The organism is Lysinibacillus sp. FSL K6-1151, from assembly GCF_038630755.1.
GTDB lineage: Bacteria > Bacillota > Bacilli > Bacillales_A > Planococcaceae > Lysinibacillus > Lysinibacillus fusiformis_D.
In genome coordinates, this window is sequence record NZ_CP152040.1 from 4,272,348 (window position 1) to 4,329,306 (window position 56,959).

A 56,959-nucleotide genomic window follows, 5' to 3' on the forward strand; every position below is an offset into this window, starting at 1 on the left:
CACTTCCTCCATCGGCTTATCATCAATTTGCTTTTTCGGGATAAACATCATGACAGCTGCAATCAATGCCAGGATACCATAGACAATGTTAATGCCTGATTCTGATAAGAACTTTGAACCGAAGCTCCCTACAAAGCTACCGATTAAAATAGCACTACCCATGTAGATAATAAGTGATTTATTTAAATACCCACCTTTCCGATATACCCATACACCAGCAAAGGAAGCAAAAAGCACTTGAATTGCGCTAATTCCTGAAACTGCATGCGCTGAAAAAGCCACAAAGCCTAATAATGACGGAACATACAGTAGCATCGGGAAATTAATAATAGCACCACCAATGCCGAGCATCCCCGAAACAAACGAACCGACAAAACCAATCAAAAATATGGTGAAAATCCATGCAATATCCATTTATTTTTCCTTCTTTCTAGCTCCCATCTATCAAGATAAAGAGAAAGAAGGTTGTGCTACGTTAATAGACAACCCTCAATAAGCTCTATGCTTTCTGAATTAAAAATGTAATGACACCAGCAACCTCGGATTGATCTAAAATCACATGCCCTCCCGCTTTAGCCCAAGCAGGAATATCCGCTAAAGCTCCTTTATCTGTTACTTGAACTTCTAAGATTTCCCCCGTAACTAATGTATCCATTGCCTTCTTTATTTTCACAATAGGCATCGGACATGACAAGCCTTTTGCATCTAGTTGTAAATTTGACATCATAGTAATCTCCTTTGATCCGACAAAGGGTGTAAGCGATTTTGCCGGTTCCACTTTATTAACTTCAGGAAGGAAGAGTGCCTTCCATTCACGGAATTTACACGCTACAAGCATGCATGCGTACTCATTGCACTTTAGCATACACTATCGGACAGCACAGCGATTTGGTCCAATTTCCATTTCTGTCTGTTCATCTGGTGCAGGTGTTATTTTCCCCATATTTACCTGACGAATCTCTTGATATGCATTTGGCTGTGGAGGTAATTGATCCGTGACAACACGTCTAAATTCCTCGTCACTTTGAATATTTAAACCATGGTTCTGCGCCAATAACTCTCCTAATCGTTTCGCAACCGTTCCATCTGCATTAAGCTCATCAATAATCATGAAATGTGCTGGTAGCACTATTAATTCTTCAGACAATTTGCGATAACGCCTATAAAGTGTTTCTCGTAAATCTCCAACCCAATCTTCAGCAAGTCCAGCTAAATCAGGTCGACCAATTGAATCAATAAATAAAATATCACCCGTTAATAAATAGCTGCCGTCGATGACAAAAGATGTAGAGCCAATTGTATGACCAGGTGAATAGATAGCACCTACATCTATTTTAGAAGCACCGATTTGAACAGTGGCTCCATCAACTAGAGGTGTATAAGGAAAGACAACCTCTTCAGCATCTTTTGGTGGTAAGTAGTAAGCTGCACCAGTTTCTTCTGCTATATGGCGTCCACCTGAAATATGGTCGGCATGTAAATGTGTATCAAAAACATATTTAATTGTAACGTTCTTCTGTTCAGCGAAGCTTGTAAATACATCTGTAAATCTCACAGCATCAATAATCGCTGCCTCACCTTCAGAAATGACCATATATGAAAGGCAGCCCTTTCCTAAACGGACGAATTGATACAGCTCTCCACCACCTGTTAAATCCCCAACTTTAATCGGCTCTAAATATTCACTCCAAGATTTCATGCCTCCTGCTAAATAGGCAACATCACGACCTGCCTCAGACAACATTTCAGCGACCATCAATGATGAGCCTTCTTTGGCACAGACAACTAATACTGTTTGTTCAGCCGGAATTTTAGGTAAAATATCTTCAATCCCATCTAACAACTCAAAGTACGGGATATTTAGGTACTCAAATCGATGTCCCTCCATTTTCCAATCTTCAAATGCCTCTGCATTACGAACATCTAAAATAAACAGCGCTTCATTATTAATGACCTTTTTAGCAACTTGTGATGCACTCCACTTTTGAATAGACATACATTTTACCCCCATAGGTATGATTTCAATGTTTTTTATAGCGGAGAGCTATAGTCACTCCCCACTCTCAAGAACAAATTACTAGAAAGTTAGTGATGGCGCTGCATCTTTGGCAAACTCAAGGAAAGTTACAGCTCCACCTACTTCAATACCGTCAATAAAATCATCTGTTGATAAACCCATGACATCCATAGTCATTTGACAAGCAATAAATTTCACCCCTAGTTCTTGTGCCATTTCCACCAGTTGTGGGATGGCTGGTACATTTGCTTTTGAAAAACCTTTTGCATAATGCTCCGCGCCAGCAGGCATCGGTAGTACATGCATCCCTTGTTTATGAATGAGATTCAGCCCTTCAAACGTAAAGAAGATGGCTACCTCCTTCTCAGAAGCTGCCGCAGCCGTTGCGATATTAAACACTTTATACGCATCAAATAAACCACCATTACTTGCAATGATTGCTACCTTGTTTGACATCTTAAATTCCTCCTAATTAAATGCTTTTTGTTAAATTGCCCGTCCAGGATGTCATCCCCGGCAAGACATTAAATACCTTTGTAAAACCATGTGAAGCAAGCTTTTGTGCAGCCATATCACTGCGTGTTCCTGTACGACAGATGACATAAATCTCCTGCTCTTTATCAAGCTCCGTAAGTCGTGCCATTAGTTCACCCATCGGAATAGATTTTGCTCCCTCAATATGTCCGAAAGCGAACTCTGTCTCCTCTCGTACATCAAGAATCAATCCCTCACGATTGGTAATCTGCTCTAGATCAATCGTTTGACCAAATGTCATCTCTACTATTTGTTCATTTGTACATTTGCGAATATAATGCTTTAGCACACCATCTGTCTCTAACGTACCAATGTATTGATGACCAACCGTTTCAGCCCATGCAGCAATATCCGCTTTCGATCCTTTATCTGTCGCAGAAACTTCTAAAATTTGACCATCCAGTAAATCAGCCATCGCCTTCTTCGTTTTCACTATCGGCATCGGACAAGATAGTCCTTTAGCATCTAGCTGAAAATCAGACTTCATACACCTAACAACCTCCATATACCTACATGGGTATTATTTTTACTAAAAAAATATAGCTATGTTCTATATTTTTACTGCGCCCTCCCAAGCAAGCATACCACCAGCCATGTTGGATACAATAAAGCCATTACTTTCTAGTATTTGAGTAGCACGACCACTACGTCCACCTGATCGACAAACCATAATATACGGCTCATTCTTATTTAATTCATGTAGTCGAAACTCTAATAATCCGAGCGGGATATGAATAACACCTGGAATATGACCAGTCTCTACCTCATCTACCTCTCGTACATCAATAAGATTCAACTTGCTTCCCTGCTCCATAGCTTGTTGAACTTCTTTTGCTGTAATTTCCTTCATTTTTCCTCCTCCTAGTATGCACTCATTCCGCCACGAACATTGGTAACATGCTTAAAGCCTTGTTTTTTTAGTTTCTTACAAGCCTGGCTACTTCGCATTCCACTTTGACAAATGACAATAATTTCTTTGTCCTTTGGTAGTTTGTCAAAGCTTGATCCAAGCGGAACATTTTTAAATTGCGGAATGTTACGTCCCTTATACTCAGCTGGTGTACGCACATCAATAAATACCTTATCTTTATCATTAAGCATATTTTTTAATTGTGCAGCAGAAATTGAATGAATACCTTTAGTAGGCTTCATTCGCCAAATGAAAAACGCTGCGATAAGCGCAATAACAATCCATGTTTCCATGTGATCACTCTCCTTCTTTATACATTTTGGGGTATATCAAAACTATCGACTTTTCACAACTAAATCCATTGCCTCTTGAATAGCGAAATTCACTTTTTCTGCATCACCTTTAGCTGTTGATACACAATCCAATAAATTTTCACTAACAATAACACCTATCGTCTTATCAACCGCGGAACGTACGGCAGATAGCTGCGTTATCACATCCTTACAGTTTTGACCGTCTTCCATCATACGTAAAATACCCCGTAATTGGCCTTCCATACGTTTCACACGATTTGCTGTGTTAGAACCATAAGCCATGCTGTTTGCGCCCCCTCCATAACGATTGATTGAACTTGCTTACGTGATTTATAATATACCCCATAAGGTATATTGTCAACGGGAAAGTCCCTACTTTTTTTCATAGTTCGCTCTTTCCGTCATACCGCTTCACTCATCTCGTTTCAGATTTAATCCATCTCTCAGGATTGTCCGCAAAAAAATCCCTGTTACGAGTTGTAACTCATAACAGGGACCTACACATTATATTATTTAGCTAATTGCATGGCTGGTCCGAAGAATTCATAGTGAATTTTTTCATCTTTCACGCCAATTTCCTGTAAGTTTTTAATAACAGCTTCCATAAAGCCTACAGGCCCACATACATAAACATCTGCATTATTAGCAACTTTTTCTGCTAATAACTCTTTTGTAATAAGCTTATCTTCTTCAGAGAATAAAGCTGTATAGGATGCATTCGGTAGTACCTTTACTTTCTCCTGAATGTCATCGCTGAACGCTACAACTTTCTCATTACGAGCACATTGGATAAAGTTTACTTCATTCACTGCATCATCATGTAAAGATTGCAACATACTGTTTAAAGGTGTTACACCGATACCACCACTTACAAATGTAATTGGTGCAGCCGTTTCTTCTAAAACAAATAACCCAGCTGGAGCACTTACATCAACTAAATCTCCTACTTGTAAGTCATCATGAATATAGTTTGAAACTTTACCATTTGGCGTATGATCGCTTTCTCGTTTTACAGAAATACGATAGCCGTCTTCTGCATTCGCTTGTGAAAGTGTGTATTGACGGTTCATCAAATACTCTTCGCCTGGCACTTTTACACGGATGCTAATATATTGACCTGGTTCATAAGCTGGCAGTGGTGAGCCATCTTCATTCACAAAGTAAACGGATGTAACTAAGTCACTTTCAACAACTTTCTTCGCCACTTTTAATGGTTTAAATAAACGCCATCCACCGTTATTCTCAGTTTTCTGGTATAACTCTTCTTCTACTTGAATGAAAATATCTGCTATAACGCCATATGCCTCAGCCCATGCATTAATAATGTCATCGGTTGCTGCGTCACCAAGTACTTCCTTAATAGCTTTTAATAAGTTTTCCCCAACGATTGGGTAATGTTCAGGTAAAATACCTAAACTACGGTGTTTATGTGCTATAAGCATTACTGCTGGTAAAATTGCTTCTAAATTTTCAATATGAACTGCAGCAGCATAAACAGTGTTAGCTAATGCTGTTTGCTGACGACCTTGTTCTTGGTTCGTGTGATTAAAAATATTTAATAATTCTGGATGAGCTTGAAACATATTTTTGTAAAACGTCTTCGTGATCTCAACACCGTGAACTTCTAATACAGGTACTGTTGCTTTAATAATTTGAATTGTTTCTTGTTTTAACATATCGCTTACCATCCTTTCGTGATTACAATATAACCCTTTCATTTTCTTAAAGCAATATTTTAAATACATCTTTAACAAAATGGACATAATTAATGTATTTTAAATACATCTTTAAAAATGGTTTGAAAATATTATACTTCAATGTAAAAATGCTATAATTATTTTGAATTATAGAAAGTAGGGTGTTCTGATGCGCTTAACTTTATACACAGACTACTCTCTGCGTACTCTTATTTATCTAGGTGCGAAGGAAGATGGTCAATTATCAACTATTCAAGAGATTTCAGATGCTTATAATATATCGAAAAACCATTTAATGAAGGTGACACATCAGCTTGGATTATTAGGGTATATCGAAACGATTCGTGGACGTGGTGGTGGCATTCGCTTAGCCATCGATCCAAAAACCATTACTATCGGTGAAATTGTTCGTCATACAGAAGAAGATTTTCATCTTGTAGAATGTTTCGATAAAGAAAATAATCTATGTAAAATAGCCCCAGAATGTCAGCTGAAAGGTGTTCTGTATGAAGCTTTACAAGCCTATTTGAACGTATTAGATCGCTATACATTAGACGATTTCTTACATTCCAAAGAAAAGTTAATGGCTCTTCTGCTTGGGGAATAAAAATACCCGCTCAACCTTTGTTGAACGGGTATTTCTTTATGAAGATACTTATAATGCCTTTGAAAAGAAAATCATATCTAATGCGCGAATGCCGTTTTCATAAATAGGCTCTGGATAATGGCGGAAGAAATCTTTTTCAATAGCCTCCATGCGAAAGCCTGCTTTTTGATAAAAGGCAATATTATCAATACTTGAGTTGGCTGTTCCAACAAGCACTGTTTGATAGCCTTCCTTCTGGCATATTTCAGTGAGTTGTCGTAATACCTCTTTGCCCATTCCCTTCCCTTGGTACTTTGGCACAATAGCAATATTCTTCAACTCGATCGTTGTATCAGATTGCGCAATGACTAACGCCACCCCCACCAGCAGCTCCCCACACTTAATTTCAAATAAAGTGCCTTTATCTAAGTATTCTCGAACTACCATTTCACTTTCATCAGCTAGCATTAATTGTGGTAAAAAATCTTCACGATTGCCATCTACCTTCTGTAGGGATATTCGATAACGGACAAAATCTTCACGTTCAAAGACATTTAACACACACGGTTGTTTTTCCTTCACCTCCAACCATGAATGCTCCTCTGGATATTTACTTTCCACACCTAATCGAATAAAAGGCAGTTTTTCTTGTGCTTTTTGTGATCGGATATTTACCTTCCGAGCCCCAGCAAAAACCCGTGCTAGTCCTAGCTCGAAAAATGCAATGTCTAAGATAGCTGTTTTGGCTTCAAGATTATAGTCTTTCCCCCAAAATTGGTGACCTAGCCAAGAGCCAATATGACAGCTCTTTTTATCATGATCTATAAACATTAGGGATGTTACACCAATCAGTTGCCCTTCCTCATTCAAAACTACACGAGGAACCGTCTTCCCCTCTTCCTCGTCCACACATTCACGTTTGATAAAATTAATGGTATCTTCTACCTTACCAGCAGGTAACCCGAGGGCATCTCGCACCTGCGGCATAGAAGATAACTCATGCATCGCCTCAGCATATTTAATATCATGCTTCACTAAAGTTACCGCCATCCTCAATTCCCCTTTTACTACTATTTTTTGTTTTCTTTTCATTATTTATATTCCTAATTCATCAATCATACGATAATTGCCAGGACATGCCAAAACGATCTTGAATCCATGCAAACTGTTTAGAAAAACCATAATGATTAAGTGGCATTAATGCTTGGCCGCCTTCTAGCATTTGGGCAACAAAACGGTTTATTTCCTCCTCCGAATCACACTCTATAAAGACTGATGTTGATGGAGTAAACGTAAACTCGTGTTGAATGGCACTATCATTCACCAGCAATTTTAATCCCTTTAAATGGAGGACTGCCATTGCTACCTGTTGTGAATTATCCATATACGCTAAGCTAACAACTTCTAAATCTGGAAACCACTTCTTATATTGTTCAATCGCCTCATTGGCCTGCCCTTGAAACATTAAAAATGGAGTCGCGCTTTTCATCTATTTTTTCACTCCTTCATAATGTGAAATCCATTGCGCAGGGGTTATTTTTGACACAAGCTCACCGATTAAATCAAATGGAATATTTTTGGCATTTGTAAATCGAATACAGCTTTTCCCCATATTTAATTTTGTGGGCACTCGCTTTGCATACTCCTCTTGGAACCAAGAAAGCAATGCTGGATCTGCATAAATACCCATGTGGTAGAGTGCAATATGACGCTTCTGTACAGCTAGGCTAATAAAAGGTAATGGCGTATTCGGTGTCACATGGTAACCCTCAGGATAGGATGTTAATGGTACCACATAACTGACCATTCCATATTGCATTGTTTGTTCAAATCCATCTGGTACATTCGTTTCTACGGCAGCAACAAGCTCACTAAAAGCATCACGCCATTTTTCTTCGACTTGCTCCATATATACATTTTTCATATTTTGCCTCACTTTTATCATGTAGTTTACTACCTTCACTCCTAGCGTAGTCCTCTTTAACACTTTTTGTAAATAATTTACCATCTCATCACTAGAGAACACAAATGAAATAATTCGATTAAATGGTGCTTTAACAGAACTTCTAACTAACAAATCACGAGGTTTATTGATTATAACAACTGCTAATTCAGCCTTCAGTTTAAATTCCTTTTGCCTAGCTTTAACACCATTTTACTGTACCTTTATCTCCTTTTTGGCAGCTAATAATGTACTGATACATTTTCATCTTAGTTTTGTTAGTATACTGAATTATTGAAAATTTGGGTATAAAAAATAAACGCCTGAAAAATTTCAAGCGTTTACGTTATTACCTATTATTTTATTTTTGCAGTCGCAATTATCCCTTTAATGATCGGAATAGCAGTTCCTAATAGGATGACAGGTAAGACCCACCAACCTAACGAATTTGTTTCACCAAGACCAATACGAACCATTTGGAATGATATAAATGCGAAGAAAATAAGACAGAGGTTTTTCACTTCATTTAGTATTTTTCTGCTATTTAAATAGAATGCTTCTACATTGTTTTCATTCAAGCGTGCTGGATAGTTATGCATATGTGGGGCCCTTTCTAGTAGTCCCATGACAATCCATAAAAATAAACCAATGAATGGAAGAATAAATAACTCTACCTTTGAGCCCCATCGATCTACCTCGCCTACACCATTAAAGTGCGCAGGAATTTCATTAGGTAATTCGAACCATGCAAATATAATATAGATGATGGATACAACAAATATACCTCCGCCAATATAATTCCATATTTTCTCTGATTTTGTTTTGGGTAATTTTAAAATTGGTCTATACATTTCCTTCACCCCTATTCATTTCCATTACTCCTTCTACGTAACTACTATAAATAAAGTTTCAAAATTTATGAAAATTGGCTTAATATTCAATAGATATCATTAACCATCTCTATTATTATTAATATTTTATCTATAAAATCTCCTTTTTTTATCACATCACATATAAATTGATATTATCTTCAAACTATTAATTACAGTAAAAATACTCATAATACTTTGTAAAATCCGTATAATCTGATATAAATGATATATATACATATTTCATTATTTTGTAACATTTCTACTAATTACTGAGAAAGGACATTTCAACTATGCGATTTACTATCTACAAGAAATTATTACTCGGTTTTTTTATAGTGATTTTAGTGCTTGTTACGACAATTGGTTTAAATATAAAACAGCTAGATTCTGTAAATAAGACCTATCGTACATTACTGGAGGAACAAACAACTAAATCAATCAGTATTCAGGAATTACGAGTTATTGCAAAACAAGAAATTGTTAGTATGCGTGGCTATTTACTGCTTGGAGACAAGCAAAATTATCAAAGCAATCAGGACTCTCGCGAGGAATTTAAGCAAAAATCTGAAGAGTTGATGGCTACTTTAGATTCTGATGAATCAATAAAATTCTTAGAGGCTATTAACAAAAGTGAGCAAAGTGTCCAACAATTCGCTGACCGTATGTTTGCGTTAAAGGCTGAAGGAGAAACTGAAAAGTATGAAAAACTTGATAGTACTCAAGGACGCCTAATCATTAAACAGTTTGATGAACGCGTTGAAAACCTTTCAAATTATCAAAGTGACTATATTGATAAAAAAATGGCTGCTACATCAAAACAAATTCAAGATATTAAACTCCAAATGCTTCTACTTGGGGTCTTTGCTGTTGTCATAAGTCTGATAATTGCAATGGTTGTAGGAAGCCTAATGTCCCGCCCTATTAACGGCATGGCTAAAGCTGCTAAAAAAATAGCGGAAGGCGACTTAACAGCCGAACAAATTCGTATTAAAAACCGTGATGAGGTGGGTGACTTAGCCCTTGCCTTTAATCAAATGGCTGCAAATTTAAAGGATTTAATTACAAATGTCCGTCAAAACACAGTGCAAGTTAGTGGCTCTGCTGCTGAGTTAACAGCAAGTGCAGACCAAACTATACAGGCTACAGAACAAATCACTTCTTCTATTCAAGAGGTTGCTAGTGGCTCTGAAGCCCAAGGAAAAAATGCCTCAGAAAGCTCTGAAGCGATGAAAAATATGACAAAGGGCATACAGCAATTAGCTTCTACGACGGCTGCGGTTTCTGAACTGGCAATCGAAACGAATTCAGAAGCTAAGAAAGGCAATGATTCATTACATCGTGTCATTTCTCAGATGACAACAATTAATACAGCCGTCTTAGAGTCGGCAAGTGTTGTGAAAAATTTAGATGAACATTCTATTGAAATTGGCAATATTATTGGGATTATTACGGATATTGCTGAACAAACAAATTTATTAGCACTTAATGCTGCAATTGAAGCGGCTCGTGCAGGCGATCATGGGCGTGGTTTTGCCGTTGTTGCTGATGAAGTGAAAAAGTTAGCAGAGCAATCGAAAAAATCCGCGGAGCAAATTGCTACTTTAATTTCTGAAATTCAGCAAGATACAAATCGTGCTGTGACCGTGATGGATACCGGTATGCAAGAGGTTCAAATTGGTATGAAAGTTGTAAAAGTAGCAGAAGAAGGCTTCTCTAAAATTGTCGAGCTTATTGAACAAGTTTCCATGCAAATCCAAGAAGCTACAACCGTGTCGGAGGAGATGTCATCTAGTGCAGAGCAAATTTATGCTTCCTTTGATGAAATAGCAACGATTGCACAAATGTCCTCATCTAATTTACAAAATGTCGCTTCTGCCTCAGAAGAACAATTGGCTACTATTGAAGAAGTGGCAGCTTCAGCAGCTACCCTTTCAAATATGGCAGAAGAGCTTCACACGCAAGTTTCTCGTTTTAAATTAGATTAAATAAAAACTGCTCATTTTCTGAAGGTTTATTGCCTCTAGAAAATGAGCAGTTTTTTAGTTATATATTTCTATGTACTGTACTTTACACTTAGCATAAGAAGCATTTCAATGACGGCAGCTTCCTCGCTAGGAACTTGTAATGTAGCCATTTCACGTACCTGGTGCTCTCCTACACAGACACTTTCCTTCGCCTTCAAAAACATAGAAGCATCATTTGCATCATTTCCAAATGCAATAAACTCCCCTGCAGCAACACCCAATTTAGATAAGCCGTTCCATTTATCAATACCATTAGGACTTATATCCACAATATTTTCTGAAGCATGCTCATACAGACTCACCGGAAGCTTTTGTAGTTCAGACAATACAGCTTCTCGCTGTTCCCCTGGAAATAACACTACCTTTACAATGTCATGAATATCCTGCAATGCTACTTTTTTTGCCGCTTTTAAAGGATCTAGATTTCGATAAATTGGATGATCCTCACTTCCTGTATAAGCATAATCCCAATGACTATCTACTAGATATGGTAATTGAAAAGCGGTAATAATCTGCCGAATACCCTCCACTATTTTTGAAGCAAAAGCTGTCACCTCAATTGTTTCTCCATCACGAGCAACAAATGCCCCGTTACCACCTACCATTGGATATGCTCTCATTGATTCTGGTAATACCGGTAATAGATCACGTATTGGTCTTGCAGAGGCAAACATCACTTCATGTCCATGCCGTCTACATGCTTCTAAAGCATTGATGATTCCTTCACTTAACGGTTTCCCTTTAAAACAAATAGTCCCATCTAAATCAAAGACAAATTTCATGGTGTTTCCTTCCTTTCATGATGTTCAATTACTCCATTATTATCTCACAGAAATTACTATTTTTAGTGGTTTCCTATACATTTCACTAAATATCAAATGATTAATAAGATACACATCGCTTAAGACAGAATTAAAAAAATTTTTAGAATATTATTGACAGGAAGTTAATATCCAAGTATTATTGCTTTCAACAACACATTGCAGGCCAAGATTGGAAATAGTAAAAGTGATTGTGTACTTGTAGAGAGCCGATGGTTGGTGTAAATCGGTAGACACACATTTTGAACTCGTCCATGAGCTACTCCCTGAACATAATAGTAAGGGATGTCGGTTTCCCCCGTTAACAGGATAGACAGTGATAGCTGTCGATAAGTGGACTTTTTCTGTAATGAGAAGGTCAATTAGAGTGGTACCGCGAGCATAAACTCGTCTCTATTTTTATATAGAGATGGGTTTTTTTATTTTTTTAATGACTTTGGCCTACGTGTAGATTTTAGATACTAATTACGACAAAAGGAGTGTTTGAGAATGGGAAGAAAAATTTGGGTGTTTGATACAACTTTACGTGATGGCGAGCAAGTGCCTGGTGCAAAGCTAAATCTATATGAAAAAGTAGAGATTGCACAGCAACTGAAAAAACTAGGGGTCGATATTATCGAAGCTGGATTCCCCGCTTCATCACAAGGTGATTTTGATGCTGTCAGGGCCGTAGCTGAAAAGGTCGGCAACACGAACGACATCATGATTACAGCATTAGCACGTGCAGTGAAGGCAGATATTGATGCCGTCTATAACGCTGTAAAATATGCAGAAAATCCAATGATTCACATGGTACTTGGAACATCCGACATTCATGTGGAGAAAAAATTCAGCAAATCAAAGGATCAAATTCTACAAATTGGTGTAGATGCTGTGAAGTACGCTAAATCATTATTGCCGCAAGTTCAATATTCCACAGAGGATGCGTCTCGTTCAGATTTTGAATATCTTTGGAAAACAATCGAAGCTGTTATGAAAGCTGGCGCAACTATGATTAATGTTCCTGATACGGTTGGCTTTGCAGAACCAGAAGAATTTGGAGAGATGATTTTTAAATTAAATGACCGTATGAAAAATTTAAACGATAGCGTTCTTCTAAGCGTTCATTGTCACAATGACCTAGGGATGGCAACGGCTAATACACTTGCTGCCATTAAAAATGGGGCGGATAAAGTGGAATGTACAATCAATGGTATCGGTGAACGTGCAGGTAATGCTGCATTAGAGGAAGTTGTCATGGCGCTAAAAACTCGTAGCTCCGTCTACAACGCTGAGACACGTATCAATACAAAAGAGATTATGAATACTTCACGCCTTGTTTCTAGCTTTATGGGTCTAGATGTCCAGGTCAATAAAGCTATTACGGGAGATAATGCGTTTGCGCATTCTTCTGGTATTCATCAGGATGGTTTGCTAAAATCTCGTGATGCTTATGAAATTGTTCACCCTGAAGATGTAGGTCTTGATGATATGGAGCTAGTACTAACAGCTCGCTCTGGTCGCCATGCAGTAAAAAATGCCCTTGAAAAATTAGGGTTTACTAATCTTTCTACAGATGAATTTGAAGGCATTTTTGAAGGCTTCTTAAAGCTAGCGGATGCGAAAAAGGAAGTATATGATCACGACTTATACGTTATTGTGGAAAGCTATTATGAAAAACATGATGCCAATAATAAAAATGCCACACATTATAGTGACCAATTCTTTGATATCGACGATCTACAAGTCGTCAGCAATACTAGCTTTCCTTCTGCAAGTGTGAAAGTTCGTAAAGGCGGCGAAGTCTTTAAAGCAAGTGCAGTAGGCTCTGGCCCAATCGATGCCTTATATTCAGCCATTGCAGAAATTACAAACATAGATATAAAACTAGTGGAATACAATATCAATAGTGTTTCACGAGGCAAAGAGGCTTTAGGTAAGGTGAAAATTACGATTGAGTATGATGGCGAAAAGTATATTGCCAAAGCAGCTGATACAGATATTCTAAAGGCAAGTGCCCTAGCCTATATTAATGCTATCAATAGCATTGTTGTAGCAAAATTAACACCTGTGATGAATTAAATTGAATTGAAAAAAGCAGTATGACGTATGTGAACTACCCCGTAAAAATTAGACATCAATCTATCTTTTTGGGGTCAGATCATATGAGTCATACTGCTTTTTCAAATCTAACGACTGTCCCTCACTAATTTTTGATACTCTTCTTCAATTCGTTCAATGTCAAGACGGTCAAACAAAGGAGCTACTGCTTGAATCATTTGAGGCAATTCTACTTGTTCATGCCACATCATTTCCTGTATGCCTAACATATTCCTTACCTTCTCTGCTGAAAATGGTAAGAAAGGATGCAGTAGCTGTCCTAAATTAGCAATAATATAGACACAGGTTGCTAGTGTACGATTACTAGCCTCCACATTTTCTTTTACTTGTTGCCATGGCTGTTGTACGTCAAAATAGCGATTAGCCCCTCGAATATACTCAAAAATGGCTTCTAACGCTTGTTTAAAATGCCCTCCTTCAATCAGCCTGCCCGCTTCATTAAACAGCTGAACGGTTTGTTTACGAATATTGCTATCTACTTCAGCCTGTGGCACCTGGCTGGCAAAGGATTTCTCAATAAACTTCAATGTACGATTGACAAAATTACCATAGGCACCGAGTAATTCACTATTATGACTGTAAATAAATTCTCGCCATGAAAAATCAGTATCACGGTTTTCTGGCGCATTCATCGTTAAGAAGTAGCGAATGGCGTCTGCGTCATAACGACTTAAAATATACGGAACCCACACAGCCCAATTTTGACTAGTTGATAATTTTCGTTTTTCTAATGTTAAATATTCGTTCGATACGATATGTGTTGGTAATGCTTGCGCCCCAATTCCCATTAAAATAGCTGGCCAAATAACCGTATGGAAAGGAATATTATCCTTCCCATGGACATAATACGAAATGGTCTCTTCATTCCATAAATCTTCAATCGCTATTTGATGCTCTTTTGCCCACTCTAGACTTGCTGATAGATAACCAGCTACTGCTTCAATCCATACATATATTTTTTTCCCTTCAAAGCCTGGCACTGGGACATCTATGCCGTTTGGTAAATCTCTTGTTACTGCTCGGTCAGGAACCCCTTCTGCCAAGTAACGCTCCGTTAAACCTAAAGCATTATCTCGCCAACGTTTATGGGCCTTCGCTTCTGCCACATAAGACTCCAATCTACCTTGAAATTGACTAAAGGTAAAATAAAAATGCTCTGTCTCACGAATAACAGGCTCATTGCCACATATTTTGCAACGTTTATCTATTAAATCCAGTGGGTCTAAGATTTCTGAGCAGTTATCACATTGATCTCCCCTTGCTTTTGCACCACAATTTGGGCAAATTCCTTCAACAAATCGATCGGGTAGAAATTGTTGATCCGTCTCACAGTAAGCCTGTTCAATTTTCTTTTTGTATAAAAAATTGTTAGCTAGTAGCTGTAAAAATAGGCCCTTTACGGATTCATGATGGTGTTCTGCATCTGTTCTAGTGTATAAATCATAGGTAAATCCTAAATCACGAAAGCACTGCGTAAATTCAGCATGATAGTGATTGGCAATGGCCTCTGTTGTTGTATTTTCTTGTGCTGCACGAATAGAAATAGGTGTACCATTACAATCACTGCCTGATACATATAAAACCTGCTCACCTTTTTGTCGGTAATATCTAGCCAAAATATCACCTGGTAATAGTGCGGCAACATGCCCTAAATGCAAAGAACCATTTGCATATGGCCAAGCGCCTCCAATAACAATTGTCATTCTAGTTTGCTCCCCTCACTAAAAAATGGTAAAAAAAAAATCGTCCTAATCAAATCTGATTAGGACGAGTATACCCGTGTTACCACCTATATTTACAAATAGCTCACACTATTTTTCTCCATCAGTACGTCTCCATTCAAAATGAGAGATACTGCCGCTGTTGTAACGAGTGCCCATCTCGTCGTAATCTACTTGCTAAAAAGCTTTCGGTACGAAGCTCAAAGGTCATTTTCAAAAGGGTTCATTTACCTCATTTCCACCAACAGAGGCTCTCTACAAAATGCTGCTCCAATTTACTTTTCCTTTTCAATGCTTTTCCTATAGGATTGGCACTATTTTACGCTTTCTAGTGATGAAATGCAATCATTGTCGTTAAATCAACTCTATTTTTCGATAAAGATTAAAATTTAAGCGATTAATTGAATGTGATGTTTAATAACGCTGTTAAATCATCTATTATAATGTCTGCCTTTTGCAATTCGTTATCCTGTGCAAAGTCAAAACGAACGCCTATCGACTGTAGTTGATTGTCATGTGCAGCCTGAATATCCGACGAACGATCTCCCACCACTACCCCGTTCTCGATTTCATTTTCTTCTACAACTCGTTTTACTAGATCTGATTTATGCCCACTTGCAATAGATTGAATGCTGTAGATTCCCTTTATAAAACGCTCTAATTGATAGGTTTCAACAATCGCCTGTAAATAGTCAACCTGTCCATTACTCGCTATGTATAACGGATAATTCTCTGATAATGTTGCAAGAGTTTGTTCAGCATGTGGATATAAAGCTCCCTGATGATTGCGTATTTGCTCAATCAGCTTTACATGGAACAAAACATTGCTCTCTTCACGTATCTCTATTGCATGCATAGGACATAATGTTTCCCACACAACAGGTAAAGGAACGCCCATTATTTCTCTGTATTTTTCTATCGGTGTTTCTCCTTGCCACAAGCCACTTGTCCGTAGCACATCAAATGTTGCGTCGAGCGCAGGCTCTAATATAAGATTTGTTTGAAATAACGTGCCATCCATATCAAAAATAAAAGCTTTGTTCATAGAATCACTCCCTGATTAATTATCAAAAAACGTCATGTGAGGCTTTTCCTGCTTATAATAAGCCAAACGATCTTGCAAAGTTCCTGTATGAAATTCAAATTTATGACCATCAGGGTCTGTAAAGTAAATCGATTTTTTGTCCTTCTCATCTCTTTGACGCCCTGTTAAAATATTGACCTTTAATTGTAGCAATTTATCATACATTTTGTCATAGTTATCCTCACAAATAGTAAAGGCGATGTGGGTATAGGAATGATGGATTTCATTCCGTGGTATATCCCTCTCTACATTCAGGGCGAGCCACAGCCCATTTACATCAAAATAGGCTGTGCTTTTCCCCTTTACTAGCAATTTTGCATCGAAAACATTTTCATAGAATGCGATGGATTCCTCTAAATTGGATACAGAAAATAGTAAATGATTAATATGTTGAATGGTCATAACTAAGCTCCTAATGCTTATTTTTTACCTTTTTTTATTCCTTTAGAAATCTGCTTCCATTTACGTTGCTCCTCAAGTTTCGCCTGTGCATTGGTTTTGCGTTCCATATAAGCTAATTCTCTTTGGAGCTTAAAGTAGCTTTGGAGGCGATATTGATCCAACTCTCCATCAACAATAGCTTGCTGGACAGCACAATAAGGCTCTTTTTGATGAGTACAATCACGATAACGACAAGCTGTTGCTAGTTCCTCAATATCTTGAAAGCTTGAAGCTAAACTATCACCTTGATCCCATAATTGAAGCTCACGCATCCCTGGTGTATCGATTAAACAGCCCCCATCTGGTAATATGACTAACTCTCGATGAGTAGTTGTATGACGACCCTTAGCATCTTCCTCACGAATACCAGCAACCTTCATCAGCATCTCCCCACACAAAGCATTTGTTAAGGTCGACTTCCCTGCCCCTGAAGAGCCTAGCAATGCCCCTGTCACTCCCTCCGTGAACAATGTCTTAATTTCCATTAAGCCTTCGCCCGATAAAGCACTCGTCACAAAAATATCTACACCAAATGCTACAGACTCAACTTCTTGTACCAAGCTTGCAGTATCCTCACATAAATCTGCCTTCGTCAGGACAATCACTGGCCTTGCCCCTGAATCCCAGGCAGCTACTAAATATCTCTCCAAACGTCGAATATTAAAATCAGCGTTCAAGCTCATAACAAGTAACACGATATCGACATTTGATGCGACAATCTGTTCTTGAATTTCAGTTCCTGCAACTTTACGTGAAAATACAGATTTTCGTTGGAATAGCTGATGAATAATTGCTCGTTCCTCACCGGGCATTTTCTCTACTAGCACCCAATCACCAACTGCTGGATAGTCCTCCCGAGCTAAAGACGTATACGCATAATGACCAGCAATTGTCGCAAGCCATTCGCCCTCTTCGGCTAACACTCGGTAAGAATGCTTATGCTCTAATGTAACCCTTGCAGGCACACAATTCTTCAATTTAGGCTGTTTTTTCATTTCCATCATTTGCTCTTCAAAATACGTTGTAAAACCTACTGTTGTTAAATTCAATTTATTTTCCTCCTAAACGTACATATCCTTGACGCCTCAGCGCAATGTCTGTAATATCCGCCAGAGACTCTATCGTCATTCAGCATTTTTTGAACCACGAAAAAAACCTTGTAGCTGCAATTCGGCAGTTACAAGGTTTCACAGGCACGTTTAAAAGATACACAAATACCCCGAGTTATAGCACGGCGTCACTTTGTATATTTTAGGCGTGTGAAATGGAACAAACCGAATTGCAGTTCGCTAAAAATAGATCTATTCATCATGTCACATCACCTTCTTTCCATTTAGTTGTTATCAATATAGCTAAATTTTCAGAAATTGTCAATTATAATCTTATAAGCATTTATTCTAATCCTTGACGCATAGAATGAACAAGACCACTAAATGCGAGGAGATGTTGAATTGCCTAAAATCATTTCTATTAGCACACATCAACCACCTTACACATTACAGCAATCAAATGCAGAGGAACTAACGAAAGAGCTTTTCTATGCAAAAATCCCAAAACTAGAGCGCTACTTAAAGGTTTTTGAAAATGGTGGCATCGACACCCGCCATTTTTGTGTTCCATCAGAATGGCATCGTACGAATCACTCCTTTGAGGAACGCAATGATTTATATATTGAATTAGCTACACAATACAGCGTGAACGTCATCCAGGCATGTTTAGAAAATGATGCTTTTTTATCTTCACCCATTTCTCCCGAAGAGATTGATGCTATCATTTTTGTCAGTAGTACTGGCATTTCAACACCAAGCATTGATGCGCGTGTGATGAATAAACTTCCCTTTTCAGATCGACTGAAACGTATTCCACTATGGGGGTTAGGATGTGCTGGCGGAGCAGCAGGTGTAAGTAGAGCCTTTGATTTTTGTAAAGCCCATCCACATGCGAAGGTGCTTGTCGTTTGTGTCGAGTTATGTAGCCTCACTTTTCAGCCAAATGATTTTTCTAAAAGTAATTTAATCGGTGCTTCTCTTTTTGCAGATGGTGCTGCTTGTATTCTCGTTTGCGGAGACGACTTAACCATCGATACGAAAAAAACAACACCTTCTATTTTGGCAACAGGCTCTAAATGGATGCCAGATTCAGAAAATGTGATGGGTTGGAATGTAAAAAACAATGGACTTCATGTTATTTTTCAAAAAAGTATTCCTGCCATTATTACTAATTGGCTTGGACCATTCATTGAAAAATTTTTAATGGAACAAGGACTATATAGTGAGCAACTTACTCATTTCATCGCTCATCCTGGAGGGAAAAAGGTTTTAAAAGCTTATGAAGATACACTTTATTTGTCTCCCCAAAAAACCGACATTTCTCGGGAAATATTGCGCCAACATGGCAATATGTCATCACCAACTGTGTTGTATGTATTAGAGCAATTTATGCTACATGAAGGACAAGTGGAGGATACAGGTTTACTCGTCGCTCTTGGCCCTGGTTTTTGTGCAGAAGCTGTATTATTAAACTGGAGGGAGTAACATGATCTTCTATCTTATTTTAACTATTGTCATTCTACAAAGACTGACAGAGGTTGTCATTGCCAAACGCAATGAGAAATGGATGTTTTCACAAGGAGCCTATGAAGTAGGTGCCTCTCATTATCCCTATATGGTCACAATGCATGTTAGTTTTTTTCTGTTTTTAATTGTAGAAATCGTCACAAATAACAATGGTATCTCGCCCTTATTCCCATTATTTTTTCTATTATTTATAGCTGTGCAAGCCTTAAGGATTTGGTGTATTCGCTCTTTGGGCTCCTTTTGGAATACAAAAATTCTTATATTACCTGATGCTCAAGTTGTCCGTAAAGGGCCATATGAATATATGCGTCATCCCAATTATGCGGTAGTTTGTTTGGAAATCCTTTTACTACCTCTCATGTTTCAGGCTTACTTTACAGCATTTTGTTTTACATTATTAAATATTACAATGCTTTCTGTACGAATTCCTATAGAAGAAAAAGCATTACGAGATGCTACTAATTATAATCGTGTATTTCAAAAGAAGATTTCGGAGTCTTAACCGAAATCTTCTTTTCTTCTTAATGCCATTCCCAGTTGAATGGGTCCTGTAGACGCTCCCAAGGATTATGGAACTCTTCATCCGTTAATAAACAGTTGTCCAATTGTTTGATTATATCTTCTCGATTTAAATCAATCCCAATAATAACAAGCTGTGTCATTCGATCTCCAAATTCCTCATCCCAATCCTCCAATACTTCAGGACTTTGCTGAAATACATCCTGCTGCTGTGCTTTAGGTAGGGCTGCTACCCAATAAGAAACAGGTTCAATTTTTGCAGATGACCCAGCCTGAGATAATAATAGTGCAACATCCTGATGTCTTGCACTCCAAACAATTCCCTTTGCTCGTACAATCGATTCTGGCATTTGATCACACCACTCGACAAAACGCATCGGATGGAAGGGTCTTTTGCTTTTATAGGTGAATGAAGATATCCCATACTCTTCTGTCTCTGGTGTATGATTTTCATGACCAAGCTCTAATTCCTTTAGCCAACCAGCCGACTCTGAAACCCGTTCAAAGTCAAAGCGACCTGTATTTAAAATATCTGCTGGATCAATCACACCGTTTGTTGTACGAATAAGTTTCGCTTCTGGTTGCAATGCACGCAAAATACGTTCTAACCGTTCAAGCTCCTCTGCCGATACTAAATCACACTTATTTAAGACCAGAACGTCACAAAATTCAATTTGATCAATGAGCAGATCCGCAACATCACGTTCATCTAATTCACCAACCGCTTCCTTACGCTCTAATAAACTTTCCCCCGACTGAAAATCATGCCAAAAGCGATGTGCATCCACGACAGTAACCATTGTATCTAATTGGCAAAACTTCGTTAAATCGATGCCAAGCTCCTCATCTAAATAACTAAATGTTTGTGCGACTGGAATTGGCTCACTAATCCCCGTCGATTCAATCAAAATATAATCAATATTGCCAAGCTTCGCAAGACGTTCCACCTCCTGCAATAAATCCTCTCTTAATGTACAACAAATACAGCCATTGGATAGCTCTACAAATTTTTCCTCTGTACGCGATATACCGCTGCCATTAGCAATCAGCTCCGCATCAATATTAATTTCACTCATATCATTTACAATAACCGCGACACGTAAATCCTTGTTGTTTTGCAATACATGATTCATCATAGTTGTTTTACCAGAACCTAAATAACCACTCAATACTGTAACGGGAATTCTCTTTGTCATTATTACAACTCCTTAAATCGTAATCATTACTATTTACAATTTGTAATTAAATCATACAATATTGGAAAATGCAAAGCTTTTTATTACTTACAAAAATAAACTTGACAATATTCGGTGAGAAATATATCGTTTAAATCGTAACAATTACTATTTAAAAGGAGGGTCATACATGCGTGTTCAAATAACACTAGCCTGCACTGAAACAGGTGATAAAAACTATATAACGACTAAAAATAAACGCAATCACCCAGAAAGATTGGAGCTTAAAAAATACTCCCCTCGCCTGAAACGCGTAACAGTCCATAGAGAAACAAAATAATTTTGCAATGGGATAAATTTGGAGTAGTGCTGATGCATTTATTGAGTGGATTTCTCTATTGTTGGAGCAGGGGCAACATCGTATGTGCGAGGTTATCTAATCTTGGAGCAGATGGGGCTTTCTTTAACACCAGTTTCCACACTTTGAGAGCGCTGTTGACAAACCTTTGAGCGACCTACTCTATTTTGAGAACGAAGTTTAGCTCTTCTCGAGCGGAGCTCAAGCAGCTTTCCCTTCCATCAAACGTAGCACCTCCAACATCCCTTCCAATCGAGCAACTAAAAAATGACTGTTTCAAAGGTATACATTTTGAAACAGTCATTATAAAATTTTCAGCTATACTTGCTTTCTATTGATTTCTAAAGCTAGCTCGTTCAATTTTTGATCTAATTCATCGAGCACCCTTAATCTGAAATTTATTTGTTCATCTATCTGGACTTGTTGCTTTATCGATGAGCTACTACCATCAGTTTGATTTTTGAATTCAACTAATTCATGGGTTAATCTTTCAATTTCTAAATTTTTCATCTCCAACTCTCTTAATAGTTGCTGTTGAAGGCTGTCCGCTTCTACTTTATCCCTATGATATGTTTCTAGCGCCTCTATAATATGCTTCATTTGTTTACCTGTTACTGTTGTATAGTCGCTTATTTTTTTATCTAGACCTTCAATAATAGCTTTATCATTTGTCTCAATCGAAGCTTTATGTGAGACTTGAACACTGTTCTTCAATGACTTATTTTCAGCTCGCAATTCGGCAACTTCCTTTAATAATGCTTCTATGGATGCAATTTGTTTTTTTCTTTGTCCTTCTCGTTTTTGAATTTCTTCATCGTAGGCTTGAAGCTCTTTGTCAAAGTCTCTTTTCAACTTTAATAGCTCCATCGAAAGATCTTTTCTTAGTCTTGTTAATTGTATATTTTCTCGTTCGAGCCGCAGAACTAAAGCATAATAATCACTATCTCTAAGCCTTTTCACTTCATTTTTATACTTGGCTAATTCGGCCCTTAAAAAAATAATCATTTGTTGGAGCTGTATCGGATCATTGTTTTTTACAATATCATTGTCCATCATCACACCCCCTAGCCAGAATACCTTTTTAGTAAATCAACCACCTCTTCAAACTGCATTCTACTTTCCTCTAGTATTTCATCCAACTGCTTTATCCACTCCGCTTCTTGTTGTGGATGTTGTGATTGTTCAGCATCACTCTTTTCGCCTAAGACAAGAGAGGCGATTAATAAATGTAATGTACTTTTTTCAAGAAATGCAAAGCTATTATCCTGTTCATTACGGCGACTTAGTTGCTCCTTCAATAATTGATGGAGCACACTACCAAACTCTTGTTTTTCATTTTCACTCATTGTCTTCCTCCTGTGTTTGGCCCATTCCATTGAGATTAATCGGATTTAAAACGACAATACCATCTGTAAGCTGATCGCAATATGTAAAACCCATAATAGTGCCTGAATATGGTAAATTATGTGACCATTTTATTTGAAAATTAGTAAATGAAATGGTTTCATTCGGTTCGATTATTGATTTTCCTACGGGTTTCAGCCAGTACTCCTCTTTGCTTAATTTATCGTTAAAACGTTCCCAGTTGCTCTGTCCCTGTGTCTTAAAATTTGGCGTAAAATTTTCATGAACATATCTCCCAGAAAAGTAAAATGGCGATTCCTTCGGTAATGTTATACACAGATAGGGGTTTGTAATGGCTGTACTACCGATATTGTGAATATGATAGGAGCCTAAACATAAACTTTCTTGTTCAGGGTCATAAGAAATATTGAACGAGGTTGTAAAATAACTAATGAGGTTGACTCTGTTTGGAATGGTCAGCCCCTCGACCAGCTGTTTAATTTCATAAACATAAGCGTTTGTTTGTTCTTTTAATTCCTGTATCTTGTCTTCTACACGATTTTTCACTCCGTACCTCCTTACTATTTTCCATCAATTGTGCCTAGGCGTAATGGTATCCAGATTATTTTGGAAATCTGCGACATCCGCTGACTTAAAATAAAAAAAAGAGAGGATTATCCTCTCTTCATGATATGACTTTCCTCTATTTGTTAGCACCGTTAACCTAAAGTTGGGAAAATAATAGGGCACTGTTGTGGACGAACTGCAGTTGGACATGAGAATGGTAAGTCTGCTCTTGGTTCGCAGAAAGTTGCTAAGAATTCCACAGTAACTGGGAATGTAGACTGAATGCTTTGACAAACGGCAACAGTAATTGTTAACGCAGAAAACGTAATTGTACCTGTTCCAGCTGCAAGTGTTCCAGTTGTACATACGAAGCAATCTAAATCTGTGTATAAGATTTCAACATCTGTACCTTTAGGAGCACATAATGTCACTTGCTCACAGCGAGAAACTGGAATTTCAGCACTTGTGAAAACAGTACCATTAGGTAAAGTAACGACAATCGTTAGAATGAAGTTCTTTTGAATATTTAAATGTTGCAGACAAACAGTTGATCCATCAATAGAGAATTGACGATTCTCACGGTTCAGGATCACAATTGGGTTTGTAGCAGCTGGAATTACTCTACATGTAACAATTGCACCAGTTAAGTCAGTCGTTGGTGTTACGCCTGGGAATGTAATTGCTCCAGTAGGAGAAATATCAAATGACATTTCTTTTACAATCCAGTCATATACCTTATCGACATTTATACAAATTAGTTCCTGCGCCTGGGATGGCATATGCTCTTGCATCCTTTTGACACCTCCATAAAATTTTTATCTTTCGTTTGTAGCATATGTTTTTCAGCTATAAGTGCATGGGCTAACAAATAGTTCCTTATGATATTTGTTAAAATCAGCAAAGGATCATTTTTCACACACTTTCTTCTTTATAGGAAGACTAAAATGTTGAAAGGACCGGTATATTTGTAACAGAAAGTCAATATTTTTAATAAACTAATAATGGACTGAAAGGGGTGAACTACAATGGAAGAGTCAAAATTGTATACCACTCAAGAAATTGAAAAATTAAAGCAAAAAATTGAAACCTACAGAGAATCGTTAACTTCATTAAAGATGGGAACGTCAATTGAAGATTTCCTTTATATGCAGCAGGAGTTTGATGGACTGAAAACACAAATGGCCCATTTAGAAGGGATCACAGAGACATTAGATAGTAAACAAAATTCGTATATAAAAGGCTATGATGACCAAATAAAGCTTCTTTCAACACAGATTGAATCTTTGAATCAAACCATTGAAGGGATGAATCAAGAGATTTTAGCGGTTTTAAACAAATTATTAACAGTTGAAGAAAATGATACAACAACCATTCCTTCCTCCATTGAATTGCCTTCTCAAACTTCGGCTACTCTTTTACCTAGACAACCTAGAATGGCTCAGACAACAGATCAAACGACGATTACATCAGCACAGCCCTCTTATAGACTACTGCAAAGTTTGGCAGGTAAAGCTACAAACCACCAACTAAATGTAAATAATAGCGCTCCTTCTCCTGGCAATGATCTACAGGCAACTAAGCCTGAAGAGCGACATTTTAATCAACAATATTTTCAATCAATTAATACGCACCCAAGCCAAATATACAATGGTTTATACAGAAACACGACAGTTGAATCCACCTTCCATTTTAAAAATGCCACGGATGCAAAGGAAGTTCCAGTAAGTGTTTATGACCCATCTGCTGTACAGCCTACTTCAAGTGATGAAAACATCGAGAATAATTCTTCTATTGTTCATGAATCGGTTAGCATTGGAACGGAAATAGTAGACGATCCTAGCGAGGTTATGCATTCTGAAAAAGAGGATAACAATCTTGAGTTTTCCCAAATATCTAAAGAATCGTTTGAACAAGTTATTTCGGAATTGCCTAGCGAGCCTGTTAGTCAAGATATTACAGCAATAGTTAGCGAACCTCTCGACCAAGTCATTTCAGAAACAATAGCTGACCCTGTTGACATTTATCATTCTCCTTCTTTAGAAACAGAGGAGTTTGTTGAAGTGTATCAAACCGGAGCAGCTTATGAGGTTCATTCGTCCCTTGAAGAGGAGAATACGCATCCTGAATCTGTAAATAAGCCGATTGAAGAAAATAAGAAGGGAAAGAACTCATTTTTCGATTTCTTTAAAAGATGGAGTTAACTTATTTATTTTTTACATCCACTATGTATTTACACACATAGTGGATGTCATGTTGTTGAAAAAAGGTAATGTCAACGGCATAATAAGCAATTTTGTAAGGCGAGGGGTTGATTTCCGTTCCGCCAGCGTCCTTTCCAGGGGGCGTCCGATGAGCCGCTTCACTCACTTACGCTCGCTCCAGGGTCTCATCTGTGACGCTAAATCCCCTAGGAGTGACGCTGGCTCCACTCCAATCAACCATTCTGCAAAAGTGTCTTTTCCTGAACAAAATAGCCCATTATTTATATTATAAGAGAGGATAGCCTCTTACTTTCAATGTGGAGAAGTGATGTGTGACAATACCCCTCCATAAAAGAGTAGTGAATGCCTTCACTTGAACCTTTGCTAAATTTATTTTATGGGGTGGAAGGCTACTTGAGTCCCGTGGGATAGCGAGACAGGCGAGCCCCTAAACAGGGAAGCGGCTCGGCGCTCGCCCACAGGAAAGCAAGTAGCCTGCAACGGAAATCCATTTTCACCTTTCACATAAATTCTATGGATGGTTTTGTTTTTCAACACTATGACATCCACTATGTATTTACACACATAGTGGATGTCTTTTTGTTTCCAATAAAAACTGTCTTTTAAGAATTCATCGAATTTGTAGGTTTAGAAGATAATTGCCCTTAACCCCCAATCTGAACTGAATAGAATAATGAAGAAAGGGGGTGTAAAAATGTGTTTTAATAACTCAATGTGTGGCTGTTCAGGTAACGGTCATGGAAATGGTGAATGTAGTGCACTTGGACCTTTTGTAGCGATTGATGCAGCATGTATTACTCCACCAGTAGCAACAGGCTCACTCATCCCATTCGCTTCTGGAACAGTTCCGGTTATACTAGTATCACTTGCTACAGGTTTAGTGGATACAGTAAGCCTTGTGGGATTCGGTACATCTATTCCAGGCGTATCCCTTGTAGGTACTAATATTGATTTATCAGCATTAGTTGGAACAGAAGCTTTTTCTGTTTCTAGAGCAGGTTCCATTACATCTATTTCAGCTACATTCTCTGCAACTGTTGGTGTAACTATAATAGGCTCGGCAACAGTTAGAGCACAAGTTTATCACGCGGTAGCAGGAAGCAATGTCTTCACTCCTACAACAGCATTTGTTGACTTAGCACCAGCTCTTTCAACAGTAGTTCTAGGTACTCTAGCAAGTGGTACAGCAAATGTTACTCCAGTACCAGTATCTGCAGGTGACCGTTTATTAATGGTGTTCTCCGCTACTTCGACAGGAGTAATTGCAACTCTTACTGGTAACGCTAGTGCAGGCATTACTATCGTATAAAATATACTATAAAGTTAAGCAAGCAAATAAGTGATTTCCAGTAACTAGGAAATCACTTATTTCTTTCACAAAATACTATTCTTTAGTTCGTCAAAGCATGCTGAATATGAGCCAAATGATGCTTACCGTGCCATGCATAGAGACCAATTGCATGTTCCAATGTTGTTAGCCCTGAATCAGGATGATGAAAGGCTCTTTGTAATTGTTCCTCCGTTAAGCTTGTCAGTAAATAAACCCAACGTTCATGTAAATTTTCAATTAAATTAAAAGAAGTTGCTACTGGCATTTCAGAATCTGGTAATTGTGCCCATTCCGCTTCATTATATGGCTTAATGGTTGGGACATCCTCTGTTAGCGCTAGCTTAAAACGGATATAGCTATTCATATGACTATCGGCAATATGATGGACTAGCTGTGTAACTGTCCAGCCATTTTCACGATAGGATTTAGCCAATGCATGCTCGCTTGCACCACTTAATGCTTCCGCCAGTTGTTTTGGTAATAAACGAATGTCTACAATCCATTCCTGTACTCGCTGTGGAGTCATTTCTTTTGGGAATTGAAATTGTCCAATAGGGTATCGTAGATCTGTCATAGTGCTATCTCCTCCGTTTCTATTCTCTTACTTTTCCATGGTACATTAACAGTATTGCCTATTAAAATAGAAATTGTTTTATAACGTTACTTCCATTTGCTTCTTTACGACCTCAACCAAAGCCCTTAGTGGATGAATAATTGTTTGAGCGGTCTGCTCTTCAAATTGTCTTGCCGCATCCATCATTGAGAGCTGAGCTACGGAGATGGCCTTTTGCTCACTCATTAACTTATGTAGAGCTTGTGAAATAGCATCATTATAAGCTTTCTTTTTCCCTTGCATAATGAGATCAAATGTCCCCTTGATGATTTTTGCCTCAACATTTACTGATTTCCCCTGCTGCCTAGCATATTGGTGAAGTCTTGCCATCGTTCCTTCTACTGTCGCAGGATTTGTAAAAAGAATAATTTGAGACTGTTGCACATTACATATGCTTTCAAAAAAAGGCTCGTCAATCTTTATAATGGGTATCGAGGCATTGAACACATCCTCATTCTCTAATAAAGCAATATAATTTGTACACGTTATTAACATCGCATCCACATCACAGCTAATAATCCATTCTATTTGCTCCTTAACCTTATATGCTACACCATCACTACCTTTCGACACATGCTGTAAAACGCCAGGATCTACAAAATGAAGCAGCTCTAAATCTTCCTCACTTTGAAAAGCTTGCTCTATGTACTCTATATTTGAATGATGAGCATGCAAGCAGCCAAGTTTTTTCATCAATTGTCCCCCCTCTTTCCATTGCAGCTATAGCTAGCTGCTCTCCCATTTCTTCATTCGTTACAACATTACCCAACGAGCCGTATAATTCAATATTTCGTAGAACACTTATACATACTTTACGCTAAATTCCTTTTTTGATCATATTAGTGCATATTCAATTAACTCTGTCGTTGCACTCAGTGTACTAGAGCTTTTTCGTACTCTTGCAAAGCCTGTAGCATCAACTTATATATTCATTGGTGCATCCTTTATCTCTGCTAAAATTACCTTCATAGTTCAACAACTCTTCAATCACCTTTCTTCATATATTTAAACAAAAAGAAACCGTATTATGCACGAATACGGTTTACTACTTTAATTTTTTTCTTTATTTTTTGTTTCCTTTTCAATATGCTTTCTTGCTATTTTTAAACGTTGAATGTCCTTTTTCTTCAGAGGAATAACCTCATCCTTCATCATTTTAATGTATGAAAACATGAGTAACAGTAAAATCACGGTAAAGGGCAATGCGGCAATTAACGAGGCGGTTTGCAATGCTTCAAGCCCTCCTGTGTACAATAAAACACCTGAAATTGCAGCCATTAAAATACCCCATACTAGCTTCGATAATATTGTCGGATTTAAAGAACCTTTTGTTGTCATACTTGCCATAATGAATGTGGCGGAATCGGCAGAGGTAATTAAAAATATAACGATTAACAGTATTCCAATCACAGAGGCAAGCGTTGAAACTGGCAAGTGTTCTAACAACTGGAATAGGGCAACAGTTACATCATTATGAACAGATTGAGCGATTTCTGCATCTTGATGTAAATCAAACCACATAGCTGTTCCACCGAATGTGGCAATCCAAAAGCAAGCAATAATAGGCGGAATAATTAATACCCCTATAATGAATTCTCGAATGGTTCTCCCCTTGGATACACGAGCAATAAAGGAGCCAACAAAGGGTGACCAAGCGATTGCCCATGCCCAGTAAAAGATTGTCCAATCCTTCACCCAAGTTCCCCCAACATATGGCTGCATTCTTAAACTGTATTGAATAAAGTTAGAAATGTAATCACCTATCGCTAATGTAAACGTCTCAAGTATGAAAATCGTTGGACCTGTAATAAAAACGAATAACAGTAAGACAATCGCTAAGGTCATATTGACATTACTCAGAATCTTCATGCCCTTTTGAAGTCCTGTCGTTGCAGACAACATATAGCCAATAAACATGATAAGAATAATGGCTACTTGCAAGATAAATGTATCCGGCAAACCAAAGACGAAAGTCAAACCTCCGTTCGTTTGTAGCACGCCAAGCCCTATGGATGTGGCTACCCCCATAACTGTAGCAATGACCGCAAGAATATCGATCGTTCCTTTAACGACTCGATTTGTTCCCGTTATAGGCTCTAAAGCGGTAGAGATGAGCATATTTCTTTTTTTATTGAATTGAACATAGGCCATAACAAGCCCCAATATGGCATAAACAGACCACTGGCTTAATCCCCAATGAAAGAAGGAATAACCCATTGCCAATCTGGCTGCATCCGTTGAAAGAGGTTCTGTGTCACTAAAGGGTGGTGAAAAGTAATGACTCATAGGCTCAGCCACGCCCCAAAAAACCAGTCCGACACCTAGTCCAGCTGAAAAAAGCATGGAAATCCATGTTAGAAAACTAAATTCTGGACGACCATCTTCAGATCCTAAGCGAATGGTGCCATATTTGCTAATCGCCAAGCCAAATAGAAAAATAACGATAATAAAGACTGCCATTAAATAAAACCAACCAAAATAATCCGTTGTCATATGAAATACGCTGTTTGCTACGTTCTTAAATTTTTCCGGTATCGTTGCTCCGATAATGACTAAGAGTAAAATTGCCCCACTAGAAATAAGAAATACTGGGTTCTTTAAAATTTTATTTTGCATACAGCGCCTCCATTTATCCCAGACAGATGACCAAATTTCCTTTATTATGCGTACAATTCAAGTATTTTATTAATGAAAAAAGAAACCGCATTATCAAAAGACAATGCGGTCTACCTATTATTGTGTTTTCTGCATAAAACGAATTGCTCTACTCATAACAGTTGGTACGATAGAGGCATGATTTTCATCTAAAGCCTCATAAAAATCAACTTCCATTATTTTTTCTAACACCGTTGCCATTTGTCGTGCATCATCCACCATAAAGGTTTCAAGTTCACCTGCGCTAATAAACAATGTTTCATTCATATCTTGATGCTCGTTCAAAAATACTGACGCACATTGTACTAATTCGTGCTCATTCCACCAAATAGAAGGGCTAATAGCTAGATAGCGTTGGAAGCTAGATTGATGGTGAAATAGTTGCCAAAGCGTAAAATAACCGCCTAAGGAGTGACCAAATAATGCTTGCTGAGCTTTATTTACTGGATAATGAGCCTCAATTATTGGCTTTAACTCTTCCTCTATAAAGCGGCTAAAATCTACTGCTCCTCCAAGCTTTTCATGACCTTTTCCTTTAAATCGTGCGGGATAGATATACGTCTCTGCTGGCGCTGTAAAATCGTAAAACCTTCTTTCACGCATATCATCACCATGTTCAATGCCCACAACAATGGCTGGTTGAACTCCTGTTTTCGGTGCATTACGACTTTGTAGACGTACGGCTTCCTTTACAAGATTAAAATAAGATGAGCCATCTAGTACATACAACACTGGAAAACCTTCTTTTGGTGCTTCCTCATTTGGTACAAAGATATTAATCGTATACGTATAATCTGTCAATTTTGAAGTTATTTGTTGTGTAGCATACTCTGTTTTAGCTGTACTCATTTGTTGTCCTCCTTCAAAATGTCATAGCCATAGCACACAGGTGTATTCGTTACAGGATCTTCCATAATGCGAGCATCAATATTAAATACTTTGCGCATCACCTCTGCACTTAAAATTTCCTGTGGCGTTCCAGATTGCATAATAACACCTTTGCGCATCGCAATAAGATGATCTGAATATCTGGCAGCGTGGTTAATATCATGTAGAACCATCACAATTGTACAGTTGTGCTGCTCATTTAAACTTTTGACAATATCCAATACTTCTAACTGATGTGCCATATCTAAATAAGTAGTAGGTTCGTCCAACAACAAAATATTTGTTTCTTGTGCTAATGCCATCGCTAGCCATACACGCTGACGCTGTCCCCCAGAAAGCTGTGCAAGCTCCCGATTGCGATACTCCATCGTATTCGTGACCGTTAACGCCCACTCAATCATTTCCTCATCCTTATTCGTTAAACGATTGACGTTGTTTCGATGTGGATAGCGACCATACGCAATTAACTCCTCCACTTTTAACTGACCTGGAGCAACAGGTGTTTGAGATAATATGGCTAATTTCTTGGCTATATCTTTCGTCGATAAATTTTGCATGTTTTGCTCCTGCAAATAAACCGTCCCTTGTTGCTTTTTTAAAATACGTCCAATCGTCTTAAGGAGGGTTGATTTACCGCAGCCATTCGGGCCAATGATTGTTGTCACTTTGCCCTCCTCTATCGTTAAATTTAATCCCTCAAAGACACGAACCTGCTCATAACCAGAAGCCAAGTTTTCCATTCTAAATGCAGTTTGCACATCTTTTCCTCCTATGCCTTAGATTTCACCAGTAAATACAAGAAATATGGAATCCCAATAATTGAAACAACAATTCCAACAGCTAGCTCCGATGGTGCAAATACGGTTTTGCCGATAAAATCAGCTAAAATTAACAAACCTGCACCAATTAACGCACTCACGGGCATGACATAACGATGCTGAATACCAACAAGTTGCTTCGCAATATGTGGTGCCATTAAACCGATGAAACCAATACTTCCTGATACGGATACACAAGCACTAACAAGACCGACACTGGCTAATAAAAGCTTCATTTTCTCCTTTTCAACCGCAATCCCTAAACTCGTGATGCTATCCTCTTCAAGCTGAAAATAATCCAGTAAATACGATTTCCTATGCACATAAATGCCTAAGATGACAAGCCAAGGAATCATCGTTAGTACAAAAATCCAATTCGCATTATAAATTGAACCTGCCATCCAAATGGCTGCTGATTCAAAATCTTGTGCACTCATTTTTAAGGATAAGAACAGGGATAAAGCTCCGAACCCACTGTTAATGGCTATACCCGTTAATATTAATCGTTGCATATCGAGATGACCATTTTTCAAAGCAAAAGAAAAAATCAGGATAGCCGCAATCGTTCCACCGATAAAACCGAACAATGGCATCATTAAAATAGACAGCCAGCTGCTCATATCTGCACTCACTAGCTTTAATTGAAAGAAGAACATAAATATGACGACTGCCGCACCTGCTCCTGCATTTATCCCTAAAATACCTGGGTCTGCTAGTCCATTACGTGTAATACCTTGTAAAACTACTCCTGCCATTCCTAAGCCAATGCCAACGAGTCCGGCAATGACGATTCGAGGTAAGCGAAATTCAAAAATAACAAGGTCAAATTTAGAATTTGGCTCAATACGCAATAGTGTTTTGATAACATCCATTACAGACATATCGAAAACACCATTTGTAATATGTAGATAGCTCGCAACTAAAATCAGTAAAACAAGCATCGACATAGTCAAAAAGAATACACTTGAGGTATTTTTACGCACGTTTTTCACCTCCGTGCTTACGAACTAGATATAAGAAGAATGGTACACCAACCAATGCTGTTAGGACACCAATTGGCGTTTCAAATGGATAATTGACAACACGACTTAAAACGTCACAGAGCGCTAAGAAAAAGGCACCAATGACAGCCGCGCAAGGAATAATATAGCGATAATCAACACCAACAAGGAAGCGTGTAATATGTGGTATGACTAACCCTACAAAGGCAATTTTTCCTACTAGGGCTACTGCTGTCCCTGTCAAACATACTACAGCTAGCATGCTAATAATACGCACTGCTTTTGTTTTCTGCCCTAGTCCCATGGCAATATCTTCACCTAGTGAAGTAATGGTAATTGCTTTTGCAGATAATAGAGCCAAGACTAATCCTGTCAAACCAAACGGAATAGAAAGGACGAGCATATCCATATCTACCATATGTACCTTTGTGTTATACCAAGCACTTACTGTTTGTGATACTTGGAAATACATAGCAATCGCTGTAGCAATACTACTTAAAAATGTACCAATGACCGTTCCTATAATGGCTAGCCTTACTGGTGATAGACCATTGCGAATTAACGAGCCAAAACCAAAGACAATCCCTGCCCCTAATGCAGAGCCTAGCATTGACAATAAAATCATTTGATAATTTGGTAGCCCTGGAAAAAAAACGATGGCTAATGTGATGACAAATGCAGAGCCATCATTGACCCCCATTAACGAAGGAGATGCTAAATAATTTCGTGTAATCCCCTGCATGACTGCTCCAGCTACTGCTAAAAATCCTCCAACTAGCAATACAGCGGCTACTCTAGGAATACGTCCTGTCCGTATAATTTGATGATCAACATTAGATGGATCGAATGCTGTCATTGACTGCCACACTGTCATTGCACTAATATCTTTAGTTCCATACAGAACGGAAACGAGTGCTATAAGGGCAATCAGGAAAGGAGATACCGCTAATATTGAAAATGACACGATGTTTGTTTTTTTCAACTTTCACACCTTTTTCTTTATCCATTTCGCGAAACACAATGTCGATTACTCAGGTGATATACCCTTTGGAAAACAACTACCTTCAATGAAAAAATACGATATCTTACAAAAGGCTGGTAATAGCCCGGTGATATCACCAAATCTACTACCAGCCTGTTTATCTTATTTAAGTAATTTTTCAGCTGCGGCATCTAAAAATTTCACCTTAGACCAAGCAGTACCACCTTGTGCTAATGGCTCAATTGTGTTGACGAAAACTTGATTATTTTGTGCTGCCTTTAAGCTAGTGAAAATTGGATTCTTTTGTAACTCCTCTAACGCTTTTGGAGAATCCGTATTTTCTGATTCCTCAAATTGAAGGAAAATGGCATCTGGGTTTACTTGCGCTAATGTTTCAAGTGATAATTCAGCTTGTGCTTTTGCAGTTGTTAAAATTTCTGGAACTGGTGCTCCTAAATCTTCATATAGTACAGGGTTTAAATACACACCTGCTGGATAGATGTACATTACGCCACCGCGAACACGAATGATTAACACTTGCTTATCTGCTAATTGCTCTTTGGATTTCACTTGTGCATCAGCAACTTTTGCTTCATAGTCTGAGATGATTTTCTTAGCATCCTCTTCTTTATCAGCTAACTGTGCAAGCAATGTTAAATTTTCCTTCCAGTTTGTTGAAATATGTGAGTATGGAATCATTGTTTGAATTTTATTCAACTTTTCAGCCGTTTCTTCAGGGAATTTCGAAGTACCCACGATTACATCAGGGTCCAGATTAAGAATGGCTTCTGCATTTGGCTCCATTTTATTTCCTACAAGTGTAGCACCTTCAAAATCTGATGCTAGATAAGCAGGAATTTTGCCACCAACTTCAAGTACACCGGCTGGCTTAATACCAAGCATTGCAGCATCTTCCATAGATTCAAGACTTGCAGCGATAATATTGTTCACTTCTGCTGGAAGCTCATATTTCTCACCTAAGTACGTGATTGTCTGTGTTTTAGATTGTTCAGTCTGTGATTCCGTTGCACTTGTTTCTGCTGTATTAGTAGTTGACGTAGACTCCTCTGCCTTATCTGTTCCACATGCAGCCAAAGATAATGCTAAAAGTGCTGGAGCACACATTTTAAAATATTTATTCATAGATATTCTCTCCTAACGAGCTCATATTGATAATGATAATCGTTTTCATATGTATGTCAATACATAATTGATACTCATTATCATTTACGGATACTATCCTAACAAAGTGAAAAAAGATTGTGAATGGACGATTTCGAAAATGACATGGATTTTTGCCGATTTCATCGAAAAAAAACTGCTTCTTTTTTATGAAGAAACAGTTTTTATATATAGTTAGCTTCCTCCATTTTTTCCTTTCGGTATGCTGAAGGTGACAAGCCCGTACATTTTTTAAAAACTCGGCTGAAATAAAAACAATCTACATATCCGACACATTCAGCTACTTCTGCTACAGGAATCACATCATACTCGAGCAATTCCTTTGCACGTCGTATACGATATTCTGTTATATATGTGCTCGGATTCATGCCTGTATGCTGCTCAAACAAATAAGCAAAGCGGCGACGCTCAATACCAAATTCCTTAGAAATATTTGATACGGAAAGTTGCTCCGCATAATTTTCATGTATATACTGTAATGCCTGTTCCATTAACTCACTGGCACTATCTAGAACCTTCATTTTTGCCGCTAAAAGAATATTCTCCAGCAAATTCATAAATAAAGTCTTAGACTTAAATATAGCCATATTCCCCGGAAAGGAATAGCTTTCTATCAATTGCTGAACATGACTAATAATTTGCGTATTAAACCCTGTATTAATTAAAAAATGTTGCTCTGAAAGTGGAAAAAGAGCTACTTCCTCTGTTGGTAGACTGTAGTGAACGACTGCATACTCCCAACCCTTGTGGCCCGTCGCTTTCACTTCGATTGGCATTTGAGGCCCTGCGTGGACAATCATTCCAGGCTCCATCACATAGGGAGTTCCATTAAAGCTAAAGATTGCACTACCTGCAAGGGGAACAACTAATCCACACTTTTCTGGTGCTGTTGTTCTGCCTCTATCAACTTCACCAGGTTCCATTTTTTTAGTAAACACATCTGTAAATTTTACAGAAGCATGTGCAAAATAATCAATTAAATATTTGATATCCATAGGCAAACTCCTATACCTGTATAGCTTTCTGAAGCTGTGAAAAATGATGTACATCGTGATTGATTAATTCTACAAAATAGTCCACAATTGTCAGCTCCGACTGCCCAATTGTAAACGATTGCTGCCATTGCTCATCTGTCAATTGTTGTATGGCCTGAAGCAATCGACTCCTCGTGGAAAATAAAATCTGTCAATGTTGCAAGCATAGGCTGTTCACGACTTTTTTTAGCCGCCATCTTATTCAACTGTGCTGCATCAGGTCCTGTTGGTAAAGGTTCCTCTGTAAAAAGAAAAGGAAGTCGATGATTCAAGACAAATTCATCCCATGACGGAAGATGTCCGATGACCTCAGCAACTGACCATTTTTCAGGTTCGATCGCCATACGCCATTGATTCTCCGATAGTCTCCTCAAATCATTTATCCAGTCAATTGATCTTTCATCATGTTTGATGATATAGATTTTATCTCGTTGCAATAGACTCCCCTTCTTTTTTTACTGAAGTTTAATTTCTAATTTTGGCCAACTTACATGCCATTTCTTTTGAAGAATTCTTTGGCGATAAATTGTATAATAATCCTTACTTTCGAGGAATAATGGTGTCGGCTCTACAATGCCAGCTCCTAAATGCCTAATGCCATATGGTGCAGCAATTTCTAGTGAATCATCTATTAATTTTATCCCAATTGCCGTTGGGATTTCAGGAAAATGAGCGATTCCATCGACAGCAGATTGATACGGCTTACTACCATTTAGCACATGCATTCTTGCCTGATTTTTCACAGACCACGGCTCATTTGGAGATATCTTTCTAAGTTTCTGTTCATACTGTTTTTCTATGTCTTCTGCTAAATTGATTTTATCAAAATATATCACATCAATATCAGCAATTGGTGTTCTTTCTTCTTTTTCATGAAGATAATCCCATACCATGGAACGAATGACCCCAGCACATACCCACCAATCGGGGAGTTGCAATGTATTGATTGTTGATAAAATATTCATCATCCAATCATCTGCTACTATTAAATTTCTTAGTTCTTCCTCCGTTTGTAGTAATCTCACTTCATTAGCCTCCAATTTATATACCACAGTTATATAAGGGCTGTTCAGCTCACATGTGTCTTCACCTTTGGAAGCTGTACAGGTGCATTTATTGTTTTTTATCACACTGGCTTCATTCAATGGCACTATGCGATTGCCATGACACTTGGCTCGATTATTGGCTCCGTTAGGTTTCCTAGCACTGCCAAATATTCCGTTAAAAGTAGCTAAAATACTACTAACACTCATTATTTCATTGTTGTTTGTCCAAGTCGCATTGAAAATAATTTAATAGGCACCACTCAAATGTTCATGAATTAACTTCCATTCATCGTTCACCCAAGTAAAAATATTTGTTGCTCTACCACTACCTGATACAAATTTTTCGTTATGATAACCTTCATAGTGATATGTATAAAGACAGGTAGCCGTCTTTTCATCAATTGTTAACCATTTTACATTACTAGCCGAGTAAACCTCTTCTTTAATGACATGCCATGCATGCTTGAAGTATGCCTCAATCTCTTCTATAGTTGTGCATGTTTTATCAGAAAACCAATAAACCGCTTGTGGATGCAAAATTGCCTTTACTTCTTTAAAATCATGCGTATTTGTTGCTTGTATATAACGTTCTAATGCCTGTTGATGTGTCATTATTTCTCCCCTTTTTTAACAATATTATCCTAAAATTTCATGATTGTCGTGTGATTTTTTGCTCTAACAGCCTATAATGAAGATAAAACTCTAAAGGCGAAGAATTGAGGAGGAAGCTGATGTTAGCAACTATTGAAAAACAATCTAATCGTCATGTCGTAAAGTACAAACGACCGTTACCACATTCAGTAAACGCCGTTTGGAAAGTGATTACTACCAATGAAAAATTGCAAAAATGGATGAGTAATCTTGAAATCATTGATCTACGTAAGAATGGTAAAATGCGTTTTAATATGAACGATGGAACAAATACCTATGAGGAAATAGCTATAACAGATTATATAGAGAAAAAGGTACTCGAATTTGATTGGGGAACAGATTCAGTGAGATTTGAATTGTCTTCTACAGACAATGGCTCATTATTGCTTTTTGCAGAGACTTTGCACGAGCTAACGCAGCACACTTCAAGGGATTTAGCAGGGTGGCATATATGTCTTGATCTGTTAACAGATTTGTTGGATGGCATTGAACATCATAGCTTTCCAATGGAGGAGTGTCAACAACGATTCAACGAATACAAAGAACTGCTGGATAGCTATAAAAAATCCTAGAGTAACCATTACTCTAGGATCACTATTATGGATAAAAGGCAGTGGCTATTTCCAATGCTTTTAAAGGATCTTTGATCGAATCGAGTGTGTAGACAAGCTTTTCATCCTGCCACACGATTAAATTGCCTGATTGATAAACATCCAGCTGAGCCATGCCATATTGCTTAGGAATAGGCAGCATATGACTCTCTAAATATTCTACTGCCTGCTTAGCAAGTTTTACTCCTGCTTCTGGATTATCAGTTCGTGTATGCGAGGCAATGGACCATCGTCCCTCATTCCAACCAGTCCATAATGAGCCAGCACCCGCATTTTGATAACCTTTTATATTATACCCAAGGTCAATTTCTTGCCCACCATTTTGACTAAAGTTATCAAACGCAATCTGTGTGCTTGCCCCTTCTGCGCTTTTATATTGTTTGACCAACAACCTTCCAATGACCGTCGCTGAATTCTTTAATCGTATATCATTAATTGGCATATTCTCTTTGCTTTCATAAAAGATAATTTCAACTAGGTCATCATCAGTCCTTGTTGTAGCTGTTAAAAAGCTTCCTTTAGCAATGGGTAAAGCGGTTGGCATTTTTATTGGTACATTCACATGTATTTGCTCCTTTATTTGTTGAAGAGCCTCAGTCTGTGTCATCGATGTATCAGTATTAGATTGTCTTACAGATGTATCGTTCTTATTGTCATGTGCTTGATGATTAGTAGCTTGATCAGCACAAGCACCTGCTATAGTCATACTTAACAACAAAAAGAGAAATATTATTTTTTTCATCGCTTAAACCTCCATTTACCAGTTTACCTATAATCCATATTTTTCCCTGGCAACAGTTTATTTAAACGCTTAGCTATTTAAGCTCATTGATTTGCTTCGTCAGCTCGTTAAACTTTTGGTCAAGCATTGGGTAATCCTTATCCTTAGCTGTCAAAAAGCTCAGTTTACCTAATATCTCTTGTCGTTCTGTTTCAAGCTTTAAACGAAGTGCGACTGTGTCGTCTACTTGCTTCGGAGCATCTTTTCTCCATTTTTTCTTGATGTGCTGATTGTCAATCTCCCAAACGCTATTCGTTACTTTTTCTAGAAAGTATCGATCATGAGAGACGACAAGTAATGTCCCATTATATTGCGCAAGTGTTCGCTCTAACTGTTCACGCGAAGGTAGGTCAAGATGATTCGTTGGTTCATCTAAAAGAAGAACGTTTTTGTCCTCTAAAATATAAGCCATCAGTTTACACTTGACACGCTCGCCCATGCTCATCTTGCCTATAGCAGATGTCCAATGTGTTGGTGTAAATCCTAGATTCTTCATCAGATTGCGGACTTTCCCACGCTCTTCAAATGTTTCTTGATAAAAATATTGCTCTGGTGTCTGATCTAGTGGTAAATCAAATACTTCCTGTGTTAAATAACCTATGGTTGCTGCAGGGGATAGCCACACCTCTCCCTCAGCTTCTAGCTTCCCTAAAAGAACTTTTAAAAAGCTTGTTTTTCCGCTACCATTCTTTCCTGTAATAGCAATTTTATCTCCAAATTGAGCAGTGATGCTGACATCTTTCAATAACGTACGATCACCAAAAGATAAAGATAAATGCTTGCTCTCCAATAATCGCTTGCCAACACGTTGATTCGTGTTTAAAGAAAAACGAATGTCTGCTTCAGGCTCCACCGCTTCCACCCTTGCCTTCGCAAGCTCTGCCTCTAATCGCCTCTTCTTAGATTTCACTTGTGCGTCTAGCCGCTTTGCCTTCACACGATGATACTCCTTAAAGCCTTCTAGTTTTGTTGACTGTGCATGACCCTTTTGTGACCAAGATGTGAGTTCCTGCATTTGGGCCTCAATCCGATCAATGTTTTTTTGCTGTTTCTCGTAGGCACGTTGCTGCGTCAATCTTCGGTGCTCTCTTTCAGCCATATAGCTTGTATAATTGCCATAATGTTCAATTAAGCTCTGTTCCTCAATAGACCAAATTTTTGTAGCAACCCTATCTAAAAAATAACGGTCATGTGAGACCACAATAATCGTTCCCTTATAGTTTTGTACTTGTTTTATAAGAAAAGCGGTACTTTGCTCATCTAAATGATTCGTCGGTTCATCAAGCAATAGAATTTGAGCATTCTGAGCAAAACCTTCTGCAAGACGCATTTTAAGTTTCTCTCCACCGCTTAAAGCTGCAAATGATCTATTGGGTACCTGCCATTTTGCCAGCAAATCAGCCTCTCTTGCATATATTGCTGGTTTGTCAAAATGAGCTAGCTCCTGTTCAACGATTGTGATTTTTACAGCTGATAACCCTTGTATTACTCCCGCAGTTGGCAATAATGCACCTTGAATCAACTGTAACAATGTCGATTTCCCAGCACCATTTCTTCCAATAATGCCGATAACCTCACCTTGTTTTACGGTGCCTGTCACATGTTCAAATAGTAAAGTATCCTTTATTTCATAACGTACATCCTGTAATTTTAAAAGTTCCTTCATACTATCCACCCTCTCCAGTTGGAGGGACAAAAAAAATCCCTCCAATTATTTTGGAAGGATTAGTCGCTACAATATCATGCACAAATAAGCTATTGTAATAGCTATATTTATCACTCCAAAAGCAAGTTTTGGATGAGCTAAATATTAGCAACTATGGGCCAATATTTAGCTATTATTATGGAAAATGGGCAGACTAATCCTATTTTTGTTTTTCGTGAAATATAAATTTCATGTGCAAAAAATAAGATTAGTTATTCATTAGCCACCCATCTTCCCTTCATTTTTAGTTACCGTCATTGTAACACCTTTTATTAAAAAATAAAAATCTCTACTCTAGAGTAGGTTTATCTAAAACATTCATAGGAGCGAATTTGATTTCTTGAAATGGTACGGAAATACCAGCCATATCTGCGGCTCCAGCGGAAACCCGCAATGATTTCCCTTCCTATAGCAGTTGGGAAAAACCAAAAACTCCGACCAGTGTTCATCCAAATATACGTATTTCTAAACAAACAAGAACGTATACCACTTGATCCTACTCGCCATGCAGGAATCGGTGGCGAAAAACCTGGTGGTGTGCTCATGGGCATTTGTCCTGCCGGAGGAGGTCCGAAATGAGTTGGCCCAAATGACGTTGTTTCAAAATCATCATAATCTCCCCAGCCAGGTCTTCTAAAATTATCTTCTCTAAATGGATTATTGTACACACAAACCCTCCTTTTACATTACTCAATATATGTAAAAGGGCGATTAACCGTTGAGCCATTGCCCATCTATCGAAGGTAATCCGTTACCTATTAATGTATAATGAAAGGGATATTTTTCTAAAAGGAGTCCTTATGAGAAAATTACTGTTACTCTTACTAGCCATTCTTATCGCAGGAAGTATGTGGTTGCTACTTGCTCAAAATCCAGTATCTTCTTCCACTAGTATCCAAGCAAAAATTGCTGACGTGAAAGATTACAAATACTACTTAGATAAAGGCAATGCTGCCATTGGTAAGGACATGACTAAGCTTGATCTAGTGATTGTAGAACCTATTGAAATGCAGCAGAAGTATATTGACAGTGCCCAAAAAAGCGGTACTTTAGTGTATGGCTATATTAATGCAATGGAGGCAGATAAATGGAACAAAGCCCTCTACCATCAATTAAACGAAGAAGACTTTTATCGAAATAAACAAGGTGAAAAAGTGTATTTTGCTGAATGGGATTCCTATTTAATGGATATGACTTCGAGTCATTATCAAGAACTTTTACTAACGGAAATCCAGAAGCAAATTGTACAGAAAGGCTTAGACGGTGTGTTTTTAGATACGGTTGGTAATATTAATTCTTATTTACCCCAAGACGAGCAAACATGGCAAAATGAAGCCATGTTATCATTTCTCCAACAAATTAAAAAACACAATCCTGAACTATCTGTTGCTCAGAATTGGGGGTTTCAAACACTAGCTGATTATACAGCACCCTATGTTGACTTTATTATGTGGGAAGACTTTTCTTACCCAGTGGTAGGAAAAGACGAATGGTCACTCGATATGATGCAAAAACTCGTCCATATACGAGATGAATTTGGTACACAGGTTATGGCAATTAGTTTTGAAGATGCAACAAAAAGTCGTGCATTAGCTGAGAAGTTTGATTTTAAATTCTTTTATAGCCCTGCTGGTTCATACTATAACACCTGGCAGTGACGATATCCCCCCACAAAAAGACTACTGTTTTTGTGGGGGATATTTTGTTTAAGTGCTCACCTCATGGGTAGACTAAAAGAAATTCAGCTTGAGGTGATATGATTGGGTATGACAAAGATGTACGAGGAACAAAATCATAAACACGAAAACCGCTTTCAATATAAACAACGTAATACGTGGACAGGCATATTATTCGGCCTTGGGGTTGTGGCATTTATAGATGAGGTCATTTTCCATCAATTATTACATTGGCATCATTTTTATGATAAATCTACAGCTGCTATTGGGTTAGTGTCAGATGGTTTATTTCATGCATTCGGCTTTTTCGCGACGATTGGTTCTGCTTTTTTATTGGCTGACCTACATAGAAAGCATGGATTTTGGCTAAAAAGATGGCTTGGTGGTATTTTTCTAGGAGCTGGCATATTTCAATTATACGACGGGATTATTCAACATAAATTCATGAAACTGCATCAAATTCGTTATCATGTTGATATTCTCCCATATGATGTGGTTTGGAACATATTAGCGGCTCTATTAATTGTTATTGGTGTGGTCTTGTTACTCCAAACCAACCAAAAGGGACATTAGGAGGTTGCCCGTTTTGCATTCTGCTCATGCTCAAAGCTTTCCCATTATAGTACAGCTACTAATAGCTTTGCCATTTTTTATAGCCATTATTTTTTATATCGTAGCTGTCATTGTTTCGAATCAACATAAAAAACAATGGCCGCATTTTCGTACTATCTGTTGGCTTGTGGGAAATGTAAGTGCCATCGTGACACTAATCGGTCCATTGGCTTCTCTTAGTCATGTCCACTTCGCAGCACATATGATAGGGCATCTATTGCTTGGCATGCTTGCCCCCCTACTTATGGCATTAGCAGCTCCCATGGCACTCCTTTTAAGGACATTATCAGTGAATACGGCTCGTACTCTTTCTCGTACAATGAGGAATCCTTATGTTCGTTTTATTTCTCACCCAATTAATGCGTCTATTTTAAATGTAGGTGGCTTATGGTTACTCTATACGACATCACTTTTCAATCTTATGCATGAACATATACTTCTATATATTTTCATTCACCTTCACATTTTTCTAGCAGGCTATGTGTTTACCATTGCCTTTATTTATATTGATCCTACACCCCATCCATACCCTTATGTCTTTCGATCACTTATATTAGTAGTAGCACTAGCAGCTCATTCTATATTGGCAAAATATATTTATGCAAATCCTCCTCAGCATGTCCCTGTCACACAGGCAGAGCTAGGTGCCAAGATCATGTACTATGGTGGCGATGCAATTGAAATCATCCTTGTTTATATCCTTTTTTATCAATGGTTTAAAAGCACAAGAAATGCTATTCACACAAAGACAACCATCTCATCACGCTAATTCTACCTCTGACTTAAGAGGATAAATAGGATTGAATAATCCGCCAGTCCTCTAGCTTTTCAGCAAAAGATTTTATATTTTTTCCTGGGATCGGACTGGTTGATGGCATTTTTTTATAAGCTCGTTCTTCTAAAAGCTCTAGACCTATATGCTTTTTAAAAACCTCAAATGCTTTCGCTCCATTAAAGAGTACTAACTGGATATTAGGATATTCTTCAAATAAGGTTTGAAAATCATTTGGTTTTTCATTGCGAATTGCTGCGTCTAAGCTTCCTTCACGCTCACAAGTTTCAACCGTGTCCCAAAGACCGATTGCATTGTGTTTTAACAATGCGATTCTCTTTACATAATCGTCAGGAACCTCCGTCTCTAACAGCTCACTCATAATGGGCCAAAAGTGATTGCGTGGATTGCCATAATACTGTTGCTTTTCTAATGATTGCTTTCCTGGCATTGAGCCTACAATGAGCACCTTTGTTGCTGAATCTACGACTGGTAATAATACATTTTTTATTTCACTGGACACAACAATCACTCCTTTCCTCTATTGTAGCGGAAAATCTGAACCAGCAAGTATATCTTTGCTTGACGTAAATAGGAGATGTCGGGATGAATGCTTCTTACTATACGACTGAACAATTTTATAGCCTATACAGTAGCCTATCCAAGGTGGCAGCTCACCACCGTATAAAAACGGCCTATGTTTTTCTACTCCTTCAACCTGTAAATTCTGCAAAAAATGACTTTTCCATAAAACTAAAAGCTCTGTAGCTGAATATTTTTTTAACCATGGTGCAAGCCACTTTTCTCCGTATAAGTCTTTCACTGCACTCTCTGCTAAGCCCTCTAAAATAAGAGCATCCAACAAAGTCATCTCATCGAGGGGTTTTTTTAAATTGTGTAAACGGCAAACATGATTATATTCATGTGCGAACAATGCTTGCAGTTCCTGTGTCTCTACTTCTCCGATAAATAAAAAAAGAGCCTGAGGATAAGCCACACCGTTTTTATTGGTCATCGTTTGCTGTTGGGTAATTGGGAAAATATAAATCGGTATAGTCGGGCCATTCCATTTTTTTTGCAAGTATATAAATTCTTGCTGTACGCAATCCCACACATTATGCTGCTTTAATTGCTCTACATCGACTGTCTCATCTGGTAGAAAAAGTCCCTGTTGCTGTAAAGAATAGTGTATTTCTTCTGACAAGCCATCTTGAAATAATTCGACTAAATGATCACAAAGAATGGAGCATTGCAAACTATGTAACTCATCTTTTTTTGTGGATTTTCTGGCATAAACAAATTCATCTAACCACTTATCTGTTGGCACAACTGCCATGTCATCACCTCTTCTCAGCATATGTCGTGAATAGACAATCGGCTAGTGATAAATGCTTCGGATCGCATATATTAGCTTGTAATGACATCGAAAGGAGGGATAATATTGAATCCAGCTGATGCTTATAATCTTTGCTGTAAATATCATGGCAAACGCGTTCGAATCTCGGATTCATCTGGTAGGGTACATGTTGGGGAAATCACTAAGGTAGACAGAAGACAGGTATGGATTCTACCTGATAGAAGACATAGTGGTTATGGTTTAGGTTTTTGGGGATTTGGAGGATTTGGTGGGGAAGGTTTTGGCTATGGAATTGCTTTAGGAACAATCTTAGGGATTGCACTAGCTCCAATCATATTCTTCTAACTCAAACTTTTAATATATGTGAAAAATAAGCCATTTCAAACCTTGTTGAGATGGCTCATTTTTCATTATTGAACTTGCTCCTGTTGCTGTTGTTTACTTTCAATCATCTCGGATATTGTGACAAATGTGTAGCCCTGTTTTTTTAATGCAGGGAGGATTTCTTCTAATGCCTTAATGGTTTGTGTACGATTCCCACCACCATCATGAAATAAAATGACATCTCCAGGCCTCGTTCCCTTCATCACCTTTTGCACAATTTTCTTTACACCAGGCTCTTTCCAATCTTGCGTATCCTGATGCCAAGACCACATCACAACCTTGTAGCCATCCTTTACAGCAGCATTAATCATAGCATCCGTATAATTTCCACCTACAGGACGGAATAAAACTGGGGAAAAACCAGTAATACTATAAATCGTGTCATTTGTCTTTTGAAGCTCCTCTTGCAATTTTTTGATGGAAACTTTAAACGGATGTGTATACGTATGATTGGCTAATTCATGGCCTTCTGTATAAGAACGTAAAACAAGCTCTGGATATTTTTCTGCATTCTTTCCAATAATAAAAAAGGTTGCTTTGGCATCATATTTTGCTAATAAATCAAGCACTGCCGCAGTGTACTTGGGATGTGGGCCATCATCAAAGGTGAGGGCGACAATTTTATCCTCTGTGTTGATATCCCATACCACTTCTCCTGTTTCCTCATAATAAGGGCGACCCTTATCAGCATAGCCTTTCTCTCCTAAAAATCCCGAGATGATTAAAAAGCAAACTGTAAAAACCAATACATGTATACGTGTCATAGCATCACCTCCCAAGTCCGAATTCACAGAACTCCGTCAACTTACTATTTACGAATTGCAATGAAATATACTTGTGAAGGATTGTCTGTTTTCTCCTTTTAATTATTTCATAACAATTTTGAACGATATGTGAAAAACAAGGGTTAGTGCTTTATTTATTTCTTTATTGATGTAAAATAAAATCACAACTGATATATAACAATTTTATAAAAAAATAATGTTATGTAACACAATGGAAGGTATGACATATATGTGGGTTATTACAGTATTTGAAGAAAACACTTATCGAATGTTTGAATATCGTTCTAAAAGTGAGGCAACAACTGCATTACATAAATTTAAACAAACTGCTCTGCTTTCTTATACAAGGTAAAGAGATACAAGGAATCTATTCATCAGGAGTAGATTCCCTTTTTAATTGCCTCCATTAACTTCATCCATCATCTCATTCGTTTTCAGCATTATTCATCTGATGACTTTTTTCAAGGAAATGTTGAACACCTTGCTAGTCATCACCATATGTATATAGAGAAAAGGAGTGATTTCGATGGTGACAATTGAACCTATTATGATTAAAGGGCATTTCTTCACTGCAGTAGTTGTTCAATTACCTAAAACAACGCTACTGACCATTTCTAATACGACAGGCTACATTATGTGTGGAGCTTTAGATGTTGGCCTATTAAATAGTCGCTTAGTTGATCGAAAAATCGTTGCTGGTCGTGCAGTAGGTGTTAAAACAATTGATGAGCTATTAACAGCCCCATTAGAATCGGTAACGTATGAAGCAGAACAACTTGGCATTACTGAAGGAATGACTGGCGTAGAGGCACTTTTAAAAATGATCTAATTGGCTATAAAAAAGCGTCAACTAGACGCTTTTCTTTTTTGTTTGCCAACCGATAGTTGAATAAGCAAATATCCCCTTCCACATACTGTGGGACAAAGGGAGTTGTTGTTATGAATAATGGTCAACATTTTAAGATACATCTAACCTTACTTGCTATCGTCTTAATTGTATTTACCTGGTCAGTCATTAAACCATCCTCCTATTTAGATTGGCTGGCTGAGGTTAGCCCAGGAGTTGTGGCAATAATAGTCGTAGTTTGTATCTATCATAAATTTCGCTTCACCACATTTTCTTATATCATCATTGCCCTATTGTCGATCCTTACTTTTATAGGTGGACATTATACCTATTCAGAGGTTCCTCTTTTTAATTGGCTAAAAGAAGAATTTCATTTCCAACGCAATCACTATGATCGTTTCGGTCATTTTTTAAAAGGTTTATTAGCCATCGTGATAAGGGAAATATTACTTCGAAAGACGCAGCTTACTAAAGGAGCTTGGCTAACAGGTATTACAATTAGTATTTTGCTCGCAATTGCTGCTTTTTATGAAATCATCGAATGGTTAAGTACAAGAATCTCGAAGGGCAGTAAAGGGACGAAAGATTTTTTAGGCATGCAGGGAGATCGCTGGGATGCACAATGGGACATGTTTTTAGCCTTGTTGGGAACTATTTTAACTTTACTTTTCTTCACAAAGCTTCATGATAAATATTTAAAAAGACTAAACAAGGAATAAATTTCTTTGCATAGCATTATTATATACCTTACGAAAGGTGGTTTTGTATGTACTATGCACAAGTCAATCAACAAGTACCCCATCTATCACGCGTTATTACGGTAACTGGCAATGGCCAGGTAATGGCTACTCCAAGCTCTGTACAAATACAAATAGAAGTCCAAACACAAGGCAATAATGTACAAGGCCCTCAGCAGGAAAATGCAAGGATCATGAATCAAGTCATTCAGTCACTAGTAGCCCTCGGTATTCCAAGAGAACAAATACAAACAGCTAGTTATACAGTTACACCACAGTATCATTTTGAGGATGGCAAACAAATTTTTAATGGCTATGAAGTGGTCAATGCCATTACCGTCAATGTATCAAACATCGATAATTTGGGCTTAGTCATTGATACAGCCATAGAAAATGGAGCAAATCGTATTGCCAACATTCAGTTCAAATTGGACCATATAGACGCTTACTATCAGCAAGCATTAAATTTTGCTCTTCAGAATGCACAGTTGAAGGCGAAAACAATAGCAGAAACCATGCATCTTCCTTTACAGCCACTCCCTATAGAAATTGTGGAAGAGCAAGCTAACACACCGATCCTTTACCGCTCTATGGCTGTTTCCTCAGGAGTTACGCCTATAGAACAGGGACAAATTGCTATTGATGCTACTGTCCGCGTAAAATTCCAATACTAAAGACAGGCGCCTTCCACTAATTGATTAGTAGAAGGCTCTCATTTATTTTACAAGTGTATTTTTTTCAATAAGGATTTCATCATCCTCTGTTTTAATAACCATATCAAAATGTTGGCAATATGGATGCATAAATAATTCATATTGAATACGTCGTTCATCATGTGATTGTTTTAAATAATTTATATCTGTCCCTCTATCAAGTACATCACGATCTGATCTTCGCTTAAGCTCTGTAGCCCCATCTGTATAAAAATAAATTTTGAAATCCAATAACTCTGGATCTATAAATGCTACACTCATTCCTTCTACTATCGTGATCTGTTTTTTTGAAGAAATTAATGTGCTTTTCATATAATGTGTACCGATTGTCAATAAATCCAGCCCTGCTCTTATCATCTGAACATCTCTTTCCAATGAAGGAAGGTGATGGGCAGCGGGATGACAAGCGGTCATTTTAAAACGATGATTTACATTTTGATATGTATAATTAATCATTGTCTGTTTGCGAATATCTGAACTAACAATATAAGGATCAGTATTCAAATAATTCACTTCAGCTTGATTTAAAACTTTTAAAAGCTTTTCAGCAAATGTTGTTTTTCCTGCAGCTCCATGACCTGAAATGCCAATAATAATCCTTTTATCAGCAAATCTGATCGATTCCAATATTTCTTGAAAAATCTTCTCCATAGTATTGTTGTCCTCCCTAATTAAAAAGGTATGATGGAAAATTTGCACCATACTCGCTGTACTTTAAAAATAATAACAAACAGTTACAATACATAGAAGTTCATTTTCCAAATTTTTATGCGTTAACTCCATATCATTTCTAGCTTCGATCTAATAAAAACAATTTGACAGGTTGTCAGTCAATAATTATAATAAAAGCATCTTAATTGATATTGATTATCATTTAAGATGCTTTCACTCAATAATTAAATTTAACTTTCACAGTTTGTCTTAGGAGGGATAAATCAAATTTTCCATGAGGGACTCCGAATAAATGTTCGAACGTAGATTGAATGGCTTTAATTCTAGCAATACGTTCATCTTTATTCCATTTAAATAACGATGAATCTACCCAATGGTGGATTGTCGATAGGAAAAATTCTGCCACTAGCGTTGGATTTTCAATGTGAAAGAGCCCCTCTTTATTGCCTTGTATATTTAAATCTGTTAGCAGTGGCGTAAACTGACAAATGGTTTGTACATGTAATATTTGACGCAGAGTAGCATTACTATCATGTTGTAAATATTTAAAGATTTCGACATGGCCTGTTGGATCATCAAGCTCATAAACAAAAATCCATGCAATTTTCTCATACGCCGTAAGTGTCTCATTATAGATGACTTCTGTAAATTCTTGCTTTATTCCTTTAAGTTGCCTATCAATTAATGCATTTGCCAATGCTTCTTTGGATTTAAAGTAATAGTACAGCGTTCCCTGTGCTACTCCCATCCTTTTAGTTATATCAGTAGTTGAGGTTTTTTCATAACCTTTTTCACTAAAAAGAGACTCTGCTGTATCTAAAATCTCATTTCGTCGTTCTGATGCACTTTTTGTTACTCTAATCATTTTCTGAACTACCCCCTTTTTTCATTTAAGCATTTGACTAATAACTAGTCAAATGATCAGAGTGAGAAGAAATATTGTGAAACATTATTGAGTGACTGTCAGTCAAATACTAATTTTTAGGAGGATTTAAATGTTAAAAAAAACCCTTTCTCTATTAGGTTTCACACTTATATTGCTGATTTTAGGTTGTGCACAATCACAGGAAACTATTTCTGAGAAAAAAGACAATACAACTATTAATGGAAACTATCCATTAACACTAGATACCTACACTTATGAAGGACAGAAAATCTCTCAGACTATCCCCAATGCTCCCGAGAAAGTGATGGTCATCGGTTTAGCTGTCGCAGAGTTAATAGTTAAGTTTGGACAGCAAGAAAAAGTCGTTGGATTTGCATATAGTGATTTAACAAATTCAGACTACAAAGATGACATTGACAAACTACCTTTAGTTAGTGAAATGTGGCCAGCTAAGGAGGCTATCATGGCTCTAGAACCTGATTTAATCTACTCTATTGCTTCTGCATTTAGAGAAGAATTAATTGGAAGTATCCCTTCTTGGAACAACCGTGGACTGCCTGTTGTTTCTTCCACCAACTTTACAATAGGACGTAGCATAGATATTTACTTTGAGGAAATTCAAACATTTGGGAAGGTTTTTAATATAGAAGATAAAACGAACAAATATCTAACTGAACAACAAACACGCATAGATGCCATTACTTCTAAAGTTAAGGATTCTAAAGAAAAGCCTACTGTCCTATTGATAAGTGGCGCTAGAGGAAAGTATTTCTACTTCTCACCAAAATGGGCCATGATTGACGAGATGATTGAAGGTGCAGGCGCTACATATTTAGAACTTTCGAAAGAAGACTATATTGAGCTTTCAACAGAGGCAATTATTGCAGCAAATCCAGATAAAATTATCATCACAGAATTCCAAGAGCCTGATCAAGAAAAAACAAAAAATAATTTAATGAATGATAAAAAGCTTCGAACTGTAAAAGCCATTCAAAATAATGAGGTTATGGCCGTAGAATATACAGGAGCTATAAATGGTGGTATTGAGATTGCTGATTTATATGAGGAAGTAGCTGCATTTATCAACCCTGAAATAGTTAATGGAGTGAAAAAAAATGCTCAAAAGTAAATTTTCTTTTTTTACCCTACTTCTATTTTTGATAGTGCTAGTTTTCATTTCTATAATTGCTTCTGTTTCCATAGGACAAGTCAGTATACCATTTCTTGATTCTTGCAAAATTGTTTTATATCAAATTACAGGAATAAACATAGGTCATATAGATACAACTATTTCTAACATGACACTTGAAATCATATGGCAAATTCGTTTTCCCAGAGTTTTATTAGCACTATTCGTCGGGAGTGGTTTGGCACTTTGCGGTAGTGTGATGCAAGCAACCATTCAGAATCCACTTGCAGATCCTTATTTACTTGGTATCTCCTCAGGTGCTTCACTAGGTGCAACATTCTCTATCATATTAGGGTATCAACTCAGCCTTTTTGGAGAATCAAATTTAATGATTTGGGCGTTTCTAGGTGCGTTATTGGCAACATTTCTAGTATTGCTGCTATCAAGTATTGGGGAAAAAATGTCTGTTATTAAACTTATTCTAGCCGGAACTGTTGTCAATGCACTATTTACAGCTCTATCTAATCTATTTATATATTTTGCTAAAGATGCGGAAGGTGTACGTTCAGTATCATTTTGGACAATGGGGAGTTTGTCCACTGCTGATTGGGATGACCTGCCTTTAATCGCTACTACTATTATTATTATAGCTGTATTTTTCCTCTCCCAATGGCGCATTATGAATGCAATGCTTATGGGAGATGATGCTGCTATGACATTAGGTATTAATATAAATACTTATCGAAAAGTATTTTTAGTTATTTCTGCCGCTTTGACAGGCATTATAGTTTCAACATGTGGAATCATTGGCTTTGTTGGGCTTATCATTCCACATATTGTACGCATCTTTACAGGGTCAAATCATCAACAACTACTACCTATTGTTATTTTAGTAGGGGCTATCTTTTTAATCTGGACAGATTTATTAGCAAGGTCAATCATTCCTAACAGCGAATTACCAATTGGCATCGTAACCTCATTATTAGGTGCCCCAGTATTTATGCACATGTTAATAAAAAAGAAATATGGTTTTGGGGGTAACTAATATGGAATTAGATGTAGAAAATGTTTCATTCGCAGTATCAGATGTTGAAATTATCAAAAGTATTTCGCTAAAGGTGAAAGAAGGACAATTTGTTGGCATTATTGGACCGAATGGTTGTGGAAAATCAACACTATTAAAAAACATTTATAAAGTCATAAAACCCACTAGTGGCAAGATTTTTTTAGATGATATAGATATTGTTAAATCCTCTGCCAAAGAAATCGCGAAAAAAATGGGGGTTGTTGGACAATTTAACAACTCGAATTTTGACTTTACTGTCCGTGATATGGTGATGATGGGAAGAACACCACATAAAGGAATATTAGAATCAGATACAAAAAATGATATTGAACTTGTGGATAACATATTACGAAAAGTAAACTTAGAGCATTATGCTTCAAAACATTTCTCTTATCTTTCTGGTGGTGAAAAGCAACGTGTCATTCTCGCACGTGCCTTAGCTCAAGAACCACAGTTTTTAATTTTAGATGAACCTACAAATCACCTAGATATTAAATATCAAATTCAAATTTTATCACTAGTGCAATCATTACAGATTGGTACACTAGCCGCATTGCATGATCTATCTATTGCTGCCATGTATTGTGAATATTTATATGTACTAAAAAATGGTCGCATACTAACACATGGCAAGCCTGAGAAGCTACTAACACCTTCATTAGTAAAAGAGGTTTATGAAGTTGACTGTTGTATCTATCAAAATAATGATACGAATAATATAGTCGTTGCGTATCATCCAGCTTTACCCAATCACTAAAGCTATTTTTGACTGACAACCAATCAATATAAGGGGGAGTATCTATGAATCCAATTTCATCAGAAAAATCAAGTACGTTCTATTCATATAGATGGTTGGCATTAGCGGTGATATTACTTCCAACATTATTAATCTCCTTAAATACTTACATGATACAAATTGCATTACCTTCCATTCAAAACGACTTGCATATATCCTTTTCTCACGCTCAATTACTATTTTCAGGATATTCGGTTGGGCTTGCAACTGCTCTAATAATTGGAGGTAAACTAGGCGATATTTACGGTAGAAAAAAAATATTATGGATTGGCGTATTGTTCTTTACCCTTACTGCTTTCTTAGGAGGAATACTTTCAAGCCCATTGTTATTAGTTGGGATTCGATTTGTTCAAGGCTTAGCCGCAGCCCTTATTCAGCCTCAAGTTTTATCAACAATCCAGGAAATTTTTCCGCCTAGAGAAAAAAATTTAGCTTTCGGCTTGTATGGTGCTGTCATTGGAGTAGCCTTTACCTTTGGCTTAATATTAGGGGGATTATTAGTTCAATGGAATATATTTAACGGCGGTTGGCGAACTGTATTTTTTTTCAATGTTCCAATTGGCATGCTAGTACTCCTTTTGCTCCCTTTTATACCGGAGTCAACGGATAAGAAATCCAATCATATTGATTGGATGGGTTCAATTTTATTAATGGTTAGTATATTTCTACTTATTTATCCTTTATCCGAAGTCCAACAACAAGGATGGCAAACATGGGTTTTTAGCTGTCTACTGCTTTCATTTGTTGTACTTATTCTGTTCATTTATCTTGAGCGATTTAAGCAAAAACTTCAACAATCACCTCTCGTAGACCTAAGTTTATTTAAGCATCGCCCTTTTGTATTTGGCATTTGTTCTGTGCTAGCTATTTACTTAAGTATGTTTGCCTTTTTCTTTATCCTTAGTTACTTTTTACAATATGGCCTAAAGTATGATACAGGAGAAACGAGTTTAGTTTTTCTACCAATAGGAATTGGATTTTTTGTAACGTCTATTATTTCTTCAAAAATTATTAATAAGTATGGTTTTATTGTTTTAAAAATGGGTGCATTATGTATGAGTATGTGTACTTTTTTACTTGTCTTCTTTTTATGGATGGAGCAATATAATTTACTCAGAACTGATGCAATAATCCTTTTATTCGTCTATGGCCTTGGACTTGGTCTTGCTACAACACCTTTAGCAAATGCCATATTGGGTAACATTCCAAAGATTCATATGGGGGTTGCTGCTGGTCTATTTACAACCTTTATGTACTTAGCAAATTCCTTAGCAGTCGCAGGTATTAGTATACTATTTTCTTATTATTTAGGAACAAGTTTAGAGAGCGCTTCTTTGTTAAATTATATACACGCTTTTACTATAAGTTTAATTGTCATTGGACTGTTTTCTATGATAGCCTATATGATTTTGTCACTTTATCATAAAATGATTTTAAGAATAAAAATAAAGCAACAATAAATTACTATTTTGATTTATAGATTTTTCAAATAATGTATGACAAGCTCTTCATTATTTCGAGCTTGTCTACAGTCTGAAATCACCTCGTACACTATCGAGGTGATTTTTTATAACCAACGTTCACTTCTTGTTTCTTTTCGACAACAAAAGAGCACAAAGAATAATACATATCCCTATGAAATGTTTGATTAATAACGGTTCTTTCAATATCAAATATCCAAGTAGAACACCTACTACAGGAACGATATAATTACTAAAAGAGGCAAATAAAGCACCCTCACTTTTAATTAAAAGATTATAAAGCATATACACAATCCCTGCGTGGAAAATGCCTAATATAACAATGGAGACGACCTGAATCCCATTTATGCTTAATCGTAATGGTTGTTCAAGGATAAATGCCATTGGTAATAAAATCACAGTGGCAATTCCTAAAACATTTCTCATATGAACGATTGGTGAACCACCCTCTAACTTCTCCATTAAAATTAACGAAAATGCAAAGCTCAGTGCTGCTAATAGTAGCAGCACATTCCCTAATACTGTCCCTGAACCACTCACCCCTTGTATTGGCCAAGAAAGAATGATGATCCCCAAAAAGCCTAATAGAATGCTAATCGTTTGAAACGAACTAACTTTTTTATTAAAGAAAAAAACAAAGAGAACTGACGTGATAATCGGGACCATTGCTATGAGCATAGACGCAATACTACTGGATACATATTTTTGACCTTGCGCAATGAGGACGAAGGGAATCACTACTTCAAAAATGGCAATCCCAATGTATAATTTACTATTTGCTAAGTAGTTTTCTTTTTTCAAAAATAAGCCCATAATACTTAAGCAGATTGCACCGATTAAAGCTTTTAACAAAGATAAAGTGACAGCTCCCACATCATTCGTAACTAATGCTACGAAGAAAAACTGAGAGCCCCATATACAACTTATTAATAGCAAAAGGCTGTATTTTCTCATTACACTACCTGCCTCTGCCCAAAATAATTTGTTCCTATGACGCCAATAATGATGATGATTCCACCAATAAAGTGATAAAGGTGAAAGACTTCCTGTAAAAACAAAACGCCTGCAAGTATTGTAATGAGCGTAGCAAAGTTACTAAAAACACTCATTTTAGAAGCCTCTAATTTAGATAACGCATAATTGGATAAATAGGACGTACCGAGCGAGGATAATAGCCCTAAATATAAAATCGCGATGACAAAATCAACATGTGTTAATGGCTGAAAAAATTCATCGATTGTACCATTCATCAGATGATTTCCAAGAGCCACCCCATTAAAAATGACAAATCCACATAATGTCATTACATACGTTAAAATCAGTAATGAATATTGCTTTGTAAGCCTTCGTGCAAACACGTTATAAAGCGACGCAGCAAGGGCTGAAAGTAAAATAAGTCCACTGCCGATGACATTTCCTGTAGTTGCATTGGCCCCATTCATAATTAGCATGTAGATAACTCCAAGTACAGATAAACTAATGAAGACGAGCTGTCCACGAGTAGCTTTTTCCTTTAATAATAAACCTGCTAGTGCTAATGTAAAAATAGGAATCGTTGCTTGAATAATTCCAGCCTCTGAAGAGGAAATTTTAGCAAGCCCAAGCACTTGAAAAGTGAAAAAAACAATGGGATACAATATGGCTAACGGTAAAATTTTTAGTAAATCATATTTTTTTATTGTTAGCTTATTTTTCGTAAATACCATTAAAATAACAATACCGATGAAGGCAAACGTAAAGCGATGGGCTAAAATATCAGTTGGACTCGCCACCGTTAATGTAACTTTCACAAACATGAATGAAAGGCCAATGATAAATGCATACGAAATCGCTGCTATATAGGCTTTTCTTTTTTCTGACATACGATAATGCTCCTTCTCAAATCATTCCGGCCGGTATAGTTATCGTATTAAAAAGAGAACCTA

At 37.4% G+C, this 56,959-nt stretch carries 67 protein-coding genes, 1 pseudogene and 2 other annotated features (1 of these 70 running past the window's edge); of the genes and pseudogenes, 22 read left to right on the plus strand and 46 right to left on the minus strand.

All coding sequences use genetic code 11. The features are described 5' to 3' along the window. The 9 genes from MHI04_RS20620 to hmpA all read right to left on the minus strand — a co-directional run. A protein-coding gene (locus MHI04_RS20620) for a sulfite exporter TauE/SafE family protein (protein WP_342504364.1) crosses the window boundary here: on the minus strand, window positions 1–414 show its 5' portion. 372 nt of this gene lie to the left of the window's left edge; only the first 414 of its 786 coding nucleotides appear in the window; it begins with the start codon at window positions 412–414; the stop codon falls past the left edge of the window. 85 nt (window positions 415–499) lie between these two features. Next, window positions 500–727, minus strand: a complete 228-nt coding sequence (locus MHI04_RS20625; protein WP_342535136.1) for a sulfurtransferase TusA family protein — start codon at window positions 725–727, stop codon at window positions 500–502. A 141-nt stretch (window positions 728–868) separates the two neighbouring features. Then, complete coding sequence (locus MHI04_RS20630) at window positions 869–1,996, minus strand: MBL fold metallo-hydrolase (RefSeq protein ID WP_342535137.1); 1,128 nt, start codon at window positions 1,994–1,996, stop codon at window positions 869–871. 81 nt (window positions 1,997–2,077) lie between these two features. Further along, window positions 2,078–2,473, minus strand: coding sequence for a DsrE/DsrF/DrsH-like family protein (locus MHI04_RS20635; protein ID WP_036128567.1), 396 nt, complete (start codon window positions 2,471–2,473; stop codon window positions 2,078–2,080). Between the two features lie 16 nt (window positions 2,474–2,489). Further along, window positions 2,490–3,038 carry a sulfurtransferase TusA family protein gene (locus MHI04_RS20640; protein ID WP_036128569.1) on the minus strand — a complete coding sequence of 183 codons (549 nt, stop codon included), beginning with the start codon at window positions 3,036–3,038 and terminating at the stop codon, window positions 2,490–2,492. Window positions 3,039–3,101: 63 nt separating this feature from the next. After that, the gene (locus MHI04_RS20645) at window positions 3,102–3,401 is read right to left on the minus strand and encodes a rhodanese-like domain-containing protein (RefSeq protein WP_036128571.1); all 300 of its coding nucleotides are present in this window, start codon (window positions 3,399–3,401) and stop codon (window positions 3,102–3,104) included. An 11-nt stretch (window positions 3,402–3,412) separates the two neighbouring features. Continuing rightward, window positions 3,413–3,754 (minus strand): rhodanese-like domain-containing protein, encoded by a 342-nt coding sequence (locus MHI04_RS20650; protein ID WP_036128573.1) that lies wholly within the window; start codon window positions 3,752–3,754, stop codon window positions 3,413–3,415. A gap of 42 nt (window positions 3,755–3,796) precedes the next feature. Further along, window positions 3,797–4,057, minus strand: a complete 261-nt coding sequence (locus MHI04_RS20655) for a metal-sensitive transcriptional regulator (protein WP_036128575.1) — start codon at window positions 4,055–4,057, stop codon at window positions 3,797–3,799. Window positions 4,058–4,284: 227 nt separating this feature from the next. Then, window positions 4,285–5,451, minus strand: a complete 1,167-nt coding sequence (gene hmpA / locus MHI04_RS20660; RefSeq protein WP_036128577.1) for an NO-inducible flavohemoprotein — start codon at window positions 5,449–5,451, stop codon at window positions 4,285–4,287. Between the two features lie 190 nt (window positions 5,452–5,641). Here hmpA and MHI04_RS20665 point away from each other — a divergent pair, with 190 nt between their 5' ends. Continuing rightward, entirely contained in the window at window positions 5,642–6,079 is a 438-nt protein-coding gene (locus MHI04_RS20665) for an Rrf2 family transcriptional regulator (RefSeq protein ID WP_330493692.1), read from the plus strand. A gap of 48 nt (window positions 6,080–6,127) precedes the next feature. Here the strand turns inward: MHI04_RS20665 and MHI04_RS20670 are convergent, their stop codons facing one another. From MHI04_RS20670 to MHI04_RS20685, 4 genes are all read right to left on the minus strand, one after another. After that, window positions 6,128–7,108 (minus strand): GNAT family N-acetyltransferase, encoded by a 981-nt coding sequence (locus MHI04_RS20670; RefSeq protein WP_058843905.1) that lies wholly within the window; start codon window positions 7,106–7,108, stop codon window positions 6,128–6,130. Between the two features lie 61 nt (window positions 7,109–7,169). Beyond that, complete coding sequence (locus MHI04_RS20675; RefSeq protein WP_089933750.1) at window positions 7,170–7,547, minus strand: VOC family protein; 378 nt, start codon at window positions 7,545–7,547, stop codon at window positions 7,170–7,172. Further along, entirely contained in the window at window positions 7,548–7,982 is a 435-nt protein-coding gene (locus MHI04_RS20680) for a DUF1801 domain-containing protein (RefSeq protein WP_170829872.1), read from the minus strand. It lies immediately after the preceding gene. A 374-nt stretch (window positions 7,983–8,356) separates the two neighbouring features. Then, on the minus strand, window positions 8,357–8,851 hold the full coding sequence (locus MHI04_RS20685; RefSeq protein WP_036128585.1) for a DUF1648 domain-containing protein: 495 nt from the start codon (window positions 8,849–8,851) through the stop codon (window positions 8,357–8,359). A gap of 311 nt (window positions 8,852–9,162) precedes the next feature. Here MHI04_RS20685 and MHI04_RS20690 point away from each other — a divergent pair, with 311 nt between their 5' ends. Beyond that, entirely contained in the window at window positions 9,163–10,857 is a 1,695-nt protein-coding gene (locus tag MHI04_RS20690) for a methyl-accepting chemotaxis protein (protein ID WP_330493691.1), read from the plus strand. A 68-nt stretch (window positions 10,858–10,925) separates the two neighbouring features. On the opposite strand, the gene MHI04_RS20695 is transcribed toward MHI04_RS20690, so the two are convergent. Beyond that, the gene (locus MHI04_RS20695) at window positions 10,926–11,678 is read right to left on the minus strand and encodes an HAD-IIB family hydrolase (protein WP_330493690.1); all 753 of its coding nucleotides are present in this window, start codon (window positions 11,676–11,678) and stop codon (window positions 10,926–10,928) included. Between the two features lie 198 nt (window positions 11,679–11,876). Next, window positions 11,877–12,115: a binding site (T-box leader), on the plus strand. Window positions 12,116–12,206: 91 nt separating this feature from the next. Here MHI04_RS20695 and MHI04_RS20700 point away from each other — a divergent pair. Then, entirely contained in the window at window positions 12,207–13,778 is a 1,572-nt protein-coding gene (locus tag MHI04_RS20700) for a 2-isopropylmalate synthase (RefSeq protein ID WP_101966891.1), read from the plus strand. 107 nt (window positions 13,779–13,885) lie between these two features. Here the strand turns inward: MHI04_RS20700 and metG are convergent, their stop codons facing one another. From metG to rsgA, 4 genes are all read right to left on the minus strand, one after another. Further along, window positions 13,886–15,520, minus strand: a complete 1,635-nt coding sequence (gene metG / locus MHI04_RS20705; RefSeq protein ID WP_342535139.1) for a methionine--tRNA ligase — start codon at window positions 15,518–15,520, stop codon at window positions 13,886–13,888. Window positions 15,521–15,577: 57 nt separating this feature from the next. Continuing rightward, window positions 15,578–15,839: a binding site (T-box leader), on the minus strand. 96 nt (window positions 15,840–15,935) lie between these two features. Then, window positions 15,936–16,583 (minus strand): HAD-IA family hydrolase, encoded by a 648-nt coding sequence (locus tag MHI04_RS20710; RefSeq protein WP_342535140.1) that lies wholly within the window; start codon window positions 16,581–16,583, stop codon window positions 15,936–15,938. 15 nt (window positions 16,584–16,598) lie between these two features. Further along, complete coding sequence (fosM, locus tag MHI04_RS20715; protein WP_342535141.1) at window positions 16,599–17,024, minus strand: FosM family fosfomycin resistance protein; 426 nt, start codon at window positions 17,022–17,024, stop codon at window positions 16,599–16,601. 17 nt (window positions 17,025–17,041) lie between these two features. Continuing rightward, complete coding sequence (rsgA, locus tag MHI04_RS20720; protein WP_342504359.1) at window positions 17,042–18,112, minus strand: ribosome small subunit-dependent GTPase A; 1,071 nt, start codon at window positions 18,110–18,112, stop codon at window positions 17,042–17,044. A 402-nt stretch (window positions 18,113–18,514) separates the two neighbouring features. Between rsgA and MHI04_RS20725 the strand changes: the two genes are divergently transcribed. Further along, the gene (locus MHI04_RS20725) at window positions 18,515–19,597 is read left to right on the plus strand and encodes a 3-oxoacyl-[acyl-carrier-protein] synthase III C-terminal domain-containing protein (protein ID WP_036128609.1); all 1,083 of its coding nucleotides are present in this window, start codon (window positions 18,515–18,517) and stop codon (window positions 19,595–19,597) included. Between the two features lies 1 nt (window position 19,598). Continuing rightward, on the plus strand, window positions 19,599–20,141 hold the full coding sequence (locus tag MHI04_RS20730) for an isoprenylcysteine carboxyl methyltransferase family protein (protein ID WP_101966888.1): 543 nt from the start codon (window positions 19,599–19,601) through the stop codon (window positions 20,139–20,141). Between the two features lie 19 nt (window positions 20,142–20,160). Here MHI04_RS20730 and MHI04_RS20735 read toward each other — a convergent pair whose 3' ends face one another. Continuing rightward, on the minus strand, window positions 20,161–21,354 hold the full coding sequence (locus tag MHI04_RS20735) for a GTP-binding protein (protein ID WP_036128614.1): 1,194 nt from the start codon (window positions 21,352–21,354) through the stop codon (window positions 20,161–20,163). A gap of 169 nt (window positions 21,355–21,523) precedes the next feature. Between MHI04_RS20735 and rpmG the strand changes: the two genes are divergently transcribed. Beyond that, entirely contained in the window at window positions 21,524–21,673 is a 150-nt protein-coding gene (gene rpmG / locus MHI04_RS20740) for a 50S ribosomal protein L33 (protein ID WP_036128616.1), read from the plus strand. A gap of 336 nt (window positions 21,674–22,009) precedes the next feature. Here the strand turns inward: rpmG and MHI04_RS20745 are convergent, their stop codons facing one another. The 4 genes from MHI04_RS20745 to MHI04_RS20760 all read right to left on the minus strand — a co-directional run bounded on the left by MHI04_RS20745 (window position 22,010) and on the right by MHI04_RS20760 (window position 24,393). Next, window positions 22,010–22,747 carry a hypothetical protein gene (locus MHI04_RS20745; RefSeq protein WP_230593978.1) on the minus strand — a complete coding sequence of 246 codons (738 nt, stop codon included), beginning with the start codon at window positions 22,745–22,747 and terminating at the stop codon, window positions 22,010–22,012. A gap of 8 nt (window positions 22,748–22,755) precedes the next feature. Beyond that, entirely contained in the window at window positions 22,756–23,037 is a 282-nt protein-coding gene (locus MHI04_RS20750) for a hypothetical protein (protein WP_036128620.1), read from the minus strand. After that, the gene (locus MHI04_RS20755) at window positions 23,030–23,602 is read right to left on the minus strand and encodes a hypothetical protein (RefSeq protein WP_036128622.1); all 573 of its coding nucleotides are present in this window, start codon (window positions 23,600–23,602) and stop codon (window positions 23,030–23,032) included. Before MHI04_RS20755 ends, MHI04_RS20750 begins: the two co-directional genes overlap by 8 nt. Window positions 23,603–23,754: 152 nt before the next feature. After that, the gene (locus MHI04_RS20760) at window positions 23,755–24,393 is read right to left on the minus strand and encodes a hypothetical protein (RefSeq protein WP_036128625.1); all 639 of its coding nucleotides are present in this window, start codon (window positions 24,391–24,393) and stop codon (window positions 23,755–23,757) included. Window positions 24,394–24,627: 234 nt separating this feature from the next. Between MHI04_RS20760 and MHI04_RS20765 the strand changes: the two genes are divergently transcribed. Beyond that, entirely contained in the window at window positions 24,628–25,803 is a 1,176-nt protein-coding gene (locus MHI04_RS20765) for a hypothetical protein (RefSeq protein WP_342535144.1), read from the plus strand. Window positions 25,804–26,518: 715 nt separating this feature from the next. Beyond that, window positions 26,519–27,133 (plus strand): exosporium glycoprotein BclB-related protein, encoded by a 615-nt coding sequence (locus MHI04_RS20770; RefSeq protein ID WP_036128630.1) that lies wholly within the window; start codon window positions 26,519–26,521, stop codon window positions 27,131–27,133. 82 nt (window positions 27,134–27,215) lie between these two features. Here the strand turns inward: MHI04_RS20770 and MHI04_RS20775 are convergent, their stop codons facing one another. From MHI04_RS20775 to MHI04_RS20830, 12 genes are all read right to left on the minus strand, one after another. Then, the gene (locus MHI04_RS20775) at window positions 27,216–27,728 is read right to left on the minus strand and encodes a YfiT family bacillithiol transferase (protein WP_036128632.1); all 513 of its coding nucleotides are present in this window, start codon (window positions 27,726–27,728) and stop codon (window positions 27,216–27,218) included. A 78-nt stretch (window positions 27,729–27,806) separates the two neighbouring features. Continuing rightward, window positions 27,807–28,463, minus strand: a complete 657-nt coding sequence (locus tag MHI04_RS20780; protein ID WP_342535146.1) for a hypothetical protein — start codon at window positions 28,461–28,463, stop codon at window positions 27,807–27,809. A gap of 354 nt (window positions 28,464–28,817) precedes the next feature. Beyond that, window positions 28,818–30,383, minus strand: coding sequence for a BCCT family transporter (locus MHI04_RS20785; RefSeq protein WP_089933734.1), 1,566 nt, complete (start codon window positions 30,381–30,383; stop codon window positions 28,818–28,820). A gap of 117 nt (window positions 30,384–30,500) precedes the next feature. Then, window positions 30,501–31,271, minus strand: coding sequence for an alpha/beta hydrolase-fold protein (locus MHI04_RS20790; RefSeq protein WP_342535147.1), 771 nt, complete (start codon window positions 31,269–31,271; stop codon window positions 30,501–30,503). After that, window positions 31,268–32,050, minus strand: a complete 783-nt coding sequence (locus MHI04_RS20795; protein WP_036128674.1) for an ABC transporter ATP-binding protein — start codon at window positions 32,048–32,050, stop codon at window positions 31,268–31,270. Before MHI04_RS20795 ends, MHI04_RS20790 begins: the two co-directional genes overlap by 4 nt. A 29-nt stretch (window positions 32,051–32,079) precedes the next feature. Beyond that, complete coding sequence (locus MHI04_RS20800; protein WP_271911233.1) at window positions 32,080–33,111, minus strand: iron ABC transporter permease; 1,032 nt, start codon at window positions 33,109–33,111, stop codon at window positions 32,080–32,082. Beyond that, window positions 33,104–34,111, minus strand: a complete 1,008-nt coding sequence (locus MHI04_RS20805) for an iron ABC transporter permease (RefSeq protein WP_058843890.1) — start codon at window positions 34,109–34,111, stop codon at window positions 33,104–33,106. The genes MHI04_RS20800 and MHI04_RS20805 overlap by 8 nt, the downstream gene beginning before the upstream one ends. Before the next feature lie 162 nt (window positions 34,112–34,273). Then, window positions 34,274–35,254 (minus strand): ABC transporter substrate-binding protein, encoded by a 981-nt coding sequence (locus MHI04_RS20810; RefSeq protein ID WP_058843889.1) that lies wholly within the window; start codon window positions 35,252–35,254, stop codon window positions 34,274–34,276. A gap of 203 nt (window positions 35,255–35,457) precedes the next feature. After that, window positions 35,458–36,288: an AraC family transcriptional regulator gene (locus tag MHI04_RS20815; protein ID WP_036128644.1), complete on the minus strand. Its 831-nt coding sequence runs from the start codon at window positions 36,286–36,288 to the stop codon at window positions 35,458–35,460. A gap of 10 nt (window positions 36,289–36,298) precedes the next feature. Further along, on the minus strand, window positions 36,299–36,451 hold the full coding sequence (locus tag MHI04_RS20820) for a hypothetical protein (RefSeq protein ID WP_342535148.1): 153 nt from the start codon (window positions 36,449–36,451) through the stop codon (window positions 36,299–36,301). Next, window positions 36,420–36,764, minus strand: coding sequence for a DinB family protein (locus MHI04_RS20825; protein ID WP_342535149.1), 345 nt, complete (start codon window positions 36,762–36,764; stop codon window positions 36,420–36,422). The genes MHI04_RS20820 and MHI04_RS20825 overlap by 32 nt, the downstream gene beginning before the upstream one ends. Window positions 36,765–36,782: 18 nt before the next feature. Then, on the minus strand, window positions 36,783–37,352 hold the full coding sequence (locus MHI04_RS20830; protein WP_342535150.1) for a nucleotidyltransferase family protein: 570 nt from the start codon (window positions 37,350–37,352) through the stop codon (window positions 36,783–36,785). A gap of 9 nt (window positions 37,353–37,361) precedes the next feature. On the opposite strand from MHI04_RS20830, the pseudogene MHI04_RS20835 reads away from it, so the two are divergent. Beyond that, window positions 37,362–37,623, plus strand: a pseudogene (locus MHI04_RS20835) (sulfite exporter TauE/SafE family protein); the annotation flags it as partial. Here MHI04_RS20835 and MHI04_RS20840 read toward each other — a convergent pair. Next, on the minus strand, window positions 37,620–37,985 hold the full coding sequence (locus MHI04_RS20840) for a nuclear transport factor 2 family protein (protein WP_036128648.1): 366 nt from the start codon (window positions 37,983–37,985) through the stop codon (window positions 37,620–37,622). The pseudogene MHI04_RS20835 and the gene MHI04_RS20840 sit on opposite strands and share 4 nt — an antisense overlap. Window positions 37,986–38,104: 119 nt before the next feature. Here MHI04_RS20840 and MHI04_RS20845 point away from each other — a divergent pair, with 119 nt between their 5' ends. Continuing rightward, window positions 38,105–38,596 (plus strand): SRPBCC family protein, encoded by a 492-nt coding sequence (locus MHI04_RS20845; RefSeq protein ID WP_342535151.1) that lies wholly within the window; start codon window positions 38,105–38,107, stop codon window positions 38,594–38,596. A 25-nt stretch (window positions 38,597–38,621) separates the two neighbouring features. Here MHI04_RS20845 and MHI04_RS20850 read toward each other — a convergent pair whose 3' ends face one another. The 3 genes from MHI04_RS20850 to MHI04_RS20860 all read right to left on the minus strand — a co-directional run bounded on the left by MHI04_RS20850 (window position 38,622) and on the right by MHI04_RS20860 (window position 41,789). Beyond that, window positions 38,622–39,377 carry a hypothetical protein gene (locus MHI04_RS20850; RefSeq protein WP_342535152.1) on the minus strand — a complete coding sequence of 252 codons (756 nt, stop codon included), beginning with the start codon at window positions 39,375–39,377 and terminating at the stop codon, window positions 38,622–38,624. Window positions 39,378–39,450: 73 nt separating this feature from the next. Then, entirely contained in the window at window positions 39,451–41,082 is a 1,632-nt protein-coding gene (gene abc-f, locus MHI04_RS20855; RefSeq protein WP_342535153.1) for an ABC-F type ribosomal protection protein, read from the minus strand. 344 nt (window positions 41,083–41,426) lie between these two features. Further along, complete coding sequence (locus MHI04_RS20860; RefSeq protein WP_080717174.1) at window positions 41,427–41,789, minus strand: hypothetical protein; 363 nt, start codon at window positions 41,787–41,789, stop codon at window positions 41,427–41,429. Window positions 41,790–41,921: 132 nt separating this feature from the next. On the opposite strand from MHI04_RS20860, the gene MHI04_RS20865 reads away from it, so the two are divergent. The 3 genes from MHI04_RS20865 (at window position 41,922) to MHI04_RS20875 (ending at window position 44,178) form a co-directional block, all read left to right on the plus strand. Further along, window positions 41,922–42,779: an endo alpha-1,4 polygalactosaminidase gene (locus MHI04_RS20865; protein WP_058843883.1), complete on the plus strand. Its 858-nt coding sequence runs from the start codon at window positions 41,922–41,924 to the stop codon at window positions 42,777–42,779. A 117-nt stretch (window positions 42,780–42,896) separates the two neighbouring features. Then, window positions 42,897–43,370, plus strand: coding sequence for a DUF2243 domain-containing protein (locus MHI04_RS20870; RefSeq protein ID WP_342535786.1), 474 nt, complete (start codon window positions 42,897–42,899; stop codon window positions 43,368–43,370). 13 nt (window positions 43,371–43,383) lie between these two features. Beyond that, window positions 43,384–44,178: a cytochrome c oxidase assembly protein gene (locus MHI04_RS20875; RefSeq protein ID WP_036128662.1), complete on the plus strand. Its 795-nt coding sequence runs from the start codon at window positions 43,384–43,386 to the stop codon at window positions 44,176–44,178. A 13-nt stretch (window positions 44,179–44,191) separates the two neighbouring features. On the opposite strand, the gene MHI04_RS20880 is transcribed toward MHI04_RS20875, so the two are convergent. Together MHI04_RS20880 and MHI04_RS20885 are read right to left on the minus strand one after the other, a co-directional pair. After that, a complete protein-coding gene (locus tag MHI04_RS20880; RefSeq protein ID WP_089933710.1) occupies window positions 44,192–44,704 on the minus strand; it encodes a DNA-deoxyinosine glycosylase in 513 nt (170 codons plus the stop codon). Window positions 44,705–44,722: 18 nt separating this feature from the next. Further along, on the minus strand, window positions 44,723–45,517 hold the full coding sequence (locus MHI04_RS20885) for a DUF2268 domain-containing putative Zn-dependent protease (protein WP_342535154.1): 795 nt from the start codon (window positions 45,515–45,517) through the stop codon (window positions 44,723–44,725). 105 nt (window positions 45,518–45,622) lie between these two features. Between MHI04_RS20885 and MHI04_RS20890 the strand changes: the two genes are divergently transcribed. After that, entirely contained in the window at window positions 45,623–45,883 is a 261-nt protein-coding gene (locus MHI04_RS20890) for a hypothetical protein (RefSeq protein WP_036128668.1), read from the plus strand. A gap of 65 nt (window positions 45,884–45,948) precedes the next feature. Here the strand turns inward: MHI04_RS20890 and MHI04_RS20895 are convergent, their stop codons facing one another. Then, window positions 45,949–46,686: a polysaccharide deacetylase family protein gene (locus MHI04_RS20895; RefSeq protein WP_036128670.1), complete on the minus strand. Its 738-nt coding sequence runs from the start codon at window positions 46,684–46,686 to the stop codon at window positions 45,949–45,951. 241 nt (window positions 46,687–46,927) lie between these two features. On the opposite strand from MHI04_RS20895, the gene MHI04_RS20900 reads away from it, so the two are divergent. The 4 genes from MHI04_RS20900 to MHI04_RS20915 all read left to right on the plus strand — a co-directional run bounded on the left by MHI04_RS20900 (window position 46,928) and on the right by MHI04_RS20915 (window position 48,965). Beyond that, the gene (locus tag MHI04_RS20900; protein WP_280139374.1) at window positions 46,928–47,059 is read left to right on the plus strand and encodes a hypothetical protein; all 132 of its coding nucleotides are present in this window, start codon (window positions 46,928–46,930) and stop codon (window positions 47,057–47,059) included. Window positions 47,060–47,233: 174 nt separating this feature from the next. Beyond that, window positions 47,234–47,536 carry a DUF1805 domain-containing protein gene (locus MHI04_RS20905; RefSeq protein WP_036128672.1) on the plus strand — a complete coding sequence of 101 codons (303 nt, stop codon included), beginning with the start codon at window positions 47,234–47,236 and terminating at the stop codon, window positions 47,534–47,536. 110 nt (window positions 47,537–47,646) lie between these two features. Further along, window positions 47,647–48,273, plus strand: a complete 627-nt coding sequence (locus MHI04_RS20910; protein ID WP_342535156.1) for a DUF2238 domain-containing protein — start codon at window positions 47,647–47,649, stop codon at window positions 48,271–48,273. 47 nt (window positions 48,274–48,320) lie between these two features. After that, complete coding sequence (locus tag MHI04_RS20915; RefSeq protein WP_058843880.1) at window positions 48,321–48,965, plus strand: SIMPL domain-containing protein; 645 nt, start codon at window positions 48,321–48,323, stop codon at window positions 48,963–48,965. Window positions 48,966–49,007: 42 nt separating this feature from the next. Here the strand turns inward: MHI04_RS20915 and MHI04_RS20920 are convergent, their stop codons facing one another. After that, window positions 49,008–49,655, minus strand: coding sequence for a phosphoribulokinase (locus MHI04_RS20920; RefSeq protein WP_036128684.1), 648 nt, complete (start codon window positions 49,653–49,655; stop codon window positions 49,008–49,010). A gap of 238 nt (window positions 49,656–49,893) precedes the next feature. Next, window positions 49,894–50,541, minus strand: coding sequence for a TetR/AcrR family transcriptional regulator (locus tag MHI04_RS20925; protein WP_058843879.1), 648 nt, complete (start codon window positions 50,539–50,541; stop codon window positions 49,894–49,896). Window positions 50,542–50,671: 130 nt separating this feature from the next. On the opposite strand from MHI04_RS20925, the gene MHI04_RS20930 reads away from it, so the two are divergent. From MHI04_RS20930 to MHI04_RS20945, 4 genes are read left to right on the plus strand one after another with little or no spacing between them, the layout of a single operon-like run. Beyond that, window positions 50,672–51,691, plus strand: coding sequence for an ABC transporter substrate-binding protein (locus MHI04_RS20930; RefSeq protein ID WP_342535157.1), 1,020 nt, complete (start codon window positions 50,672–50,674; stop codon window positions 51,689–51,691). Then, a complete protein-coding gene (locus MHI04_RS20935) occupies window positions 51,678–52,736 on the plus strand; it encodes an iron ABC transporter permease (RefSeq protein WP_036128690.1) in 1,059 nt (352 codons plus the stop codon). The genes MHI04_RS20930 and MHI04_RS20935 overlap by 14 nt, the downstream gene beginning before the upstream one ends. 1 nt (window position 52,737) lies before the next feature. Next, window positions 52,738–53,514: an ABC transporter ATP-binding protein gene (locus MHI04_RS20940; RefSeq protein WP_342504354.1), complete on the plus strand. Its 777-nt coding sequence runs from the start codon at window positions 52,738–52,740 to the stop codon at window positions 53,512–53,514. Window positions 53,515–53,558: 44 nt separating this feature from the next. Next, entirely contained in the window at window positions 53,559–55,013 is a 1,455-nt protein-coding gene (locus MHI04_RS20945; protein ID WP_342504353.1) for an MFS transporter, read from the plus strand. Window positions 55,014–55,133: 120 nt separating this feature from the next. Here MHI04_RS20945 and MHI04_RS20950 read toward each other — a convergent pair whose 3' ends face one another. Further along, window positions 55,134–55,988: a DMT family transporter gene (locus MHI04_RS20950; protein WP_340812314.1), complete on the minus strand. Its 855-nt coding sequence runs from the start codon at window positions 55,986–55,988 to the stop codon at window positions 55,134–55,136. Then, on the minus strand, window positions 55,988–56,896 hold the full coding sequence (locus tag MHI04_RS20955) for a DMT family transporter (RefSeq protein ID WP_058843874.1): 909 nt from the start codon (window positions 56,894–56,896) through the stop codon (window positions 55,988–55,990). The genes MHI04_RS20950 and MHI04_RS20955 overlap by 1 nt, the downstream gene beginning before the upstream one ends. Between the last annotated feature and the right edge of the window lie 63 nt (window positions 56,897–56,959).

Bases quoted from the DNA above. Each gene is read 5' to 3' on its own strand.
- MHI04_RS20625 (WP_342535136.1), bottom strand. From the start codon at position 727: ATGATGTCAAATTTACAACTAGATGCAAAAGGCTTGTCATGTCCGATG.
- MHI04_RS20630 (WP_342535137.1), bottom strand. From the start codon at position 1,996: ATGTCTATTCAAAAGTGGAGTGCATCACAAGTTGCTAAAAAGGTCATT.
- MHI04_RS20635 (WP_036128567.1), bottom strand. From the start codon at position 2,473: ATGTCAAACAAGGTAGCAATCATTGCAAGTAATGGTGGTTTATTTGAT.
- MHI04_RS20640 (WP_036128569.1), bottom strand. From the start codon at position 3,038: ATGAAGTCTGATTTTCAGCTAGATGCTAAAGGACTATCTTGTCCGATG.
- MHI04_RS20645 (WP_036128571.1), bottom strand. From the start codon at position 3,401: ATGAAGGAAATTACAGCAAAAGAAGTTCAACAAGCTATGGAGCAGGGA.
- MHI04_RS20650 (WP_036128573.1), bottom strand. From the start codon at position 3,754: ATGGAAACATGGATTGTTATTGCGCTTATCGCAGCGTTTTTCATTTGG.
- MHI04_RS20655 (WP_036128575.1), bottom strand. From the start codon at position 4,057: ATGGCTTATGGTTCTAACACAGCAAATCGTGTGAAACGTATGGAAGGC.
- hmpA (WP_036128577.1), bottom strand. From the start codon at position 5,451: ATGTTAAAACAAGAAACAATTCAAATTATTAAAGCAACAGTACCTGTA.
- MHI04_RS20665 (WP_330493692.1), top strand. From the start codon at position 5,642: ATGCGCTTAACTTTATACACAGACTACTCTCTGCGTACTCTTATTTAT.
- MHI04_RS20670 (WP_058843905.1), bottom strand. From the start codon at position 7,108: ATGGCGGTAACTTTAGTGAAGCATGATATTAAATATGCTGAGGCGATG.
- MHI04_RS20675 (WP_089933750.1), bottom strand. From the start codon at position 7,547: ATGAAAAGCGCGACTCCATTTTTAATGTTTCAAGGGCAGGCCAATGAG.
- MHI04_RS20680 (WP_170829872.1), bottom strand. From the start codon at position 7,982: ATGAAAAATGTATATATGGAGCAAGTCGAAGAAAAATGGCGTGATGCT.
- MHI04_RS20685 (WP_036128585.1), bottom strand. From the start codon at position 8,851: ATGTATAGACCAATTTTAAAATTACCCAAAACAAAATCAGAGAAAATA.
- MHI04_RS20690 (WP_330493691.1), top strand. From the start codon at position 9,163: ATGCGATTTACTATCTACAAGAAATTATTACTCGGTTTTTTTATAGTG.
- MHI04_RS20695 (WP_330493690.1), bottom strand. From the start codon at position 11,678: ATGAAATTTGTCTTTGATTTAGATGGGACTATTTGTTTTAAAGGGAAA.
- MHI04_RS20700 (WP_101966891.1), top strand. From the start codon at position 12,207: ATGGGAAGAAAAATTTGGGTGTTTGATACAACTTTACGTGATGGCGAG.
- metG (WP_342535139.1), bottom strand. From the start codon at position 15,520: ATGACAATTGTTATTGGAGGCGCTTGGCCATATGCAAATGGTTCTTTG.
- MHI04_RS20710 (WP_342535140.1), bottom strand. From the start codon at position 16,583: ATGAACAAAGCTTTTATTTTTGATATGGATGGCACGTTATTTCAAACA.
- fosM (WP_342535141.1), bottom strand. From the start codon at position 17,024: ATGACCATTCAACATATTAATCATTTACTATTTTCTGTATCCAATTTA.
- MHI04_RS20730 (WP_101966888.1), top strand. From the start codon at position 19,599: ATGATCTTCTATCTTATTTTAACTATTGTCATTCTACAAAGACTGACA.
- MHI04_RS20735 (WP_036128614.1), bottom strand. From the start codon at position 21,354: ATGACAAAGAGAATTCCCGTTACAGTATTGAGTGGTTATTTAGGTTCT.
- rpmG (WP_036128616.1), top strand. From the start codon at position 21,524: ATGCGTGTTCAAATAACACTAGCCTGCACTGAAACAGGTGATAAAAAC.
- MHI04_RS20745 (WP_230593978.1), bottom strand. From the start codon at position 22,747: ATGATGGACAATGATATTGTAAAAAACAATGATCCGATACAGCTCCAA.
- MHI04_RS20750 (WP_036128620.1), bottom strand. From the start codon at position 23,037: ATGAGTGAAAATGAAAAACAAGAGTTTGGTAGTGTGCTCCATCAATTA.
- MHI04_RS20760 (WP_036128625.1), bottom strand. From the start codon at position 24,393: ATGCAAGAGCATATGCCATCCCAGGCGCAGGAACTAATTTGTATAAAT.
- MHI04_RS20765 (WP_342535144.1), top strand. From the start codon at position 24,628: ATGGAAGAGTCAAAATTGTATACCACTCAAGAAATTGAAAAATTAAAG.
- MHI04_RS20770 (WP_036128630.1), top strand. From the start codon at position 26,519: ATGTGTTTTAATAACTCAATGTGTGGCTGTTCAGGTAACGGTCATGGA.
- MHI04_RS20775 (WP_036128632.1), bottom strand. From the start codon at position 27,728: ATGACAGATCTACGATACCCTATTGGACAATTTCAATTCCCAAAAGAA.
- MHI04_RS20785 (WP_089933734.1), bottom strand. From the start codon at position 30,383: ATGCAAAATAAAATTTTAAAGAACCCAGTATTTCTTATTTCTAGTGGG.
- MHI04_RS20790 (WP_342535147.1), bottom strand. From the start codon at position 31,271: ATGAGTACAGCTAAAACAGAGTATGCTACACAACAAATAACTTCAAAA.
- MHI04_RS20795 (WP_036128674.1), bottom strand. From the start codon at position 32,050: ATGGAAAACTTGGCTTCTGGTTATGAGCAGGTTCGTGTCTTTGAGGGA.
- MHI04_RS20810 (WP_058843889.1), bottom strand. From the start codon at position 35,254: ATGAATAAATATTTTAAAATGTGTGCTCCAGCACTTTTAGCATTATCT.
- MHI04_RS20815 (WP_036128644.1), bottom strand. From the start codon at position 36,288: ATGGATATCAAATATTTAATTGATTATTTTGCACATGCTTCTGTAAAA.
- MHI04_RS20840 (WP_036128648.1), bottom strand. From the start codon at position 37,985: ATGACACATCAACAGGCATTAGAACGTTATATACAAGCAACAAATACG.
- MHI04_RS20845 (WP_342535151.1), top strand. From the start codon at position 38,105: ATGTTAGCAACTATTGAAAAACAATCTAATCGTCATGTCGTAAAGTAC.
- MHI04_RS20850 (WP_342535152.1), bottom strand. From the start codon at position 39,377: ATGAAAAAAATAATATTTCTCTTTTTGTTGTTAAGTATGACTATAGCA.
- abc-f (WP_342535153.1), bottom strand. From the start codon at position 41,082: ATGAAGGAACTTTTAAAATTACAGGATGTACGTTATGAAATAAAGGAT.
- MHI04_RS20865 (WP_058843883.1), top strand. From the start codon at position 41,922: ATGAGAAAATTACTGTTACTCTTACTAGCCATTCTTATCGCAGGAAGT.
- MHI04_RS20870 (WP_342535786.1), top strand. From the start codon at position 42,897: ATGTACGAGGAACAAAATCATAAACACGAAAACCGCTTTCAATATAAA.
- MHI04_RS20885 (WP_342535154.1), bottom strand. From the start codon at position 45,517: ATGGCAGTTGTGCCAACAGATAAGTGGTTAGATGAATTTGTTTATGCC.
- MHI04_RS20895 (WP_036128670.1), bottom strand. From the start codon at position 46,686: ATGACACGTATACATGTATTGGTTTTTACAGTTTGCTTTTTAATCATC.
- MHI04_RS20900 (WP_280139374.1), top strand. From the start codon at position 46,928: ATGACATATATGTGGGTTATTACAGTATTTGAAGAAAACACTTATCGA.
- MHI04_RS20905 (WP_036128672.1), top strand. From the start codon at position 47,234: ATGGTGACAATTGAACCTATTATGATTAAAGGGCATTTCTTCACTGCA.
- MHI04_RS20910 (WP_342535156.1), top strand. From the start codon at position 47,647: ATGAATAATGGTCAACATTTTAAGATACATCTAACCTTACTTGCTATC.
- MHI04_RS20915 (WP_058843880.1), top strand. From the start codon at position 48,321: ATGTACTATGCACAAGTCAATCAACAAGTACCCCATCTATCACGCGTT.
- MHI04_RS20920 (WP_036128684.1), bottom strand. From the start codon at position 49,655: ATGGAGAAGATTTTTCAAGAAATATTGGAATCGATCAGATTTGCTGAT.
- MHI04_RS20925 (WP_058843879.1), bottom strand. From the start codon at position 50,541: ATGATTAGAGTAACAAAAAGTGCATCAGAACGACGAAATGAGATTTTA.
- MHI04_RS20930 (WP_342535157.1), top strand. From the start codon at position 50,672: ATGTTAAAAAAAACCCTTTCTCTATTAGGTTTCACACTTATATTGCTG.
- MHI04_RS20935 (WP_036128690.1), top strand. From the start codon at position 51,678: ATGCTCAAAAGTAAATTTTCTTTTTTTACCCTACTTCTATTTTTGATA.
- MHI04_RS20940 (WP_342504354.1), top strand. From the start codon at position 52,738: ATGGAATTAGATGTAGAAAATGTTTCATTCGCAGTATCAGATGTTGAA.
- MHI04_RS20945 (WP_342504353.1), top strand. From the start codon at position 53,559: ATGAATCCAATTTCATCAGAAAAATCAAGTACGTTCTATTCATATAGA.
- MHI04_RS20950 (WP_340812314.1), bottom strand. From the start codon at position 55,988: ATGAGAAAATACAGCCTTTTGCTATTAATAAGTTGTATATGGGGCTCT.
- MHI04_RS20955 (WP_058843874.1), bottom strand. From the start codon at position 56,896: ATGTCAGAAAAAAGAAAAGCCTATATAGCAGCGATTTCGTATGCATTT.